Genomic DNA, 55396 nt, shown 5'->3' with positions numbered 1-55396 from the left:
CAGCCCGAACTCCGGCCAGTACTCCGGCCAGGGGCCCGGCTACCCGCCGCAGGGCGGCTACGGCCAGCAGCCGCCGCCGGGCCAGTACGGCGGGCCCGGCCAGTACGGCGGGCCGCCGGGCTACGGCCCGCCCGGCTATCCGCAGCCGTATCCGCCCGAGCCGCCGCGGCCCAACCGCCGCAAGCAGGTCTTCAGTTGGCTGGCCGTGCTCGCGGGGGGCACGGCGGCGACGGTGATCGCGGCACTGCTGATCAACGGCACGGACGGCAAGAAGAACGAAGCGGTCAAGCTGCCCCCCACGGAGAGCGTGCGCAAGCTGGAGAGCTTCGACCCGAACGCGGTCGGCGCCACCCCGACCGAGGCGGCCTCGAAGGCCGCCTCGCGTCCCGAGGCGCCGCCCGCGCCCAAGAGCGGCGGCAGGTTCGCGCCGGTGGCGAGCGACATGTCCACCTGGCCGGACGTATGCGATCTGATCCGGCCGGAGGAGATCGCCAAGGTCATCCCCGAGGTGATCACCCAGGAGGAACAGGGCACCGCCAACGCGGTCGGCTCCTACAAGTCCCGGGGCCCGGCGCTGCGCAGCACGACCTGCCTGTACACGATGACCTCCAAGCGCGGCTTCGGCTACAGCAACGTGATCAAGGTGAACATCCAGTTCGACAACATCGACGCTCCCAAGGAGCTCGACTACTCCTGGAACCTCGGCAAGAACAGCGCGCAGCGGGTCGCGTCCGACTTCAAGGCGATCGGTACGGCGGGGGGCGCCGACGACGCCTACTACTCGAGCAACACCCTGCGGCTGCGCAAGGGGCAGTACGTCCTCCAGATCGGCGGTACGGGCAGCCTCACCAAGGAGGGCACCGACTCGCCCTGGTCCGGCTGGCAGGGCGAACTGCTGCCGAAGTTCATCTCGACCATCACCGCCAAGATCTGAGCCCGTCGCACCGGGCGCCCGGCGGGGCGGCGACCGCCACCCGCCGGGCCACAGGTCTACTCGTCGCGGTGCACCGTGTTCGGCGCGAAGCCCGGGAGGCAGACGGCGATGTAGTCGGCGCCCTCGGTCGTCCTGGTGCTGTAGCGCACCCACTCGCCGGCGGCGGTGTGGATGCCCTGGCCGGCGGCGACCTCCTGGCTGCCGCCCTCGAACTCGACGGTCAGCACGCCGCGCAGGACGACCGTGTACTCGTCGAACTCGGGGCGCTGGCCCGGCTCCTCCCAGCCGCCCGGGCTGGTCATGTGCGCGATGCTGAGCGCCTCGTCGCCGGTGTTGACCCGGCCGACGAACTCGCGAATGGTCTTGGGGATGTTGCCCGCCGCCTCGACGACCGTGGGCTTTTCGATGAAGTTCGGCATGGGCCCATCCTGTCCCAGAGCGCCGATAAATCGTTGGCGGCCCCGCCCGGCCGCTTGGGACCGTGTCGACGGCGCGGATTCACCGCCAGGCGAGCGCAGGGAAGGGGCGGGGCATGTCCACACTCAGGGTCACGGTCGAGCGGTTGGTCGTGCACGCACACCCGAACGCCGACGCGCTGGAGCTGGCCCAGGTCGGGCTGTACCGCGCCGTGGTCGCCAAGGGCGCCTATGTCACCGGTGACGTGGCGCTGTACATCCCGGAGCAGGCGGTGCTGCCGGACCCGCTGATCGAGGAGCTCGGGCTCACCGGGCGGCTCGCCGGGTCGGCGAAGAACCGGGTCCGGGCGATCCGGCTGCGCGGCGAGCTGTCCCAGGGCATCGTGTGCCGGCCGGCCGCGTTGGCGGGCCTGGACCGGGCCGCCGCGCTCGCCGACGACGAGGACTTCGCCGAGCTGCTGGGCATCGTCAAGTGGGTGCCGCCGATCCCCGTGCACATGAGCGGCGACATCGTGTCCGCGGCCGAGTTGCTGCCGTGGGTCGACATCGAGAACGTACGGCGCTACCCGGCGCTGTTCACCGCCGGCGAGCCGGTGGTGGCGACCGAGAAGATCCACGGGACCGCGTGCCTGTACACCTATGTGGCCGACACCGGCGAGAGCTTCGTCTCCTCGAAGGGCTTCGGCGCGCGGTCGCAGGCGTTGGTCCGGGACGAGTCCAACCTCTACTGGCGCAGCGTGCTCGCGCACCGGCTGCCCGAGGTCGCCGCGGCGTTGGCCGCGCGCTTCGGCGCGGCCCGGGTGGGCGTGTTCGGCGAGGTGTTCGGGCAGGGTGTGCAGGACCTGGCGTACGGCGCGCAGGGTCGATCGGAGCTGCCGGGCTACGCGGTCTTCGATGTCGCGTTCGCGGACGCCGCCGGTGTGGTGCGCCGGGTGGACGCCGAGCAACTCGCGGACCTGCTCGCCGGCTTGCCGGTCGCGCCGCCGGTGGTGCCGACGTTGTACACCGGGCCCTACGACGAGGCCGCGCTGTTGGCCCTGGCCGAGGGCCGGGAGACGGTCTCGGGCACGGGTGCGCACCTGCGGGAGGGGCTCGTGGTGCGCCCCGCCCGGGAGCGGTACAGCGACGTGGTCGGCGGGCGGGCGATCGGCAAGATCGTCTCCGCGGCCTACCTCACCCGCAAGGGCGGCACCGAGTACGAATAGGGGCTCGGGCGTGGCCCACCGCCCTGGGCCGAATGAGAGAGGATGGCGTGCATACGTCTGGAGAGGATCCTTCATGAGCATCGACCCGTCCTCGCTTCCGAGGTCGACCTTCGTTCCGGCCGCACCGGTCGTCAAGCCGTCGGCGGATCTGATCAATCAGGTCCTCGACGAGCTTCAGGTGAACCATTTCACCGACGAGGAAGGTGACATCTGCGCGCCGTGGGACGGCTTCCGCGTCTACTTCATGCTGCGCGGTGACAAGCACGAGATCTTCACGGTCCGGATGTTCCTCGATCGTGCGTTCGACCCGGCCGAGCGGCCGCGGATGCTGGAGCTGCTCGACGAGTGGCACCGCCAGTTCTTCTGGCCCAAGGTCTACACGCACGAGCACGAGGACAAGCTGCGGCTGATCGGCGAGGCCCAGCTCGACTGCGAGCCCGGCATCAACCGCGAGCTGTTCGTGTTCACCACGCGTGCGTGGATCAGCACGTGTATCTCGTTCGGGAACTGGATCAACGAGCAGTACGGCCCCGAGGACGAGCCGGCCGCCGACGACCAGGCGTAACCGCCGCGCCCGTGTGTGGGGGCACCCACCCCCACTCACGGGCGCCGGTTTCCGCTCGGCCGGGCCCGCTCAGCCGGTCGCCGCGAGCCGCTTGGCCGCCTCCTCCAACACCTCGACCCGCTTGCAGAAGGCGAACCGCACCAGCGGCCGGCCGACCTCGACGTCGTCGAAGAAGACCACCTCGGGGATCGCGACCACACCGCGCAGCTCGGGCAGCCGACGGCAGAAGTCCAGGCCGTCCGTGTAGCCGAGTGCGGTGATGTCGGTGGTGGTGAAGTACGTGCCCTGCGGTTCGTACACGGTCAGCCCGGCCGCGCGCAGGCCGCCGCCGAGCAGGTCGCGCTTGTGTCGCAGATCCTCGCGCAGGCCGCCGAAGTAGTCGTCCGGCAGCCGCAGCGCGTGCGCGATGGCGGGTTGGAACGGCGCGCCGGACGTGTAGGTCAGGAACTGCTTGGTCGTGCGTACCGCCGCGATCAGTTCCCGGGGCGCGCACACCCAGCCGACCTTCCAGCCGGTGAACGAGAAGGTCTTGCCCGCCGAGGAGATGGTCACGGTGCGCTCGCGCATGCCCGGCAGGGTGGAGATCGGGATGTGCTCGCCGGTGTAGACCAGGTGTTCGTACACCTCGTCGGTGACCACGATCAGGTCGTGTTCGATCGCGATCTCGGCGATCGTCTCCAGCTCGGCCCGGGTGAGCACGGTGCCGGTCGGGTTGTGCGGGCTGTTGAGCATGATCACCCGGGTGCGCTCGGTGATCGCCGCGCGCAGCTCGGCCGGGTCCGGTCGGAAGTGCGGGGGGCGCAGGGTGACGCCGACCCGGCGTGCGCCGGCCATCGCGATGCAGGCCGCGTACGAGTCGTAGAAGGGTTCGAGCGCGACCACCTCGTCGCCCGGTTCTAGCAGTGCGAGCAGGGCCGCGGCGATCGCCTCGGTCGCGCCGGTGGTGATCAGCACCTCGGAGTCGGGGTCGAAGGTCTGCCCGTAGAAGCGCTGCCGGTGCTCGGCGACGGCCAGGCGCAGGTCGGGGATGCCGTCGCCCGGTGGGTATTGATTCGCGCCGTCGCGCATGGCGGCGACGGCGACCTCGATCACCTCCGCCGGGCCGTCGGTGTCGGGGAAGCCCTGGCCCAGGTTGATCGCGCCGGTGCTGCGGGCGAGGGCGGACATCTCGGCGAAGATCGTGGTGCCCAGGCCGTCCAGGTGTCGGGCCAACAGCGGTCGGTTCATCCGTACGGCTCCTTCGCGGGGTTCGGTCTACCCGCCCATCCTCGCGTGCGGGTCGGGGCCGCTCACAGGGTGTCCTTCACCCATTCGTGTCGGTGCCTTTCACCTTCACGGGTGACGACGTTGCGCCTTTGGGCGCCTACCGTGAGTCATGTCCCCTGGTTTGCAGCCGATTGTCGCCCCCGGGAGCCTCCCGTGGGGTCTTCCCCGTTGCCCGGACAGATGAGCGCGAGAATGCACGCCACACTCACCACCACGTACACCGACACCCGTGCGGACGCCCTCGGCTGGTGCCTGGGCCTGCCGCCGCTGCCCGCGCTGGCCGAGCGCACCGTCGAACTCGGAGGGCTGACGCTGGAGCTGCGGCTGCTGGGCGCGTCGCACCAGATGTTGATCAGTCCCGTCCGGGGGGAGGACGCGCCGGTGTCGGAGACCGTCGCGTGCGTGCCGGGCGCGGCCGGCCCGCTGCCCGCCCGGGCGGCCACTCGGCTCGGCCGCTGGGAGTACGAGTTCACCGCGCTGACCCAGGGTTTCGAGGATGCCGCGTTCGTCGCCCGGGTGCGCGAGATCGTCACCCTGGCCGGCGGGCACCGGTACGGCCTGATCGGCCAATATCCGGGGCTGCCGTACGCGGTCACCGCGATGGTGGTCGAGGGGTGCGGGGCCGGCGCGGTCTGGTCCACCTGGCACACCTATCCGCAGGAATGCCGGATCGTGAACACTCGGAGCCGCGCGATGTGACGATCGCACGAAGGGATCCGACACAATGACGCCCCATCAGGTGATCGGACGACGATGGGGGACGGCGGCATGTTCAGGGACCTTGCCGAAGGGGTCGGCTACGCGTTCGCGTTCGGGGGAGTGGGCATCGTGCTCATGGTCCTCGGCTTCGTCCTCGTGGACGTGTTGACGCCCGGCAACCTCGGCCGACAGATCTGGATCGAACGCAATCGCAACGCGGCCCTGGTGCTCTCCTCGGCGCTGCTGGGCGTGGGCATGATCGTCACCACGTCGATCGCGACCACCTACGACGAGTTCGGCAAGGGCCTCGCCTCCACGGCGATGTTCGGCGTCTCCGGATTGATCCTGATGGCCATCGCCTTCCTGGCGATCGACCTGGTCACCCCGGGCCGACTGGGCGCCACCGTGGTCGAGCGGGAACCGCACCCGTGCGTGTGGGTCACCGCGTCCTCGCAGATCTCGATCGCCGCGATCGTGTCGGCGTGCATCGCCTGACCCGGGGTCGACCCGGCCGCGCGCCGGGTCGGTGAGCCGCGCTCCTTCCCCTGCCTCCCGAACTAGCCGGTTCGGGTGAACCGTCGGCGCGTTCGACGCCATCCGCTTCCTTCGGCCCTACCGTGCTCGGGGTGAACTCCCCCGTGCCGGGCGCGCCGACCATCGCGCGCGTGTCCGCGGTCCGCCCGCGCCCGGCCGCGATCGCGCCCGGGCCGGCGCGGTTCGTGGTCCTGCTCGCGGTGCTGGTCTGCGCGGCGTGCGGGTTGATCTACGAGCTCGCGCTGGCCGCGCTCGGCGGCACGCTGGGCGGCGACCCGGTGGTGGAGACCTCGATCGTGCTGTCGGTGATGGTCTTCGCGATGGGCGTCGGGGCGCTGGCCGCCAAGCCGTTCGCGCGCCGGGCCGCGGCGGCGTTCGTCGCCGTCGAGATCCTGCTCGCGGTGTGCGGCGGGATGTGCGCGACCGCGCTGTACGCCGCGTTCGCCTGGTACGACGTCTACCGCTGGCCGATGATCGCCGTCTCGGCCGTGCTCGGGCTGTTGATCGGGGCCGAGATCCCGCTGCTGATGACGCTGGTGCAGCGCATTCGCCCCCAGGAGGCGGGCAGCGCGGTGGCCGACCTGTTCGCGGCCGACTATGTGGGCGCGCTGATCGGCGGCCTGCTCTTCCCGTTCCTGCTGCTGCCGCACCTGGGTCAACTGCGCACCGTGTTGCTCGCCGGCGTGGTCAACGCGATCGCGGGCGCGCTCGTGGTGTTGTGGCTCTTCCGCGTCGACCTGCGGCTTCGGCTGCGGGTGGGGATGTACGCGGCGGTGGGCGCGGTGCTCGCGCTGCTGGCCGGCACCTGGCTGGCCACGCCGGCCTTCGAACGGGCCGCGCGCGACGCGCTCTACGACGGGGACGTGGTGTCCGCCCGGGAGGACGTGGTGCTCACCCACACCGGGGCCGGACCCGAGTTGTACGTGGACGGCGAGCGTCGGGTGGCCGCCCCGGGGGCGAGCGAGGCCGCCCAGGCGCTGGTGCACCCCGCGATGGCGGGCCGGCACGAGCGGGTGCTCGTGCTCGGCGGCGGCGACGGGCTGGCGCTGCGCGAGGTGCTGCGCTACCCGGCCGTGCGCGAGGTGGTGCTGGTGGTCGCGCGGGTGGCCGAGACCGCGCCCGCGCGCACCGATCCGGCGCTGCGCGCGTTGGCCGGTGACGCGTTCGCCGATCCGCGCGTGCGGGTCGTCGGCGCCGACGCCTTCGCGTGGGTGCGGGCCGCCCCGGCGCGCTTCGACGTGGTCGTGGCCGACCTGCCCGGGCCGACCACGGGCGCCGCCGCGCGGCTGTACACGCAGGAGTTCTACGGCCTGACCCGGACCGTGTTGCGCCCGGCCGGCCGGATCGTGGTGCACGCACCCGCGCCGGACGCGCACCCGCGCGCCTACTGGTGCGCGGAGGCCGGGCTGCGCGCCGCCGGACTGCGCACGGTGCCGTATCGGGTCACCGTGCCGGGCCCGGCCGACCGGGGCTTCGTGCTCGCCGCGGTCGCGCCCGGCACCGGGCTGCGGGCCGCCGACGACGCGCCGGACGCGGCCGCGGTGCCGTTCCTGGCGGCCGAACGGCTGGCCCGGGCCGACTGGTTCCCGCCGCACGAGGCGCGGGTGGACGTGCCGCCGTCCACCCTGAACCACCCGCGCATCGCCGACTACGTGCGCGGGTGAGCAGCCCCCGCCCGTCTCTGGGCGACCTCGTCCCGGCGCTCAGCGGATCGACATGTACGCCCGAAACGCCTTGTGCAGCGTCGGTACCACCGGGTACTCCCACTCGCCCAGGTTCTCCACGACCCGGCCGTTGGTACCCAACTTCCAGCGCAGCACGCCGAACAGCCGGTCGTCCGGGTCGATCACCGCGCTGACCCCGCGCATGTCGTAGACCGGCACGCCACGTTCGTACACGTCCTGGATCATCCGCCACTGGAGCGCGTGGCTGGGGCGCACGCCGCGCCCGTGGTCGGTGGACGCGCCGGTCTGGTACCAGACCCGCGAGCCCGCGCTGATCAGCGTGTGCGCGGCCAGCAGCCGGTCCTCGAAGCGGGCCAGGTAGAGCTTCATCCGGCCTGCCGACTCGGTGTTAAGGGCTCGGAACTGTCTTTCGTAGTAGGGCAGTTCGCGGCCAAGTCGGAAACCGTTGCGGCGCTCGGTGACCTGGAGCAACTCGAAGAACGCGGGCAGGTCCTCGTAGCCGCCCACGGTGATGTCCACGCCCGACTTGCCCGCCTTGGCGATCGCCCGCTTCCACTCCTGGTTGAAGCCCGCCTTGACCTGGTCCAGCGACCGGTCCTCGAAGGGCAACTCGAAGGTGTACCGGGGCTGCGCGTCCGCGCCGTCGCCGGACGCCCGCCAACCCAGGTCGCCCAGTCGCAGTGCGACGGTGGCGCCGAGCGGGTCGATCTCGTCGGGGGTGACCCGGTCCAGGTGCTTGAGGCCGTGCTTGACCGCGTCCTTGACGGTCTGCGCCTGCCACCGCCGGTGGGCCAGCGGCGGACCCATCCGCACGGTGAACACGTTCCGCTTGCGCATGTGTTCGATCAGCGGGTCCAGCCAGCGTTGTGGATTGGGATCGACCCAGTCGATCACCGGACCCTCGGGGAGGTAGGCGAACCAGTACGGCACCTTGGGCATCTTGCGGTACAGCACCAGGGCCGACCCGACCACCGCTCCGTTCGCGTCGTACCAGCCGATCCCCTCGCTGCGCCAACCCTCCTTGACCACGGCCCAGGACGGGTATTGCAGGAAGCCCGCGTCGCCGCGTCCGTCCAGATGGGCCAGGTGCGCGTCGGAGGTCAGCGTGGCGACCCGCAGCCTCGAACCGCCGGGCGCGGCGGATGCGGGGGTGCCGGCGGCGGGTGCGGTGGGCGCCGCGGCGGGAACGTTCGAGCGCGCGGGCGGCGCCGGGAGCAGCGTGACCACGGGACGTCTCCTCGGGGACGGAGGGATGCGGGGGAGCCCCGCATTTCTTTAAGAGCCCGTGGCAGCGGGTTTCGTCACCAAGAAATTCGAATGCAACGGAAGTGGTCTCCCGAGGACTCAGACAACGGGGGAGCATGTCGCAAACCCCGATCGAGGCCGAATTGGAGTCGTTTGTGAGCCATGTCGTCTCGGCGCCGCCCGGGGGCAGGCACGCTCGCGATGAGAACCGCGACGCCGCGTCCGGGACACCCGCCGCCTCGTCGACGCGGGTGCCCGTGCCGGTTCGCGCTCGGGCCGCGGGGGGCGCCGACACCGCTCGCGGCCGGTCGGTGCTGCGCGGTGGCGCGAGCCTGGCTCTGGGCTCCGCGGTGTCCCGGCTGACCGGCTTCGTGCGCAGCGCGACGGTGGTCGCGGCGCTGGGCACCGGCTTGTTCGCCGACGGCTACAACGTCGCGAACACGGTGCCCAACATCCTCTACATCCTGCTCATCGGCGGCGCGCTCAACTCGGTCCTGGTGCCGCAACTGGTGCGCGCCGCCCGGCGGGACGCGGACGGCGGAGCCGGCTACACCGACCGGCTGCTGACCGCGGTCGGCTGCGTGTTGCTGGTGCTGACCGTCGTGGGCGTGCTCGCCGCGCCCGCGATCGTGTCGGCCTACGCGGACTACGACGGCGCGCAGCGCGATCTGACCATCGCGCTGGCCCGGATGTGCCTGCCGCAGATCCTCTTCTACGGTGTGTTCGCCCTGGTCGGCGAAGTGCTCAACGCACGGGGGCGGTTCGGGCCGATGGCCTGGACGCCGATCCTGAACAACATCGTGGTGATCGCGGTCTTCGGGTCCTTCCTGTTGGTCGCGCACGACGTGCGGGACGCGGCGGGCATCACCCCCGCGCAGGCCCGCCTGCTCGGCCTGGGCACCACGCTGGGGATCGTGGTGCAGGCGGCGGCGCTGCTGCCGTACCTGCGTGCCGCCGGGGTGCGTTGGCGACCGCGGTTCGACTGGCGCGGGCACGGCCTGGGCACGCCGCTGCGGATGGCCGGCTGGGCGGTCGCCATGGTCGGTGTCTCCCAGTTGGGCTACTGGCTGGTCACCCGGCTCGCGGTCGAGGTCTCCGACAAGGCGGTCGAGTCCGGGCTCGGCCACGGTGTGGGCTACACCGCGTACGCCAACGCGCAGTTGTTGTGGATCGTCCCGCACGGCGTGGTCACCGTGTCGATCGTGACCATGCTGATGCCCCGGATCAGCCGGGCCGCGGCGGACGGACACCCGGCTCTGGTCCGCGAGTCGATCTCCCGGGGCCTGCGGCTGAACGCGCTGGTGATCGTGCCGGTGTCGTTCCTGTTCCTGGCGCTGGGCCCGCAGGTGACCGCGGTGGTCTTCCAGCACGGTGTCACCACCGAGGCGGACACCCGCGCGATGGGGCTGATGCTGACCGCGTTCGCGCCCGGGCTGATCGCGTACTCGGCGCAATACCTGATCCAGCGCGGGCTGTACGCGATCCAGGACGCCCGCACGCCGTTCTGGGCCAATGCCGCGATGACCGCGGCCGGGGCGTTGTTCTCGCTGCTGGCCTACTGGACACTGCCCGCCGAGTGGGCGGTCACCGGGATGGCCGCCGGGTACAGCGTGGCGCAGCTCATCGGGCTGGTCTGGCTGGCCCTGGTGCTGCGCCGGCGGCTGCGCGGCCTGGACACGATCCGGGTCGCCCGCACCCACCTGGGCCTGGCGATCGTCTCGGCCGGCGCGGCGGGCGGGTCGTGGTTGTTCGCCCGCTGGTGTGCGCACGCGTTCGGCGCCGGGCCGGTGGGCGCGGCGGTCGCGTTGGCGGGCGCCGCGGTGTTGTTCGCGGGACTGGTCGTACCGGTCGCCTATCCGCGGGTGCGCCGGTTGTGGTTGCCCGCCGAGCCGGCGGTCCCGGACCCCGATCCGGTCGAGACGCCGCGGGTGATCGACCCCGACGCGCCGACCGGGCGACACCGCCGGGTGTGATGGGGTGGGTGGTAGCCGCCGACCGTCCGGGTCGGTCCACGGGCGCGCCGGTCGAGCACCGTGCGCCGCCATGAACGGGGAGAACGGATGCAGTACGAAGTCGTCGTGCCGATCCCGGTGCGATCGGTCTGGGACACCTTCCACGACGCCGAACGCCTGGCCCAGTGCGTGCCCGGCCTGCTGTTGGACGCGCCGGCCCGGACGGGGGCCGAGGGGATCGAGCTGACCGGCCGGTGGCAGGTGCGGGTCGGCGCCGACACGGTCACCTATCGCGGCAGGCTGCGGCTCGCGGACGCGGTCGAGCCGCTGGCGCTGGTCGCGAGTGTGGCGGGCACCGAGGGCGCGGGCGACGACGGCGCGGGTTCCTTCGACGCCGAGTTCACCGTGCGGCTGGACGACCTGGCGGCGGACGAGGAGGACGAGCCGAGCGAGACCCGGATCGTGTTCGCCGACACGGCGAAGCCGACCGATACGGGTGACCCGGACGCGGACGGCGATGCGGGGGCGCGGGCCGCCGCGTTCGTCCGGGCCGCCGACCTGTTCGCCGCGGCGCTGGCCGACGAACTGGCCCCGGAGCCGGCGGCGGACACCCCGTTCGAGCCGGTCGAGCCGATCGTGGATCCCTTCGCGACGCCGCGGACCCGGTCCCGGCAGCCGCAGCCGACGCCGCGACCGGCCGTGCTCGATGGGGAGCCGGATCTGTGGTCCGAGGCCGGCCACGGCACCGGTCGGGCCGCGCGGCGCGCGCTCCGGGCCTTGGTGCCCGCCCTCGGCGCGCTGCTCGTCTGGCGTCTGGTGCACGTCCGTCGCCGCCGCGCCGGTTAGGCTCCGGTGCCATGAATGCCGACCGCGATGCACTCCTCGACCAGATCAAGACCAAGGCCGTCGTGCACGGCAAGGTCGTCCTCTCCTCCGGCCGGGAGGCGGACTACTACGTCGACCTGCGCCGGATCACCCTGGACGGCGAGGCGGCCCCGCTGGTCGGCCGGGTCATGCTGGAGCTGACGTCGGACCTGGAGTTCGACGCGGTGGGCGGGCTGACCCTGGGCGCCGACCCGGTCGCCGTCGCGATGTTGCACGCCGCCGCCGCGCAGGGGCGCAAGCTGGACGCGTTCGTGGTGCGCAAGGCCGGCAAGGCGCACGGTCTCCAGCGCCGCATCGAGGGTCCGGACGTGAAGGGCCGCCGGGTGCTGGCCGTCGAGGACACCTCCACCACCGGCGGCTCGGTGCTGACCGCGGTGGAGGCGCTGCGCGAGGCCGGCGCCGAGGTCGTCGCGGTCGCGGTGATCGTCGAGCGCGGTGCCGCGCCGACGGTGGAAAAGGCCGGCCTGGAGTATCGGGTCGCCTACCATCTGCAAGATCTCGAACTCGATTAGTACCGGGCGAGTACCGGGCGCGTACATTCCGTCGACGGCCGCACCGTGTGATGCCTTGCGCATTCACCGGGCGGCCGTTGCTTTTTTCGTGGATTTGGATATTGTCGAAGCAGTTCCGACGTCGGCGCATCCGCCGACCGGACTTCCCGGGGGGGAAGTATGAATTCGTCGTGTATGTCGTCCTGCGCGCACTCGCCGCGATCTCGCGGCTGAGTCGATTCGCGCCGAACAGGACGTGAACACCTCTGCCCTTTCCCCTCGGGCCGCCGGGTCGGTTCCCCGTCCGACCCGGCGGCCACCTTCGCCGACGGCACCGCGCCCGGCGTGTGTGCCGGTCTCCCCGGTGCCTCCCGGCGCCGCGGGAACCGTGGTGCTCCACCGGACGGTGGACACCGCACCGAAAGCCGCCCTGCCTCCGGTCCCCGTCCGGGGGCAGGGTGTTTTCGTCTCCCCGTAATAGTCGCGGACCGACCCGACGCACGGCGACGGAAAAAGGTTGTACGCCTGGGCATTTCAATATGGGTGATCTCGACGCCGGCCCGGACAACGAAAAGCGGCGGGGTGCCAATGGCACCCCGCCGCTTCGCAGCGTATGTGTTCAGTTACCCGACGACGAGGACGTCGCTTCGCGCTTCGCCTCCCGCTTGCTGCGAATGACCTCGATGATGATCGGGAGCAACGAGATCAGCACGATGACGAACACCCCCGGCAGCAGGTATTTGTCGATACTGCTGCCGATCGAGTCGCCGAGCTTGTAGCCGAGCAGGATGATTCCGTCGGTCCACACCAGGCCGCCGATGACGTTCCACACGAAGAACGTCCGCGCGGGCATCTCCAGGACGCCGGCGACGGGGTTCAGGAAGGTGCGGACGATCGGGATGAACCGGGCGAGCAGCACGGCCTTGGCCGGGCCGAACTTCTCGAAGTACTGCTCGGCCTTGGTCACGTACTCGGCCTTGAACAGCTTGGAGTCCGGTTTGCTGAACATCTTCGTGCCGTACCGGGCACCGAGGAAGTGGCCGAGTTGGGCGCCGGCGATCGCGCACAGCGGTGCGCCCAGGAGCAACCAGGGCAGCGAGATGGACGTGCCGACGATCTCTTCGGCCGACGAGGACGCGGCGACGCCGGCCAGGAACAGCATCGAGTCGCCGGGGAAGAAGAACCCGACCAGCAGACCCGTCTCCGCGAAGATGATCGCGAGGATGCCGATGAGTCCGAACGTCGAGATGAGGGACGTCGCGTCGAGGACGTTGACAGCTTGGAATTCCACCTCTGGAGGGTAGTCCGCGCGACGCGCGCCTTGTCACCCGTCCCCGCCTGGAACCCCGCATCATTACCAGGTCGGGACCTTGTCGGCGGGGATCGTGCGCTCGGCGAGGGTGCCCGGGTACACGCGGACACACGTCCGCACACACGGTCAGGGGTAGCACGTGGGCATCGAACGGCTGGTGGTGATCGGTGGCGACGCCACCGGAATGAGCGCGGCGTCCCAGGCCCGACGGCGGCGTGGCGAGGACGACCTGGAGATCGTCGTGCTCGAACGCGGCCGGTTCTCCTCGTACTCCGCGTGCGGCATCCCCTATCTGGTGTCCGGCGAGGTGGACGGCCCGGACGCGCTGATCGCGCGCACGCCGCAGGAGCACCGCAAACGGGGGATAGACCTGCGCCTGGGGGTCGAGGCGGAGGAATTGGACCTGGATCGGCGTCAGGTGGCGGTCCGCGACCTGGGTACCGGGCGGGCCGACCGGATCGGCTTCGACCAACTCGTGCTCGCCACCGGCGCGGTGCCGATCCGTCCGCCGCTGCCGGGCATCCAGGCGCCCGGCGTGTACGGGGTGCAGACCCTGGACGACGCGCGCGAGCTGATCGAGTGGCTGGCTCCCGAGCACCGTACGGCGGTGGTGATCGGCGGCGGCTACATCGGCATCGAGATGGCCGAGGCGCTGGTGAACAAGGGTCTGCGGGTCACCGTCGTGGACCGCTCCGCGCACCCGATGTCCACCCTCGACCCGGACATGGGCGCGCTGGTGCACGAGGCGATGGAGGGTCTGGGCATCGAGGTGGTGACCGAGACCGAGGCCCGGGAGATCGAGCTGGTGGACGGTCGCGCGAGCGCCGTGCTGACCGACGACGGCCGCTTCCCCGCGGACATCGTGGTGCTCGGCCTGGGCGTGCGTCCCGCCACCGAGCTGGCCCGCGCGGCGGGCCTGCCGCTGGGCGCGAGCGGTGGTCTGCAGACCGACCTGCGGATGCGGGTCACCCCGGACGGCATCTGGGCGGGCGGGGACTGCGTCGAGGTGCTCAACCTGGTCTCCGGCCGGCGGCAGCACATCGCGCTCGGCACCCACGCGAACAAACACGGCCGGGTGATCGGCACCAACATCGGCGGCGACTACGCGACCTTCCCCGGCGTCGTGGGCACCGCCGTGAGCAAGGTCTGCGACCTGGAGATCGGCCGGACCGGGCTGCGCGAGAAGGACGCCGCCGCCGCGGGCTACGAGTTCGTCACCGCGACCATCGAGTCCACCGGCCGGGCCGGCTACTACCCGGGTGCGCGCTCGATGACGGTCAAGATGATCGCGGAGCGGATCACCGGCCGGCTCCTGGGTGTGCAGATCGTCGGCCGGGACGGCGCCGCGAAGCGGATCGACACCGCGGCGGTGGCGCTCACCCACCGGATGACGGTCGAGGAGATGACCGCGCTGGACCTCGGTTACGCGCCGCCGTTCTCGCCGGTGTGGGACCCGATCCTGGTGGCGGCGCGCAAGGCGGCACAGAAGGTGGCCGAGCAGCGCTGACCCGCCGCCGACCCGCTCGGCGGCGCCGTCGACACGGCGCCGCCGAGGACGGGGTTCAGCCTCCCGCGGGGGCCTTGAAGCCGGAGAGGTCCAGGGACGCGACGATGCGATCGGCGATGTCGTCACCGGCCGGCAGCCCGGTCGTGTGCACGTACACCCCCTGTTCGACCAGCCACCACAGCCGGACCTGGTAGGACCCGATGCCGGCGCAGGTGACGGTCCAGGAGCGGTACTTCGCGGGATATCCCGCGACGGTGACCGTGGACTTGGTGTCCAGCACCGAGACGGCTCCGGTCGGCGGCGGCGTGACCACCATGCCGTCGCGCAGGCACAGCGGCTGGGTCAACGCGCCGGCATCGGTGTCCACGAACGGGTCGGACGGCCACAGGCCGGACGGGTCCGGCACCGGCTGGACGTTGATCCAGGCGCCGTGGCCCAGGCAGTCCCCGGCATACTTCGCGTTCGCGAGCACGCACTGGTGTGCGGCGTCCTCGCGCACCACCGTCCAGGACGGCTGCCTGGCGAACTTGATCGCCGAGACGTCGGGGGACCTGGGCCTGGTCAGGAAACCGGGCGGCTCGCTCGTCGGGGGCGTCGACGGCGGTCGGCTCGAAGCCCGGGTATGCGTTGCCCGGCCGGTCTCGGGGGTGTCCGATTCCGGTGCCTCGGGCGACTGCGCGCCCGGTGCGGTGGTGGTCCGCTCCGGCGTCGCGACGGTCGTGGTGGGGGTCGGCCGCACACTCTGGGTGGGCAGCGGCGAGGGCACCCGGGACTGCATCGGCGCGCTGGTCTTCGTGTCCGGCGCGCCGACCAGTGACACCCCGCCGAAGGCCGCGGCCACGATGGCCAGGATGGCGAGCGGGATGCCGATCGTGTGGCGCCGGCTGCGGTGCTCGCGCACCGACCCGGGCGGTCCCGGCGGGCGCAGTGAGCCGAGCGTGACGGAGTCCGCGCGCGAGGCCAGGGCCGCGCGCAGCAGATCCTCCATCGATTCGTCGCGCGCATCGCGTTCGGTCACGACTGTTCGTCCTTCATGAGTTTTTCCAGGGCGTCGATGGCACGGCTTGCCGTGGACTTCACCGCTCCACGGGAAAGCCCGAGGGTCTCGGCTATCCGGGCCTCCGTCATATCGGACCAATAGCGCAGCACCAGCACTTCGCGCTGTCGCGGGGCCAGGCGTTGCACCGCGCCGAGCACCCGTAGATGCTCCTCGGACAGGACCACCGCGTCCTCGGGCGAGGAGGCGTCGGGTTCGTGTGGCGGCACGTAGGCGCGGGCGGTACGCCGACGGCGCAGCACGGAACGGGAGAGGTTGACCACCGAGGTGCGCAGGTACGCCAGCGCGTTGTCGACATCCTCCAACTCCTCGCCGAAGCGTCGGTACAGCGCGGTGAAGGCGTCCTGGACGACGTCCTCGGCGGTGCCGAGGTCGTCGACCAGCAGGATGGACAGCCGGACCATGCCGAGCCGTTGGGCGTGATACAGCTCGGTCAACGTCGGGCGGGCCGGCGGTTCCTCGCTGCCACCCTTGAGGATCCGAAATCGCGACCGACGCGGTATCTCGGGCGACGTCGTTTCCTCCGATGGGGAGCCGGACGACTGCTGGTCGCCCCCGAATGCCGGCATGCTCAGCAGCGCCACAGCTCCGCCGCCCCCTTCGCTGTCATGAAACCGCCCCCACCCTCCGCGCACAGCCTGTGTCCTGGTGACGCCCCGCCCCCCGAAGGGTTGCGTGGGCGCCCGAAGTTCTTTTCCCCACGGCTCAGTTCGCCGCCACGCCGGTTCAGTTCCGAACGCGACGACGCCGTGTCACGGCGAGTCCGACACCTCCGACGAGGACCAGCACGGCTCCGGCGGAGGCCGGCGGGGCGACCATGGAGCCGCCGGTCTTCGCGAGCTCGGCCCGGTCGGCGGCTTGCGCCCCGGAGGTGGTGGCCGCCGCACCCGTCGCTTCGACGGAAGTCTTCGTCGAGGGCGTGGCGGTGGGCTCCGGCTCGGTCGACGGCTTCGTGGAGGGCTTGGTCGACGGCTTGGTGGTGGGCTTCGTCGAGGCCGTGGTCGACGGGCTCGCGTTGTTGAGCACGTCGAAGTACGCGGACTCGCTGCGTGGCTGCCGGCCGGAGACGTCGATCGAGGCCGAGAGGTGGCTGTCCACGGCGTTGGCGGGCAGCGAGGACTTGATCGTGAACGCCAGGTCGATCGTGGTGCGGGTACCCGGCGCGCCGCGTCCGCTCAGGGCGAATCGGCCCGCCAGTACGCCCTGGCACTCGCGGCGCAGCGAGAGCTTGCTCGTGACGCCCGCGTACGAGTAGCTCACCGCGACGTCGGCCGGCTTGGCCGCGTACTTTTCGGTGCTGCCCTTGGGCGGGTTCGGGTCCAGGCTCGACTTCCCGTCCACGGAGAAGTACACGGCCACCGGGATCCGGCCCGTCTGCGTGCCCGAGCCGTTGACCACGGTGATCCGGGCGTGCACCAACCGCTCGCGGGTCACCCGGGTCGGCACCCCGCTCAGTTGGATGCCCACCTTCGACCAGTCCGTCGTCACGGTGGTCGAAGCGGCGCGCGCCGGTGCGCCGGCGGCGGAACCCCCTTTGTCGGAGCCGCTCTTCGCGGCGGCGTCGGTGGCCTGCTTCGGGTTGTCGGGCGTCTTGGCCCCGGCGTCGGCGCCCGCGCAGGCGTATGCCGTGCCCGCCATCCCGGGCACCAGCGGCAGGCCGACGCCCAGCAGCAGGGCGGTGGAGACGACTGCGGCCGCCTTCTTGCCAAAAGTGTTCATAACGGTCACGCGCATGACAGGGGCGTCCCTTGGGGAAGGTTGTGGGAAAAGAAACGAGGATGAACCGGGGCTCGGGCGTCACGAAGGCCGGTGCCGCTCGGCCCCGCATGTCGTTCCCGCCGCGTCCCTGCTTGCTCTCAACGCCTAAGACGCGCTTCCAATGGGATGGTTGCGTTCGATGGGAAATTTCGTGCGGAGGTTTCCCGAGAGCCCGGTGCCACCCGCATGCCGAACTGACGCTCCGTCAGATATTGCATCCGGTCCCCCGAACGGGGAGGGCGGGATGCGGTGTCGTCCGGGGTGGTCTGCCAGGATGGGCGGCAAGCGGGGATACGGCCATCCGTGTCCGAAACCCTCATATCACCGCTTGGCCGAGCAACGAGGAGCAGACGCATGCCCATCGCAACTCCCGAGGTCTACGCCGAGATGCTCGACCGGGCGAAGGCCGGTCGATTCGCCTACCCGGCGATCAACGTGACCTCGTCCCAGACCCTGAACGCCGCGCTGCGTGGCTTCGCCGAGGCGGAGAGCGACGGCATCGTCCAGGTGTCCACGGGCGGCGCGGAGTTCCTGTCCGGCACCACCGTCAAGGACATGGTCGTGGGCTCGGTCGCGTTCGCCGAGTACGCGAAGGTGGTCGCGGAGAAGTACTCGGTGAACATCGCCCTGCACACCGACCACTGCCCCAAGGACAAGCTCGACGGGTTCATGCGCCCGCTGATCGACATCTCGGCGCAGCGGGTGGCCAAGGGCCAGGACCCGCTGTTCCAGTCGCACATGTGGGACGGCTCGGCCGTACCGCTCGACGAGAACCTCGAGATCGCCCGCGAGCTGATCGCCAAGTGCGCCGACGCGCGGATCATCATGGAGCTGGAGATCGGCGTCGTCGGCGGCGAGGAGGACGGCGTCGACAACGAGATCAACGACAAGCTCTACACGACCCCGGCCGACGCGCTGGCGACGGTCGAGGCGATCGGCCTGGGCGAGAAGGGCCGGTACATGCTGGCCGCGACGTTCGGCAACGTGCACGGCGTGTACAAGCCGGGCAACGTGAAGCTGCGCCCGAGCATCCTCAAGGACATCCAGGACGCGGTCGCCGCCAAGCACGGCCGGGAGAAGCCCTTCGACCTGGTCTTCCACGGCGGCTCGGGCTCGCTCCTGGAGGAGATCCGCGAGGCGCTCGACTACGGCGTGGTCAAGATGAACGTCGACACCGACACCCAGTACGCCTTCACCCGCCCGGTCGTGGACCACATGCTGCGCAACTACGACGGCGTGCTCAAGGTCGACGGCGAGGTCGGCAACAAGAAGCTGTACGACCCGCGTTCGTACGGCAAGGCGGCCGAGACCGGGATGGCCGACCGGGTCGTCGTGGCCTGCCGGGACCTGCGCTCCGCGGGCACCCGGCTGAAGTAGCCGCCCCGCTTGCCGCACCCGCACCGCCGAAGCCCGCGACCACGAGGTCGCGGGCTTCGCGTCGTGCCGGGCAATCGGTCCCGATGGGCAATCATGGGGACCATGACCATCGATCAGAACCTTTTCGGCGGACCCGACCCCACCTACCTGCCCGAGGAAGCCGAGCCGCTGGCGTTGCTCGTGGACGGGGTGCCGCCGGCCGAGGTGGCCGCGAAGTTCCCGACCTTCTCGCTCGCGTGGGCCGACCTGGCCGACGACGCGTTCGCCAAGGGCAACGTGATCGAGTCCTACGCCTACGCCCGGGTCGGCTACCACCGCGGCCTGGACGCCCTGCGGCGCTCCGGCTGGCGCGGCCACGGCCCGGTGCCGTGGGAGCACGAGCCCAACCGCGGCTTCCTGCGCTCGCTGCACGCGCTGGCGCGGGCGGCGGGGGCCATCGGCGAGGAAGAGGAGTACTCGCGCTGCACGATCTTCCTGCGGGACAGCAGCCCGGCGGGTGCGGACGCGCTCGAAGGCTGAGACCCGACCCTCGGTCGGGATGCCTCGAACGCCGGCCGGACCGGATGCTCCCGGTCCGGCCGGCGTTCGGCCGCCCCTGCGGGGCTACGCCGGGACGAACAGCCGCCAGCCCGTCGGCCGCACCGTCCACGTGCGCAGCCGTACCGGTCCGGTCGCCATGCCGTCCGCCGCGTAGGTGAAGTCGCGACCGCACACGGTGATCTCGTGGGCCCGCAACTGCACGAGCGCGTCGCGGGCCTGGGCCGCGCCGAACCGGACCGCCCCCGGATGCCCGGTGATCATCACGCTCGCCAGCCCGGCACCGCGAACGCCGTCCGTGCGATGTGCGCTCTTCGTACCATTCGACCCGTTCGTGCCGCTCGATCCGTCGCCCCCGCCGGGTCCGTTCGACGTGACTTCCGTCATCTTCGCCCCGGGGGTCGCCGCGCCGTCGCATCCCAGATGCACCGAGAACACCGGCCGATCCATGTCGGCCACGACACACCCGTCCGCCTCGATCCGCAGCCGGTGACCCGAGGGCCCCACGGCCGCGCCGACGGTGCTCGACACGCTCCGCACGGCCTGGTCGACCAACCCGCGCCAGCCGCGCCCGATGGCCGGCCGTACCGGCGCCGGACGGGTCGCACGCACCCCGTGACCGATCCGCACCGAGCGCAGCGCGAGCCCGCCCAGGTCGTCCGACATCAGGTCGAAGGAACGTTCGTTCTCGCCCACCGCCACCCGTGCCGCCTTGGCGGGCTCGGTCGGCAGGCCCAACGCCTCGGCCAGTCCGTGGCCGCTCCCGGTGTCCACCGGGACGATGCCCAGGGGTGTGTCGCCGAGCTCGCCCGCACGATCGAGCAGCCGGGCCACGGCGTGCACTCCGGCCTCTCCGCCGATCACCACGACACGCCGACGACCGCGCCGCGCGAGGGCGCGTTGCAGGTCGGCGGTGTCCGTGGGAATGACGATCTTGCTGGGGGCGCAGGCCCGCAGAACATCGAGCGCGACCCGGACGGATTCGCCGTCCGCCGAGCGAGCCGCAGGGTCCGTGATCACGAGCAGCGAGCGCTCGGCCGACACCGGTCGTCCTTCCTCAGGTAACCTCTCCCCGCAAGAGCCCCTTGCCGCGCACCGCGTCAAGGGGCTTGGACCGTCCGGGGCTCCCGTTGTCAAACATGCCCCGCCTGGAAGGGGTGTACGCCTCATGCCCGCACTCGTACTCGTCGGCGCCCAATGGGGAGACGAGGGCAAGGGGAAGGCTACCGACCTGCTCGGCGGATCCGTCGACTACGTGGTCCGGTACCAGGGCGGCAACAATGCCGGCCATACCGTTGTCATCGGCGATCAGAAGTACGCCCTCCACCTGCTGCCCTCCGGCATCCTCACGCCCGAGTGCACGCCCGTCATCGGCAACGGTGTCGTGGTCGACCCGGGGGTGCTGCTGCACGAGATCAGCACCCTGGTCGAACGCGGCATCGACACCTCCAAGTTGATCATCTCGGGCAACGCGCACCTGATCACGCCGTACCACCGCACCCTCGACAAGGTGACGGAACGGTTCCTCGGCAAGCGCAGGATCGGCACCACCGGGCGCGGCATCGGCCCGGCCTACGCCGACAAGATCAACCGGGTCGGGATCCGCGTCCAGGACCTGTTCGACGTCGGCATCCTGACCCAGAAGGTCGAGAGCGCGCTGTCGGACAAGAACCAGATGCTGGTCAAGATGTACAACCGCCGCGAGCTGCGGGTCGAGGAGGTGGTCGAGGAATACCTCGGCTACGCCGAGCAGCTCAAGCCGTACGTCGCCGACACCACGCTGGTCCTGAACCAGGCCCTGGACCAGGGCAAGGTCGTCCTGCTCGAAGGTGGCCAGGGCACGCTGCTGGACGTGGACCACGGCACGTATCCGTTCGTCACGTCCTCCAACCCGACCGCGGGCGGCGCGTGCGCCGGATCCGGCATCGGCCCGACCAAGATCACCGGCGTGATCGGCATCCTCAAGGCGTACACCACGCGCGTGGGGGCCGGCCCGTTCCCGACCGAGCTCTTCGACGAGGACGGCGAGGCGCTGCGCCGGATCGGCCACGAGCGCGGGGTGACCACCGGTCGCGACCGGCGCTGCGGCTGGTTCGACGCGGTCATCGCGCGCTACGCGACCCGGGTCAACGGGCTGACCGACTTCTTCCTGACCAAGCTGGACGTGCTGACCGGCTGGGAGGAGATCCCGGTCTGCGTCGCGTACGACATCGACGGCGTACGGCACGACGAACTGCCGATGTCGCAGACCGACTTCCACCACGCGAAGCCGATCTACGAGAAGCTCCCCGGCTGGACCGAGGACATCACCGGCGCGCAGACGTTCGACGATCTGCCGAAGAACGCGCAGGCGTACGTCCGGGCCCTGGAGGACATGTCCGGCGCCCCGATCTCGGCGATCGGCGTCGGCCCCGGCCGCACGCAGACCATCGAGATCAACAGCCTGCTCCGCGGCAAGTAGCGGGCGGGCGGAGACGGCGAAACGCCCCCGGGCCCCGGCCGACACACTGTCGGCCGGGGCCCGTGATCGTTGACAACCTGACGCTTCGAGCGGCGTTTGTCCGGCCGTAGGGTGACCGCATGAGCACTCTGGACCCGGCGGCCGGGCAGGCCGTCTACGACGCCGACCGCGCCCATGTCTTCCACTCCTGGTCCGCACAGGGGCTCATCAGCCCGCTGGCGGTCGCGGGCGCCGAAGGTTCCTACTTCTGGGACTACGACGGCAACCGATACCTGGACTTCGCGTCCCAACTGGTCAACACCAACATCGGTCACCAGCACCCCAAGGTCGTCGCCGCGATCAAGGCGCAGGCCGACAAGCTGTGCATGATCCAGCCGGCCTTCGCCAACGACGCCCGCAGCGAGGCCGCCCGGCTGATCACCGAGCTGGCCCCCGGCGACCTCAACCGGGTCTTCTTCACCAACGGCGGCGCCGAGGCGAACGAGAACGCGATCCGGATGGCGCGCCTGCACACCGGTCGGCACAAGGTGCTCTCCACCTACCGCTCGTACCACGGCGCCACCGCCAACGCGATCGCGCTGACCGGCGACCCGCGTCGCTGGCCGAACGAGACCGGCGTGTCCGGCATCGTGCACTTCTGGGGCCCGTACGCCTACCGCTCCGCGTTCCACGCGGACGGCGAGGCGCAGGAGTGCGAGCGCGCGCTGGCGCACCTGGAGAACACCATCGTCTTCGAGGGCGCCCAGACCATCGCCGCGATCGTGCTGGAGACCGTGGTCGGCACCGCCGGCATCCTGGTGCCGCCGGCCGGCTACCTCGCCGGGGTCCGGGCGCTGTGCGACAAGTACGGGATCATCTTCATCGCCGACGAGGTGATGGCCGGCTTCGGCCGCACCGGCGCGTGGTTCGCGGTGGACAACTGGGGCGTCACGCCGGACCTGATCACCTTCGCCAAGGGCGTCAACTCCGGATACGTCCCGCTCGGCGGCGTGATCATCTCGGACCGCATCTTCGAGACCTTCCGCGAGCGCCCCTTCCCCGGCGGCCTGACCTACTCCGGTCACCCGCTCGCGTGCGCCGCCGCCGTCGCGACGATCACCGCGATGCGCGAGGAGAAGATCGTCGAGAACGCCAAGTGGCTCGGCGAGAGCGTGATCGGCCCCGAACTGCGCGCGATGGCCCAACGGCACGCGAGCATCGGCGAGGTCCGCGGTCTCGGTGTGTTCTGGGCGATCGAGCTGGTCAAGAACAAGGAGACCCGCGAGCCGCTGGTCGCCTACAACGCCGCCGGCCCGGCCGCGCAGCCGATGAACGAGTTCACCGCGGCCTGCAAGGCGCGCGGCCTGTGGCCGTTCGTCAACATGAACCGCACCCACGTGGTGCCGCCGTGCACGAGCACCGAGGCCGAGGTCAAGGAGGGCCTGGCCATCCTGGACGAGGCACTGACCGTCGCGGACGCGTTCTGCGAGTAGGCACCCGCCGACCGCCTGCGCGAACGAGCCGTACCCGCACCCCGACCGGTGCGGGTACGGCTCTTTTCGGCATGCGGGGCCCGCTGTTACATGATCCTTACGTGCAACTCCCGACGTTGCGGGCGAAATCGGATGGGCACGTTGCTCCCCAAATCGGATATCCGTTCATATGATCGACGCGATCGACTTGATCGCACGGATGCCCGTCGGCGCGACGGCGTCGACGGCCGGCGGGAAGAGACCGCGTGCAGTCGGCACAGGGCAGTGTTTTAGACGGCGGCCTGCTTCTCGGCGCCGATCCGATCGGCGCGAGCGCCCCGTTGCGGCGGATCAGCCTGCGCCAGGAGATCGCCGAGGTGCTCAGCGACGACCTGGTGACCGGGCGGCTTCCGGCCGGTACCTCGCTCACCGTCAACGAGACCGCACAACGCTTCGGCGTCTCGGCAACCCCCGTACGGGAATCGCTGATCCAACTGGCCGCGCAGGGGCTGCTGCTCGGCGGCCACCACCGAGGCTTCCAGGTGTGCACCTTCACCTGGACCGACTTCGCCGAGATCGTCGAGTCGCGTCGACTGCTCGGCGTGCCGCTGATCGGCCGGGTCGCGCGCACCGCGCCGGAGGAGGCGATGCCCACGCTGCGCGCGCTCGGCGATCGACTCGACGCCGCGCGCTGGAACGGCGACGTGTCCGAGGTGGCCCTGCTCGATCGCCGTTTCTTCGGCGAACTCGGGCGCTGGAGCGGCAATCGCCGACTCGCGGACGTGCTCGCCGTGCTGCGGGTCCAAGCCTGGATGTACATCGTTCCCTACCTGCGCGACGCACCGCCGACCGCGTCCGGCTGGGGCCGCTACCGCGAACTCGCCGACCGGGTCGCGCGGCGCGACGCGGAGGCGGCGATGGCGCTGATGCGCGACTACACCTCGGTCGGTCGCCGGCTCGCCCGCGAACTGGCGGACGCGCGCTGACGATCGCCCTGCCCCAGGACGGTACGGTGGCGCCCTGACCCGCCACCCGCACCGACAAGACCGGGAGCTGCACCGTGGATTGCGACGTCTGGCTCGTTCCGTTGGTGGACGCGCTGTGTCACAACCCGGAGAATCCGTTCCGCGACGAACTGGCCGCCTACGACGCCGCGCTCGTCGGCAACGGCCTGCCGGCGGTGCCGGTGCGCACGTGGCAGCCGGGCACCGCCGAGGTGCGGTTGGCGGGCGCGTTCGACCACGAATCGCTGCACTACCTGCGGCGCGCCTACCTGCTGCACCGCACGGGGTTCCCGGTCACCCCGGTGGAGCAGCTCGGCGAGGACTACGACCGCCTCCTGGAGACCTTCGAGGCCGCCGCCCAGTTCTCCCACCTGGTCTGGCACTACGACCACGCGGGCGCCTACCTGCCGGTCGACTTCCCGCAGCCGCTGATGGACGATCCGCTGCCCGAGGACGGCGGCCCGTTGGGCTCCAGCCTGGGCATGCTGCGCGAGCTGGAGGACCTGGCCCCCTACATCGGCGTGGACCTGCTCGACCCGCCCCGCCCCACGCCCACCTACGACGGCGCGCCGTTCGCCCGCGAGCGCTTCGTGTGGGCGACTTTGTACGCCGCCGCGCAGGAGAGCGTGACGCTGGGCGCGATGGTGGTCTTCGCCTGAGTTCGGTGCTCGTGGCGCACCCCACTAGGCTGCCGGTGTGAAGGTCCTCGTGATTGGCAGCGGTGCCCGTGAGCACGCGCTGTGCCGCTCGCTCTCCCTCGACTCCGCGGTCTCCGCCGTCTACTGCGCGCCCGGCAACGCCGGCATCGCCCAGGTGGCCGAGCTGCGCCAGGTCGACGCCCTCAACGCCGGGGACGTGGCCGACCTCGCGCAGCGGCTCGGCGTCGACCTCGTCGTCGTCGGCCCCGAGGCGCCGCTGGTCGCCGGGGTCGCGGACGCCGTGCGTGCCCGCGGCATCGACTGCTTCGGCCCGTCCGGCACGGCCGCCCGGCTGGAAGGCTCCAAGGCGTTCGCCAAGGAGGTGATGGCCGCGGCCGGCGTGCCCACCGCGCGCAGCTACGTGTGCACCACCCCCGAGGAGGCCGAGCACGCGCTGGACGCGTTCGGGCCGCCGTACGTGGTCAAGGACGACGGCCTCGCCGCCGGCAAGGGCGTCGTGGTCACCGACGACCTCGACGTCGCCCGCGCGCACGCCGCGTCCTGCGACCGGGTGGTGATCGAGGAGTTCCTGGACGGCCCCGAGGTCTCGCTGTTCGTGCTGTGCGACGGCAACGACGTGGTGGCCCTGCAGCCCGCCCAGGACTTCAAGCGGGTCGGCAACGACGACGCCGGTCCCAACACCGGCGGCATGGGCGCCTACACCCCGCTCCCGTGGGCCCCCGAGGGCCTGACCGAGGACCTGGTGCGCACCGTCGCCCAGCCCACCGTGGACGAGATGCGCCGCCGGGGCACCCCGTTCTCGGGCGTGCTGTTCATCGGCCTGGCGCTGACCTCGCGCGGCCCGCGCGTGATCGAGTACAACTGCCGCTTCGGCGACCCGGAGACCCAGGTCGTGCTGGCGAGCCTGGCCACCCCGCTGGCCGGCGTGCTGCACGCGTCCGCCACCGGCCGCCTGGGCGAGCTGGAGCCGCTGCGCTGGCACGAGGGCGCCGCGGTGACCGTCGTGGTGGCCGCGGAGAACTACCCGGCCACCCCGCGTACCGGCGACCCGATCAAGGGCCTGGCCGAGGTGGCCAAGCTCGCGCACACCTACGTCCTGCACGGCGGCACCCGCCGCGGCGAGGGCGACGAGGTGTTGTCCTCCGGCGGCCGGGTGCTCTCGGTGACCGGGACCGGTGCGACCCTGGAACAGGCCCGCGAACGCGCCTACGAGGGTGTCGCGCTGATCGGCCTGCCCGGCTCGCACCATCGCACCGACATCGCCGCCAAGGCGATCCGCGGCGAGATCAGCGTCGCCGGCGGGGTCGCGAACGGCTGAATTCGGCCGTTCGCAGTCCTCACCGGTCGGCTCGAACACACGCAGCCGTCCGGCCCCGGATCTCACTCGCAGGGATGGTGTTCGGCCCGAAGGGGCTGAACACCGGAACTCGTCGCATTATCGTGCGAGCACCGCGGGTCGTGACCGACGACCCGGACGAGTGATCCCCGGATCCAGGATCGGATGGGGGCGATGCGTGTGGGCGAGTCGGCCGAACCACTGGCGCTGGCCGAGGCGCGCGCACGGGCGCGCGCCGTGCTGTGGGTGCGCAACGGCGCCGTTCTGGCCGCGCTCACGGCCGCCGGCCTGCTGCTGTACGGCGCTTCGCGCAGCTACGGCGCAAGCGCCCCGGGAACGCTGCTCGCCGTCTCGGCGGTGGCCCTGGTGACCGTGCTCGCCTGGGTCGCGCTCGACCTCGCGCTGGTGCGCAGGACCGGTGTCCCGGCGATCACGCTGGACCCCGGGGACGCCCCCGAACTGCACACGATGGTGCGCGAACTGGCCGAGGAACTGCGCGTCCCGACGCCCGACGGCATCCGGTTGTGCCCGGAATGTGACAGTTGGCTGGAACCCGACCCCCGACGGGCCCGACGCACCGTGCTGGTGATCGGCGCACCGTTCCTGTGGTGGTTGCGGGTGGGCGAGCTGCGCGCCCTGCTCGCCCCGGTCGTGGCGGGCACCGAGGCATCCGCCGAACCGGCCGTCGCGGGCGCCCGGCGCTGGGTGCGCAGGCTGGACGCCGTCGCCGATGTGCGCCGTCCACCGGGCCCGCTCCCGCTGCGCCCGGCACGCCGCGTCTCCCGCGCGTTCGCCCGCCAACTGCTGGGCCTGTGCCAGGGGCACGCCGAGCTGATGGAACGCGAGATCGCGGTCGGCGCGGCGGCACTGGCCATCCCGCTGGAGCCGGAGCTGCGCGCCGCCGCGCACGAACAGGTCGGCCTGGCCTACGCGGGCTGGGACCGGCTGCTGACCCGGCTCGCGGCCCCCGCCTGGACGATCGGGCGCCGCCCGGACGCGCTGATGGCGGGCGTCGTGTCGGCGCTGACCGAGCTGTCCCGGCGGGACAAACTCGCGGACGCCTTCGGGGCGCGGTTGGCCGAGCGGCCCGCCAGCGACCTGCTCGTCGACCCGGTCGGCATGGACGGCGAGATCTCCCGCCTCGCGGCGGGCATCTTCGCGGACAACCCGACCCCGGACCCGGTCCGCTGGACGGACTACCCGCAGGCGGTCATCGAGCCGGTCTGGCGGGCCCGGGCCGAGGCGTTCGCGGCCCCGGTCGACGACGCGCTGGCGGTGCTGCGCCGGGATCCGGACGAGGGCCGCCGCAAGGCCGCCGAGCACCTGTTCGCGGTGGTCGCCTGCGCGGCCCTGGACACCGGTCGGATGCGCCCGGCGGTGGACTGGCTGGACGGCCCGGTCCTGGTCGACGGGGCGGGCCGGGCGGTCGACCTGGCGACGCTGATCACCCGCGCCGTCGACGAGGGCAACGACGCCCCGCTGCGCACCTGGCTGGCCCGCATCGGCATCCCCACCCGCGAACCGGTCCACCCGGGCGGCTCGGCCGCCTAGGCCGTGTCCGGCACGCCCCCGCCCAAGCCCGCGCATACCGGCCTCGACCGGGGCCGTGAAAGACTCGGCTCGCCTCGCCCGGGCGCAGACGCGGCGAGTCCACGACCCGAGAAAGTGCTGGTTTCAGTGAGCGGATTCGTCACCAAGCCCGAGCCGGTCGAGGTTCCCGGCCTGACCCACATCCACACCGGCAAGGTGCGTGATCTGTACACCGACGCCGAGGGCAACCTCGTGATGGTGGCGAGCAACCGGATGTCGGCCTTCGACTGGGTCCTGGACCCGGAGATCCCGGAGAAGGGCCGGATCCTCACCAGCATGTCGCTGTGGTGGTTCGAACTGCTCGCGGATCTGTATCCCAACCACGTGATCTCCACCGAGGTACCGGCCGGCGCCCCCGCCGACTGGGCCGGTCGCGCGCTGGTGTGCCGGCGCCTGGACATGGTGCCGGTCGAGTGCGTCGCGCGCGGCTACCTGGCCGGATCCGGTCTGGCGGAATACCGCGCCGAGCGCACGGTGTGCGGGATCACGCTGCCCGAGGGCCTGACCGACGGCTCCGAACTGCCCGCGCCGATCTTCACCCCGGCCACCAAGGCCGAGGTCGGCGAGCACGACGAGAACGTCTCGTACGAGTACGTCGCCGAGCACCACGGCGCCGAGCTGGCCGCCACGCTGCGCCGGGCCACGCTGGCCGTCTACGGCCGGGCCAGGGACATCGCCCGCGAGCGCGGGATCATCCTGGCCGACACCAAGTTCGAGTTCGGCTTCGACCCGCAGGGCCGCCTCGTGCTGGCCGACGAGGTGCTCACGCCCGACTCGTCGCGCTTTTGGCCGGCCGACGAATGGCAGCCCGGGCACGCCCAGCCGTCCTTCGACAAGCAGTACGTGCGCGACTGGCTGGCCTCGCCCGAGTCCGGCTGGGACCGCGCGGCGGACACCCCGCCGCCCGCCCTGCCCGAGGAGGTCGTCCGGCGTACGCACGAGAAGTACGTCGAGGCGTACGAACGGCTGACCGGCCGGCGCTGGGCCTGACCGGCATCCCCGATACCGCCGGACCCCATCGGGGTTCGGCGGCGGTATCGCGTGCCGATCCATCCGCATGTCCGCGCGAATGCCCCACGCACAGCAAAAAGGCCGGATCACCTGAGTGATCCGGCCTTCGCATGGAGCGGACGACGAGATTCGAACTCGCGACCCTCACCTTGGCAAGGTGATGCTCTACCAACTGAGCCACGTCCGCACGACTCGGGGTTTCGGCCCCGCGTTGTGTCCCAACCCTACCCGATCCGCGGAGGTGGTTGCCACCAACCTCGGGTTCGGGGGATCGAGCAGAGCAGGCGACAGGAATCGAACACTGCGTCTCCCCCTTGGAAAGGGGGCGCTCTACCACTGAGCTACGCCTGCGTGTGTTCCCCGGTTTCCCGGGTGCAAGAGAACTCTATAGGACCCTCGGAGGTGCCGAGTACGCTCCGAAGTCGGATCGTTACGGATGTCTGGCTTTGTCCGGGAAAGTTCTTTCGCAGTCCCGGCCCCCGTCCCTCCTGTGGCGCAGGACGGGGGTCGGGTGGGCCGCGTCCTCAGTTGGCCGTGTTGGCGGCCTCGAATTCCGCGTAGACGCGGGCCGGGATACGCCCGCGGGCGGGTACGTCCATGCCCCGCGCCCGGGCCCAGGCCCGTACCGCCGCGGGGTCGGAGGTGACGGTCGTCTGCCGGAACGGCTTTCCCGTGCGCGCGGTGCGCCGGGCGACCGCGAGATAAGGCGCCAACGCGCCCCGCATCTGCTGAACGTGCTCTTCCGAAAGGTCGATTTCATACGACTTGCCGTCGAGGCCGAAACGGATGGTTTCCGTGGCCTCGCTTCCGTCGATGTCGTCGTGCAGGCTGACGACTACACGCTGGGCCATGGCGGTGTCCTCTCGGGTGATAGCACCGAGGCGAAAAACAAAACTACATTGCCGAGTCTAAGCGCTAAACGCGAACCGTCGCGGTGTGGTCCGCTCTTCTTCGGTTCGGTAAGCGCTAATTTACCGGTCGGCGATTCGTTTTCACGATACGCGAGATATTCCTCTCGCCGCGCGCGGGCGGGCGTGTCCGTCGCTCGGACGACCCTGGATCCACAGCCTGTGGACAACATTCGGGCAGTCCCGCCGCCCGGGACGGCTCGACGGGGCACATTGCCCGTTTGGAGGCGATTTATTGATATCAAGGCCCGGCGAACCTGCCTGTGGACAACCCCAAAGCTGTGGATAACTTGGCGTTGGGGCGGTCCCCCGGAGGCGGCCGGTACCCTGATACCGCCGATCCATCGGGTGCCGGCGTCGACCGACCCGATCCAGCAGCAGGGTCCGAACCCCCGTATCCCGGATACGGCCCGGCCCGAACCATCACAGTGGGAGTGCCTGTGGCACGCGTCGTCGTCGACGTCATGCTCAAGCCGGAAATCCTCGATCCCCAGGGGCAGGCCGTGCAGCGCGCGCTGCCGGGGCTGGGATTCGACGGAATCACCGACGTCCGCCAAGGCAAGCGTTTCGAACTGGAGCTGGAGGGACCGGTCGACGAGGCCGCCCTCGCCCGCATCCGCGAAGCCGCCGAGTCGTTCCTCGCCAACACCGTGATCGAGGACTTCGTGGTCCGCGTCGAGGAGGAGGGGAAGTGACGGTCCGCGTCGGCGTCGTCACCTTTCCCGGCTCGCTCGACGACCGTGACGCCCTGCGTGCGGTGCGTATCGCCGGTGCCGAGCCGGTTGCGTTGTGGCACAAGGACAAGAACCTCCAGCAGGTCGACGCGGTCGTCCTGCCCGGCGGATTCTCCTACGGTGACTACCTGCGTTGCGGCGCGATCTCGCGCTTCTCGCCGGTGATGGAATCGGTGATCGAGCAGGCGCAGGCCGGCCTTCCGGTATTGGGCATCTGCAACGGTTTCCAAATTCTTTGCGAATCCCACCTGCTGCCGGGTGCGCTCACCCGCAACGATCACCTGCACTTCATCTGCCGTGATCAAAAGTTGCGCATCGAGAACGTGTCCAGCGCATGGACCTCGGACTTCGCGCAGGGGCAGGAGATCACCGTTCCGCTCAAGAACGGTGAAGGCGGTTTCGTCGCCGACGAGCGCACCCTGGACATGTTGGAGGCCGAGGGCCGCGTGATCGCGCGATACCTCGACGTCAACCCGAACGGATCGCGCCGCGACATCGCCGGGATCAGCAACGCCGCCGGGAATGTGGTCGGTTTGATGCCGCACCCCGAGCACGCGGTCGAGCCGCTGACCGGTCCCACGACCGAGGGCCTCCCGTTCTTCACCTCGATCCTGAAGCGCCTGGTGAACGCCTGATGAGCCTGGACACCGTCAAGAACGCGCTCGACCACCCCGAGGTCGAGCAGCCCTTCGCCGAACTCGGCCTCAAGCCGGACGAGTACACCCGCATCCGGGAGATCCTCGGCCGTCGGCCGACCTCGTCCGAGCTGGCGATGTACTCGGTGATGTGGTCCGAGCACTGCTCGTACAAGTCGAGCAAGGTGCACCTGCGCCAGTTCGGCGACAAGATGCCCGAGAACGACGCGATGCTCGTGGGCATCGGCGAGAACGCCGGCGTCGTCGACGTCGGCCAGGGCTACGCCGTGACCTTCAAGGTCGAGTCGCACAACCACCCCTCCTACGTGGAGCCCTACCAGGGCGCCGCGACCGGCATCGGTGGCATCGTGCGCGACATCCTGGCGATGGGTGCCCGTCCGGTCGCGGTGATGGACCCGCTGCGGTTCGGCGCGGCCGAGCACCCCGACACCCGGCGTGTGCTGCCCGGCGTGGTCGCGGGCATCGGCGGCTACGGCAACTGCCTGGGCCTGCCCAACATCGGCGGCGAGGTCGTCTTCGACCCCTGCTACCAGGGCAACCCGCTGGTCAACGCGCTGTGCGTGGGCGTGATGAAGCACGAGGACATCCACCTCGCGCAGGCGTCCGGCGCGGGCAACCTGGTGATCCTGTACGGCGCCCGCACCGGCGGCGACGGGATCGGCGGCGTCTCGGTCCTGGCCTCGGAGACCTTCGAGGCGGACGGCCCGGCCAAGCGCCCGGCGGTCCAGGTCGGCGACCCGTTCCAGGAGAAGCTGCTGATCGAGTGCACCCTGGAGCTGTTCCGCGAGCACCTGGTCGCGGGCATCCAGGACCTCGGCGGCGCGGGCCTGTCCTGCGCCACCTCCGAGCTGGCCTCGGCCGGCTCCGGCGGCATGCGGGTCGAGCTGGACACCGTCCCGCTGCGCGACCACACGCTCTCGCCCGAAGAGATCCTGATGAGCGAGTCGCAGGAGCGCATGTGCGCGGTCGTGGAGCCGGCCCACGTGGCCCGCTTCATGGAGATCTGCGACAAGTGGGACGTGATCGCCACCGTCGTCGGCGAGGTCACCGAGGGCGACCGGCTGGAGATCTACTGGCACGGCGAGCAGATCGTCGACGTGCCGCCGCGCACGGTCGCGCACGAGGGGCCCGTCTACGAGCGTCCGTACGCCCGCCCGCAGTGGCAGGACACGCTCCAGGCGGACGCCGCCGAGCGGCTGCCGCGCCCGGGCACGGCCGAGGAGCTCAAGGCCACCCTGCTGAAGGTCGTCGCGTCGCCGAACCTGGCGGACAAGTCCTGGGTCACCGCCCAGTACGACCGCTACGTGCTCGGCAACACCGTGCTGGCCCAGCCGGAGGACTCCGGCATGGTCCGGATCGACGAGGAGACCGGCCTGGGCGTGGCCCTCGCCACCGACGGCAACGGCCGCTTCTGCAAGCTCGACCCGTACATCGGCGCGCAGCTCGCGCTGGCCGAGGCGTACCGCAACGTGGCCACCACCGGCGCCAAGCCGCTGGCCGTCACCGACTGCCTGAACTTCGGCTCGCCCGAGGACCCGGCGGTGATGTGGCAGTTCGCCGAGACCACCCGCGGTCTCGCGGACGCGTGCCAGATCCTGGGCACGCCGGTGACCGGCGGCAACGTGTCCTTCTACAACCAGACCGGCGAGACGGCGATCCACCCGACACCGGTGGTCGGCGTGCTCGGGGTGATCGACGACGTCGAGCGGCGCACGCCGATCGGCTTCGCCGAGGAGGGGCAGATCATCCTGCTTCTGGGCGACACGCACGAGGAACTCTCCGGCTCGGCCTGGGCCCAGGTGGCCCACGACCACCTCGGCGGCCTGCCGCCGAAGGTCGACCTGGAGCGCGAGCGGCTGCTCGCCGAGATCCTGATCGCGGGCTCGCGGGACGGCATGATCGACGCCGCGCACGACCTCGCCGACGGCGGCCTGGCCCAGGCCCTGGTCGAGGCGTGCCTGGCCGGCGGCCACGGCGCGCGTGTGGTGCTCGCGGAGGACCTGGACCCCACCGTCGCGCTGTTCAGCGAGTCGGCGGGCCGGGCGATCGTCGCGGTGCCGCGGAGCGAGGAACTGCGCTTCGCCGACATGTGCAAGGTGCGCGGCCTGCCGTGCGCCCGGATCGGCGTGGTCGACGGTGACACGCTCGACTTCCAGGGCCACTTCACGGTGGCGCTGGATGAGGTGCGCGCCGCCCACGAGGGAACCCTGAAGAACCTGTTCGGCTGAGCCGAGCACCCCTGGGAGGCCCGTGCGACGTGCCCTACGCACACCGCACGGGCCTCCCGGGTTTCCCGAATCGGGCGCTACCGCCCCAACCGATAGGGGCGGAACGTGCCGTGCCCCGGCCAGTACGGGTAAGGGACGGTGCCGTAGTGCGCGCCCTTGGCACCGCTCTCCTCATACGCGTGGTAGGTCGTGTGCGCCGCGTCGGCCCACCCGGCGAAGATCAGCGTGTGTCCGGCCGCCCCGGGCGCGGTGTTCAGCAGGATGTCGCCCGGCTGTAGGTCGTCCCGGCCGATCGGGTGCGACACCTCCGGCAGGGTCACCGTGGTCAGTCCCGGCGGCGGCAGGCCCCAGGCCATCGAGACCAGTCCCGAGCAGTCCGTGCGGTAGCCGTCGTGCAGCCCGCTCATGCTGTAACCCAGGCGCAGGTCGGCCCATCCTTTCGCGCGGGCCACGATCGCCTCCCCACTCGACGCCGCCGCCGAGCCCGGTGTGACCGAGGCGACCGGCGCGAGCCGGGTGATCCCCGCACCGCGGCCGATCGGCCGGACCGTGACCGGCCCGTCGTAGACCTCGGGCAGCGTGAACGGCGGTTCGGCGACCCGGACCGAGGCGGCGGCCGGCGGCGGGGGAGCCGGGCCGGCCGGGACCAGGTCCAGCAACCGGGTCGCCGCGGCCGTGTCCACCTCGGTGTACGCCCGCGCGTTCTCCGCCAAGCGATCGGCCAGATCCACCCCGGTGCGTTCGGCCCGATCCAACGTCTCCACCGCCTCGCGCAGCCGGGCGCGCACCGCCTCGAAGGTCTGCGGCGCCAGCGGCCGACTCGCCGCCACGTCGACCGCCGCGACGCGCTCGCGCAGCGCCCACACCTCCCCGGAGACCGCGCGCAGCCGCCCCGCGAGCGCCACCAGCGCGCCCGGTACGGCGGCGAACCCGCCGCTCATCGCGGCGCCCATCGCTCGTCCAACCAGGCCGCGCTGCCGCCGGCCGGAAAGTGCTCGTGCGCACCCGGCCCGGCCGCCTCCCGGGCGGCCCGCTCGTTGGCCGCGATCCGAGCGAGCGCGGCCCGCATCGCCCCCGCGTGCGCCCGCAGCGCCTCGACCACCGCGAGCACGGCCGGCTCGGTCGCCGCACACTCCCGCCGCCAGCTCTGCGCGCGCACCGCGAAGGCGTCCGCCGCGCCGCCGTGCCAGTCGGCCGCGACGACCGGCCCGGGGCGCACCCGCTCGGTGGCCGTCGCCAACTCGGCCGCGATCGTGTCGACCCGGCCGGGATCCCCGTAATTGCTCATGCGCCCAGCGTCACCGATTCGGCGCCGGGTCGGGCGAGCACCCGCCGAATCTGTGCAGAAACGAATCGCCTACTCGCTCTCGGCCGCGCGCTCTAACCTGCACCCATGACCAGCCGCCCCGCCGCCCCCCGCCCCCGCAAAGTCGACCCGATCAAGGTGCGTGCCGCCCTGATCGCCCAGTGGCGGGCGATCGTGGACGTCACGGCCCGGCTGACCCCCGCCCAACTCGCCGCTCCCTCCGACCTGACCGGCTGGTCCACCGCCAACCTGGTCGGCCACCTGGCCGCGAGCATCCAGGCGGTGCCGCGCTGGCTCGCCGAGCCGGTCCCGAACGGCCCGGTGATCACCGTCGAACAGTGGGCGAACGGCACCTCCGCGTACGCCGCCGTGATCTCCTCCCTCGCCGACGAGATGGCCGAGGCCGGCCACACCCCCGCCGACTACGCGGACGCCGCGATCGCCGCCCTCGACGGCGTCCCGGACACCCGGGTCACCATCACCCGGATCGGCCCGATGCGCGTCGCCGACATGCTCGTCACCCGCCTGGTCGAGGGTGTCGTGCACGCCGACGACCTCGAACGCGCCCTCGGCGAGCCGTTCCCGCACGACCGGCACGCACTGGGCACCGTGGTCCGGGCGCTGGCCGACGCGTTGGCGACCCGGGTGCCCGGCCACTCGGTCGAGGTCCGCGTCCCGCCGTTCGCCGTAGTGCAGTGCGTCACAGGCCCCCGGCACACTCGGGGCGTTCCGCCCAACGTGGTCGAGACCGACCCAAGGACCTGGATCCGCCTCGCCACCGGCCGCCTGACCTGGGCGGACGCGATCGAGGACGGTCGGGTGCTGGCCAGTGGCGAACGCAGCGACTTGTCCGGATACCTGCCACTGATGGGGTGATCCGCGATCGATCCCGCCCTGTCGTAGACTCGATCACGTGCCACGTGGCGATGGACGACTCAACCACGATCTCTTCCCCGGCGAGAAGGGCCCGCAGGATGCCTGCGGCGTCTTCGGCGTTTGGGCCCCCGGCGAAGAGGTCGCAAAACTCACCTACTTCGGTCTCTACGCATTGCAGCACCGCGGAACGGAATCCGCCGGCATAGCTGTGAGCAACGGATCCCAGATCCTGGTCTTCAAGGACATGGGCCTGGTTTCCCAGGTCTTCGACGAAACCACCCTGGGCTCGCTCCGCGGGCACATGGCCGTCGGCCATGCCCGCTACTCGACCACCGGTTCGTCGGTCTGGGAGAACGCCCAGCCGACCTTCCGGGCAACCGCGACCGGCAGCATCGCGCTCGGCCACAACGGAAACCTCACCAACACGGGTGAGCTGTCCCGTCTGGTCGCCGAGCAGGGCCCCGATCGCGGCGAACTGAAATACCCGTACCAGGGCCGGATCGAGGCCAGCAGCGACACCGATCTGCTGACCTCGCTCCTGGCCGGCAGCCCGGACCTGTCCCTGGAACAGACCGCGATGCAGGTGTTGCCCGAGGTCAAGGGCGCCTTCTCGCTGGTCTTCATGGACGAGACCACGCTCTACGCCGCGCGCGATCCCCAGGGCATCCGGCCCCTCGTGCTCGGTCGACTCGAGCGCGGCTGGGTGGTCGCCAGCGAGACCGCGGCCCTGGACATCGTCGGAGCCTCGTTCATCCGCGAGATCGAGCCGGGCGAGCTGATCGCCGTCGACGAGCACGGCCTGCGCACCCGACGCTTCGCCGAGGCCAAGCCCAAGGGCTGCGTCTTCGAGTACGTCTACCTGGCCCGCCCGGACACCACGATCGCCGGCCGCGGCGTCTACGCGTCCCGGGTCGAGATGGGCCGCCGACTGGCCCAGGAGTACCCGGTCGACGCCGACCTGGTCATGCCGACCCCGGAATCGGGCACCCCGGCCGCGATCGGCTACGCCGAGCAGTCCGGCATCCCGTACGGAAACGGCCTGGTCAAGAACTCCTACGTGGGCCGGACCTTCATCCAGCCCAGCCAGACCATCCGGCAACTCGGCATCCGGCTCAAGCTCAACCCGCTGCGCGAGGTCATCCAGGGCAAGCGACTGGTCGTCGTCGACGACTCGATCGTGCGCGGCAACACCCAGCGTGCCCTGGTGCGGATGTTGCGCGAGGCCGGCGCGGCCGAGGTGCACGTGCGGATCTCCTCGCCGCCGGTGAAGTGGCCGTGCTTCTTCGGCATCGACTTCGCCACCCGGGCCGAGCTGATCGCCAACGGTCTCTCGGTCGACGAGATCGCCAAGTCCCTCGGGGCCGACTCGCTCGCCTACATCTCGCTCGACGCGATGGTCGAGGCCACCACCATCCCCAAGGACCGGCTGTGCCGGGCCTGCTTCGACGGCGAATACCCGATCGAACTGCCCGACCCCGAGCGGCTGGGCAAGCACCTCCTCGAAGGCATCGAGCAGACCGTCCGCACCGACGTGGACGGCGTGCAGGCCCTCCTCGGCGGCGGCGGGGCCGAGGACGCGCTCCGCCGTCCCTGATCAGCCGAGTCCCCGAGTTCTCTTCTTCGGATCGCCGCGTCGCGTTCCCCCATGCGGGGGCGCGGAGCGGTGGCCGAGGAGATCCACCGACCCGACCCGAAAGGGCCGCCGCCGTGAGCGACCAGTCCACCTCCACCCCCCACACCGCGACCTACGCCGCGGCCGGCGTCGACATCGAGGCCGGTGACCGCGCCGTGCACCTGATGAAGCAATGGGTCGGCCAGGCCACCCGGCCCGAGGTCGTCGGCGGCCTGGGCGGCTTCGCGGGCCTGTTCGACATGTCCGCGTTCAAGCGGTACGAGCGCCCCCTGCTGGCCACCGCGACCGACGGGGTGGGCACCAAGGTCGCCATCGCGCAGGCGATGGACAAGCACGACACGATCGGCCACGACCTGGTCGGCATGGTCGTCGACGACCTGGTCGTGTGCGGTGCCGAGCCGCTGTTCATGACCGACTACATCGCCACCGGCAAGGTCTTTCCCGAGCGCGTCGCGGCGATCGTCAAGGGCATTGCCGAGGGCTGCGTGCTGGCCGGCTGCGCGCTGATCGGCGGCGAGACGGCCGAGCACCCCGGCCTGCTCGACCCGAACGAGTACGACGTGGCGGGCGCCGGCACCGGGGTCGTGGAGGCCGACGGGCTGCTCGGCGCGGAGCGGGTGCGCGAGGGCGACGTGGTGATCGCGATGGCCGCCTCCGGCCTGCACTCGAACGGCTACTCGCTGACCCGGCACGTGTTCTTCACGCTCGCCGGCTGGAGCCTGGACCGGGACGTCCCGGAGCTGGGCCGCACGCTCGGCGAGGAACTGCTCGAACCGACCCGGATCTACTCGCTGGACTGCCTCGACCTGGCCCGGCGCACCGACGTGCACGCCTACTCGCACGTCACCGGCGGCGGCCTGGAGGCCAACCTCGCGCGGGTGCTCCCGGCCCACCTGGACGCCCGCCTGGACCGCTCGACCTGGACGCCCGCCCCGATCTTCGGCCTGGTCGGCGCGCTCGGCGACGTGGCCCGCGCCGAGTTGGAGAAGACGCTGAACATGGGCGTGGGCATGGTCGCGGTGGTCGCCGCGGACGCGGCCGACGCGGCCCTCGCGGTGCTCGCCGAGCGCGGGGTGCCGGCCTGGATCCTCGGCGACATCGTCACCGGCTCCGGCCGGGCCGTACTGACCGGCGATCACCGGGCATGACGAAAGCACCCGCGGCGGTGGCCGTCGTCCCGGATCGGGACGGCGGTGCCACTGCGGGCGCGTTCGCGAACACGCCAAACGGCCCGGGGTCGAGTAGTCCTGCTACTCGGTCCCGGACCGGGCGGTGTCACCGTGCACGGGCGCCCCGGCTGAAGAGGGCGTTACGTCCCGTGCCCGACGACGAAGATCGCGGGGTCAACGATGGCGCGATCGGCCGTCGTCTTCCTCGTCTTCGTCATCGTTGTAACGAGCCGAGTACCCCGCGTAGGGGTCGTCGAACTCGTCTTCACTCGTGTCGTCGTCAACCTCAGGCTTGCCGATCGGCAAGTCGGTTGGCGACGACGCGCCCAGCTCTTCAGCCAGACGGCTCAGATCCGTACCGCCGCTGTTGTACTTCAGCTGGCGGGCGACCTTTGTCTGCTTGGCCTTGGCCCGGCCGCGCCCCATGGCTCGACCCCCTCAACGACGGGGCTCACGGCCCCGGGTCTTGACACGCGTTCATAGTCAGGGACGGTTCGATGGCACTTGAGAACCGGCCCGTAGGGGATTAACGGTACCTGCTTCCGCTGCCGGACGGTACGTCGCATGGGTGACAGCGGGGCTCGGACCCCGACCGGGCTGTACCGTTCCGGCTGGTCAGGGGCCTGGTCTGGGGTCCTTTGCCGAGTCTGACGATACCGTGTCGGTCAGCTTTGGAGGTAGATGTCACGCAGGCGGCCCACATCCGCCATGCGTCGCTCGGCCAATCGGTCCGCCGCGAGGGCCGGTGGCACCCCCTCCTCGTCGGCCAGGGCGAAGATCTTCGCGGTCGTCGCGCGGATGCCCGTGGCCTTGCGCTTGGCCCGCTCGAAGTCGAATCCGTGCCGCTCGTCGGCGACCTGGACCACCCCGCCGGAGTTCACCAGGTAGTCCGGCGCGTAGAGCACGCCGCGCTCCGCGAGCGCCTTCTCGATGCCGGGATGGGCGAGCTGGTTGTTGGCCGCGCCGCACACCACCGAGGCGGTGAGCACCGGGACCGTGTCGTCGTTGAGCGCACCACCGAGCGCGCACGGCGCGTACACGTCCAGGTCCGAGAGTCGGATCAGGGTGTCCGTGTCGGCCGCGAAGTCCACCTCCGGGTGTTGGTGGCGTACGTGCGCCACCGCACGCTCGTCCACGTCGGTGATCACCACCGAGGCGCCGTCCGCGACCAGGTGTCCCACCAGGTGCCGGCCGACCTTGCCGACGCCCGCAACGCCCACCCGCCGCCCGCGCAGCGTGGGGGTGCCCCACCGGTGCTCGGCGGAGGCCAGCATGCCCTGGAAGACCCCGTAGGCGGTCAGCACGGACGAGTCGCCGGCACCGCCGTTCTCCGGGGAGCGGCCGGTGACGTAGGCGCACTCCTTGGCGACCACGTCCATGTCGTCGACGTAGGTGCCCACGTCGCAGGCGGTGATGTAGCGACCGCCCAGCGACTGCACGAACCGCCCGTAGGCGCGCAGCAGCACCTCGGTCTTGTCCCGGGTCGGGTCGCCGATGATCACCGCCTTGCCGCCGCCGTGGTCGAGGCCGGCGAGGGCGTTCTTGTAGGCCATGCCGCGGGAGAGGTTGAGGACGTCCGCGACGGCCTCCTCCTCGGTCTCGTAGGGGTGGAACCTGGTGCCGCCGAGGGCGGGTCCCAGGACACTGGAGTAGATCGCGATGATCGCGCGCAGTCCGCTTGCGCGGTCCTGGCAGAAGACGACCTGTTCGTGGCCGGTCGACCTGCCGAACACCAGGCCCGACGTCGTGCCGTCCGAGCCATCCATCCTGTCGGTCACTGTGGTGACTCCATGGGATCGTGGTGAGCTTTCCGCCGCGCGGGTGCGCGCGGCGATTCAAGCCTAGAACCCGTCCGGATCACCGGGTTGGACCTTCTTCACCTCGGGGCCCATCCGACGTGCCAAGATGCGTTCGTGCGGACTTCGGTGGTTGCCCCCTACGCGGCGTACCTGCGGGTGTACGAGCCGCTTGCCGCGTTTCCCGAGCCGGAACGCGGGCGGTGGGCGGCCTACGCCGCCACACGGCCGGCAGGCCCCTCCGCGTCGCCCGAGGCGTCCTCGCCCGCCGGGCTGACCGCGCAGGAGCACCGGAGCGGCCTGGAGAACCTCCTGGCCACCCCTCCGGTGATCGCGCCGCCGCACGAGAGCGAGGACGCCTACGTACACGTCCTGGACGGCGTCACGGTGATCTGCCCGCGGCAGACCCGGCTGCGCTGCTGGACCGCGCTGGCCGAACTGCGTCGGGAGTATCCGGCGACGGTGCTGGACGTGTTCTGGCCGCGAATGGTGCTCGACCAGGCGCACGTGGAGCACGAGCGGTGGAAGTCCGCGCACCCCGACGTGCATCCGCACATCCACAGCAGCACGTGGCACGTGCCGGTGCGCTGGTTCGTGTTGTTCGCGCCCGACGAGCGGGTGCTGGTGCCCGCGGCCGGGAACGCCTCGGCGGGGCCCGGCGAGCTCTACTACCGCACGCCGATGGTGCAGGCCCGGCGTCGGGTCGCCAGGGCGCTCAAGGTGCTCCGCGAGACGGTCGAGGACGGGGCGCTGATCACCGGCCTGGAGAGCGTGGGCCGCTGGCTGGAGGAGTTCCATCCACGCGCGCTGGTCGAGTTGGACTACGGCGGTCTGGTGCGACTGCTCGGATCGGGTGATCCGGCGGCCGAGAACTCGGTCGCGGACGTCGCCGAGGGCATCGCCGCGCTGGGTTCCGGTGACGGAGCGCGAGCATCGGCGGCCTACCGAAGGATTACGGAGCGTTGGCAATCGGTACGTGCCCTGGAGCACGCGAGCTGAGCAAGCGTCCGCATTTCATGAAGTTTCGGCGTGACCGTCGTCACTCTTTCGTGTTCAGTCGCCCTGCGATCTGAAAGCCTCTCAACCTGCTGGTTCGAGTTGTGGGACTCCCAGCCCTCCAGGTTGTTGGAGATCGACTCACAACAAGGTGCATACGCCAGCGAATGGTTCGTATATGATGAAAAGGACAAACCAGATGTAGTCGGTCTGGCCGGGTCGGGTCATCGGGGATACTTCGTTGCTGGTGGGACGGGGTGGACACGAGGGGTCGATCGGGCCCGAGTGACTCATCGTCACGGTCGGGTGACTGTCCGCTATGCCTGGTCCTTCGGGATCGCGTGGCTTGAACCCTGGGATGCCAATTCCGGCGGTTTGACCAACCGGGTGCGGCGGATGGTGTACTTGTACTGTGAAGGACAAGCCGTTCGTCCTATAACCGACTTGGCCCTCATGAACTATTTAGGACATCGTGGGTCAAGGTGCAGAATTTGAAGAAAGAACCGTGTTGGTTCGGTTCTCCCGAGGAGGCCGCTCATGACCGCTCGTACGCCTGATGCCGAGCCGCTGCTGACGCCGGCCGAGGTTGCCAGCATGTTCCGCGTCGACCCCAAGACGGTGACGCGCTGGGCCAAGGCCGGCAAGCTCACGTCGATCCGCACGCTCGGCGGACACCGTCGCTACCGCGAGGTGGAGGTCCGCGCCCTGCTCGCGGGCATTCCGCAGCAGCGCAGCGAAGCCTGAGGGCTGCGTCGAAAGCTTTTCCCCTGAGTGCTGCACCGGATCCCGCCGGGTCCGGTGCAGCACTCTTTTGTGTGCCCGGAGGGTGTCGATCCGCGGGCCGCTCGGCCCGGCGTCGCGTCGGTGTCGCGCTGCGGTCGGCCCGGGGTTCGGGCGGCGCTTCCGGCGACGGTGGGGCGGCGTGCGACGCGGTGGGCCGGGGGTGCCGATGGGGCCCGATCGGCCGCTTTCGCGGCGGATCCATGACGACGTCCAGTAAAATATCACATAGAATGCACAGTCGATTTCCGGCCGCCGACGAAAACCTTCTCCGGTCAAAACAGTGACCTTGGTCACACTGGTGTTCGCGGCCCGTCCGCGTGATCGCTCGCGGCAGTGGTTCGGACCTTTCCCCGGTCCGGCCGATCCGTGAGGTCGCCGGCGGCCGGCGGCGACCAGGGGAGGACTCCGATCGATTCCCGGGTACCGAGGGCATCGCAGGGCCCGTGTGGGGCCGTCGGGGCCGCTGTCGGGGCAGAGTCGGCCAAGGGGTGTCGACGCGGTGGGCTCGGCGGGTCGGGGGCCGACCCGGTCCGCGTCGAGCGGGCGCGGCGGTCGGGCATCGGGGTGGATTCGACGGGCCCGGCCCGAAATCGCCGATCGAACACGCTGAGTGATGATCGGACGATTCGCGGCGCGATTTCGATCTCGCCGATTCGCCGGCGTTCGTCACTGTGTGCAAGCACGGTGACCGTGCGCGCGGTGCCGTGCCCGGTCAGTCCTCGTCGAGCCAGGCGAGCCGGGTGTCCTCGTCCGGGGCCGGGCCGTCGATCAGGTGCGGCAGGAAGCGGGCGTACCCGTCGGTGACCGGGCCGCTGGACTCGCGGATGCCGACGCCCGCGGACTTCCCGTCCACCACCCACGCGCCGAGTACGGGCTTGTTGCCGTCGAAGTCGGGGAGCGGCACGTACTCCTGGAAGCACCAGCCCTCGTCGCCGTACGCCTCGGCGGGCTGGATGTGCTCGCCGGCGGGCGTGACGATGCGGATCGCGTCGCCCTCGCGCCCGTGCAGCGGCTTGGCCACATACGACTCCATGCCGCGCGGCGAGTCCAGGAAGGCGGGCAGCAGGTTCGGGTGGCCGGGATACAGCTCCCACAGCACCGCGAGCAGCGCCTTGTTGGACAGGATCGCCTTCCAGGCCGGTTCGACGAACAGGCACGAGCGGGGATGGCTCATCAGGTGCTTCCCGAACGGCTCGGCGAGCATGTCCTCCCACGGGTAGAGCATGAACATCGTGTCGATGCCCCGCTCTTCCAGGTCGACGAAGCGCAGCCGCTCGCTGTCCCAGCCGATCTCGGCGACCTCCAGGCCGATGGTGGTCAGCCCGGCCTCGGTCGCGGTGTCGCGGAGGTAGGCGGTGTGCAGCCACTCCTCCTCGTCCTCGGTGCCCTCCACGTGCGCGAAGTGCATGGTCTCCGAGCGCAGATAGGGCTTGATCCGGCGCCAGGTGCGGACCAGCCGCTCGTGCAGGCTGTTCCACTGGTCGCGCTCCGGGAAGCAGTCGCGCAACCAGTACCACTGGACCAGGGATGCCTCGATCAGCGCGGTGGGGGTGTCCGCGTTGTATTCGAGCAGCTTGGCCGCGCGGCCGTCGCCGCCCCAGGCGAGGTCGAACCGCCCGTAGACGCTCGGGTGTTCCTCCTCGAGCGTGATCCGCAGATAACCGCGGGCCTCGTCGGGCAGGCCGAACGCGGTCAGGTCGCCGTGCTCGATCACGTGCCGGGCGGCGGCGAGCGACATCTCGTGCAGTTCCTCGGTGACGTCCTCGAGCCGGTCCACCTCGTCGAGGGTCAGCTCGTAGTACGCCTCTTCGTGCCAGTACGGCACCTCGGTGCCGTCGTCCTCTTCCCAGGTCGCATAGAGCAGCCCCTGCGACTCGACGAGCGGTTTCCAGCCCGGTCGAGGCGTGCTGGGTATACGGCGCATGGCTCAAGCCCTCCCCGGATGTGACACCGCGTCAGCTTGAACTCTTCGACGGGCACGAGCCGAAGCCGCCGCGTTCCACTTTGCCCTTGCGCGGGCGATCGAAGGATCCCTGCCCGGCGAGGAGAGTCGTACCCCTGGCCGGGGTGAGGGTCTGTCCGCACGAATGCGGGACGTAGTACCAGGACAGGGTCGGGTCGGTGCGGCCCAGGCAGCGGAAGTCGTCGACGCGCACGTTGTGCGTGCGATCCGCGCAGACCTCGGCGTAACCGCTGCGGGCCGAGTTCTTGCCGCCGCCGCTCCCGCACGCGGTGAGCGCGCCGGCGAGGGTCAGGGTCAGGGTCGCCGCGACCGCGGTCGACTTCATGCCGCCCTTGCGCTGCGGGCGCGAACCCGACGACACGAGCCTGACGATACGAGTGGGGCCGGCCACGAGTCCTCCGTCCGGGGGATGTCGACGACGGTCCGATGCGAACCGACTCCGAGGACGGTATCGAGACCTGCGGGCCCGCGGTGGCCCGGTGAGTGGGAAAACACGGAACTCGCGACGAGGCCGGGTCGATTTGTTCGACGGTGGCGGGGATGCCCGATCCCGGTCGCCCGGCCGGGGCCGACCCGGCCATCACCGTGGCGCAGGAGGGCGGTGCTCCACGTGCGGGCGGGAATACGCGGCGTTACCACTGGAAGGAAAGCGCGTGATCACATTGATTCGCGATGAATCGGGCGACCTGTTCCGGGCGGCGCCGCGGCTCAGACCCCGCTCGCGTCGAGCAGGCTGCCCACTCCGTAGGTGACCGCCATCGCCAGGGCCCCGCCCGCGGTGGTGCGCACGATCGCGCGGGCCGGCGACGCACCACCCAATCGGGCCCCGCTCCAGCCGCACAACACCAGGGCGACCAGCACGGCGGCGACCGTGATCGGCAGCCGGGTCGAGGCGGCCGGCAACACCATCGCGAGCAGCGGCAACAACGCGCCGACGGTGAAGGCCAGGAAGCTGGCGCCGGCCGCGTGCCACGGGTTGGTCAGTTCGTTCGGGTCGATCTTGAGCTCGACCCGGGCGTGTGCGGCGAGCGCGTCGTGGGCGGTGAGTTGCTCTGCCACCTCGCGGGCGACCGGCCCGGTGATCCCCTGCTTCTCCAACAGACCGGTCAACTCGTCGAGTTCGGCCTCCGGTTCGTCGGTCAACTCGCGCCGCTCCTGGATCAGCGCGGCCTTCTCCGCGTCGCGCTGGGTGCTTACCGAGACGTACTCGCCCGCGGCCATCGACAACGATCCGGCGAGCAGCCCGGCCAGCCCGGCGGTGAGCAACTGGGCGCGCTCGTCGGTGGCTCCGGCGACACCGACCACGAGACCCGCGGTGGAGACGATGCCGTCGTTGGCGCCCAGCACGGCCGCCCGGAGCCAGTTCAGCCGGGTCCCCATCGCCTCGTCGTGCGCGGGATGGGTGGGCATCCGGTCGGGGGTGTCCGCGGCGCTCATGACCGAAGTATCACGACGAAGTCCGGTTCGGGCGGCGCGGACACGAGCACGGGCCCGAGCCGAACCCGACCGGGTGAGTCGCTGCACCGCGTCGCCGGTCCGACCACGCAAGAACGCCCCGGACGATGAATCGTCTGGGGCGTCGGGTTCTCCGGCTGCGGTGGCCAGGGGCGGGGTCGAACCGCCGACCTTCCGATTTTCAGTCGGACGCTCGTACCAACTGAGCTACCTGGCCTCGATGGATCAGGGCGCCTTTCGGCGCCCCGATCTTTACCATCTTGCGGTCCTGACGGGATTTGAACCCGCGGCCTTCACCTTGACAGGGTGACGAGCACTCCAAACTGCTCCACAGGACCTCTACCCGCGTTTCCTTGGGCTTCCTTCGTGTTGAACCCTACCGTACTGGCTGTCCGGCTTGTTGCGGCCCCCGGAGGGGGTTTGTTGCGTGCCCCCAACGGGATTCGAACCCGTGCTACCGCCTTGAAAGGGCGACGTCCTAGGCCACTAGACGATGGGGGCTTGTTGGCCGTGTCCGGCGTCTTGTTGCCGTCGGGGACGTCCCGAACTATACGGGGTTTCCGGCGGCGCTTGCAAAGCGGATAACCGGGGGCCGTCACGGGCCTGCGGCAGACCCCGCGAACCGGGGTGCGAAGCCGCAGAATGGGTGGGTGTTGGAGATGTCGCGCGAAGAGTTCGAGGAACTGGTGGCCGAGGCCCTGGACCGGATCCCGCCCGAGCTGACCGGGATCATGAACAACGTGGCGATCTTCGTCGAGGACGAACCCGCCCCCGACGGCGAACACGGGACCAACCTGCTCGGCCTGTACGAAGGCATCCCGCTCACCGAACGCGGGGACTGGTACGCGGGCGTCCTGCCGGACCGGATCACCATCTACCGCAACCCCATCCTGCGGATCTGCGAGACGTACGAACACGTCGTCGAGGAGGTCGAGGTGACCGTCGTGCACGAGGTGGCGCATCACTTCGGGATCGGGGACGAGTGGTTGCACGAGCACGGGTACGGCTGATCGGTCAGTGGGCCGCGGCGTATCCGAGCGCGGCCGCGGCCAGGCCCAGGACGGCGCTGAGCAGGACGTAGCCGACGGCGACGGGGCGGCGGTCGTGCATGTACATCTCCACGGTCGCGTAGCCGAAGGTGCTGAAGGTGGTCAGGGTCCCGCAGAAGCCGGTGCCGATCAGCGCGGCGATCCGCTCGTCGGGGGCCAGGCCGGTGAGCACGCCCAGGATCAGCGAACCGGCCACGTTGACGGTGAGCACACCCCAGGGGAAGGCCGATTGGATCCGCGCGGACACGTGCAGGTCGGTCAGGTAGCGCAGCGGGGCGCCGATCAGCGCGCCCAGGATCACCATCAGCGGGATCATCCGGCGGCTCCGCGCGGCCGGTGGGCCAGGACGAGGCCGAGCCGCACGGCCGCCAGTCCCAGGGCGACGCTGCCCACGACGTAGAGGCAGGCCGAGGCCCACGCGTGGCCGGCCGCCAGGGTGCGGGTCTCGACGGCGAACGTGGAGAACGTGGTGAAGCCGCCGAGCACGCCGGTGCCCAGGAAGGGGCGGGTCAGCACGCCGGGCAGGGGCAGGCCCATCAGGATCCCCATCAGCAGACAACCCGTGACGTTGGTGAGCAGGGTCGCCCACGGGAAGGCCGTGCCGCTGTGCGGGAGCGCCTCCGCGAGCCCCCAGCGGCCCAGTGCTCCGATGGCGCCGCCGATCGAGACGGCGGTGAGTACTCCGGTCTGTGACACCCGAACACGCTAGTGCCGGGGTCGGGTTCGAAAATCGCGCGCGCTCCCGTCGCGCCTTCACGCGCTGCGGCCGAACGGGTGACGTGCGGAGGTGCGAAATTGGAGCCGGTGTTCGCCCGTGCCCATGCTGAGGCGGTGACCACGCAGGGGGACATCGGGCCGATGCCGGACTTCGCCGACGACGAGCCCGAGTTTCCCGGGACCGGATCGACCACCCGGCTGGGCGAACCCGCGTCGGCCGAGTCGGCCGTGCCGCGTGCTCGCAGCGGGTGGCGGCGTTCGCCGGCACCGCAGGCGTACGAACCGGTTCCCGGTCAGGCGTGGGGGGATCCGCCGGCGCGGACCCGGGAGACCGATCGGGTGTCGGCGCCGCCGGACGGTCCCGGCGGCGAGTCGGATCGGTTCGCCGAGCCCGACACAGTCGCCGAGTCCGACCTGTTCGCCGAACTCGACGTGTTCGCCGAGTCCGCCGAGCGGCACGGGCAAGTCGTCGGGTCGCCGGCCGAGTTCACGCCGTTCCGGGCGACCGGCAACCTCGCGCCGGAGCTTGCCGAGGTGTCCTGCGGCGCGCCGGTCTCGATGCTCACCCGGTGGTTCGGCGAACCGGCCGGCACCGGGCCCGCGCCCGTGGTGGAGCACGGATCCCCGCTGCCGGATCGACGGGCGACCAGGCGGCGCAAGTCCGCGCATCGGGCCCATCGGGCCCATCGGGTTGTCGAGACGGTCCGCACCGAGGTTGTCGAGGGCGGCGCCGCGGAACGGCGATCGGCAAGCCTCGGCGGCGAGTTCGCGATCGTCTTCGTGGTGATCGCGCTCGTGGTGGCGGGGTTGCTCTGCCACTTCGGCTGGGCCCGTGCCTCGGCTCGGGCGAACTACCTCGGGTTCGACGAGAGCGTGCTGGACACGTCGCCGGCGGAGTATGTGGCGGACGGCCTGCGTGCGCTGTACCGGCCGCTGCTGGTGCTCGTCGCCGGGCTGCTCGCGGTCCGGGTGGTGCACTCTCGGCTGCCGGCGTGGCTGCGCAGGCACCGCCGGATCGGCGCGTGGTGCGCGTGGTCGCTGCGTTGCGCGTGGTTCGTGCTGCCGGGCGCGATCTGGAGCGCGGTGTACCGGTGGCCTGCCCGGGGCGCCCAGTGGTGGCCGCTGCTGTTGCCGTGCGCGCTCGCGGCGGGGCTGTTGCTCAGTGCCTACGGAGTGTTGCTCTCGCGTCGGATCGGGTCGCGTCGGCGCGGTTCGGCGAGCGGTTCGCGGCCGTGGTCGCCGTCGGTGTTGCTGACCGGCGCGGCCGTGGTGCTGTGTCTGTTCTGGGCGTCGGGGGCGTACGCGAAGGTGTCCGGGCGGGACGCGGGCAAGGCCGTCGCGCGGCAACTGCCCGGGCGGACCGGTGTCGTTCTGTACTCGGTGCAGGATCTGCGGATGCGCTCGGGGGACGGGATCGCGGTCGAGGAAGAAATCGGGGCCTCCTACCGTTACCGGTACACCGGACTGCGCCTGTTGCGGCATGCCCCGGGGACGCTGTTCCTGCTCCCCGAGCACTGGTCGTGGCAGCGTCCGAGGCTGCTCGTCGTACACGAGGACGCACGCCTGAGGGTGGAGTACGAACGCACCCGATAGGCGTAAACGAGTAGTGATCGGGTACGCTGGTGAATCGCTTTGCCCATATCCAGGCGCCGCCATGAGTCGCGGCGCCTCGTAGGCTCGTTCTGGTGCTCCGCAGAAGTGTCGCTTTCTCGTGCGACCACATTTCGGCTGCGGACCTTCGAGACGGGCCGCATCCGGAAGGTTTTGCATGCCCCCCTATGCCAATGACACTGCTACGCCCATGCCCGGTACCGAAGGTGCCGAGGTGCAGGAGGGTGTGGCGGGTGCGCAGGCAGCCGAGGTGACCGAGGTCGCCGCGGAGATTACCGAGATCGCTCCCGAGGTCGTCGAGAACGACGACACCAATGACGGCGACACCGAGCTCGCGGCGCAGGACGAGGCCGCGGCGGACGCCGATGTGGACACCGACACCGACTCCGACACGGATGTCGACGCGAGTGTCGAGGACGACGCAGCCGACGAGGCCGGGCTCGACGAGGCGGACGAGGCCTCGGACGAGGTCGAGGCCGAATCCGCTCCCGAACCGACCGGCCCCAGCTTCGCCGAGTTCGGTCTGCACAAGGACGTCGTGGACGCGCTCGCGCGCCGCGGCGTGACCCACCCGTTCCCGATCCAGGCGGCGACGCTGCCGGACGCGATGGCCGGCAAGGACATCCTGGGCCGCGGTCGTACCGGTTCCGGCAAGACGCTGGGCTTCGGGCTGCCGATGTTGACCCGGCTGTCGGGTCGCAAGGCGCGCGCCCGTCGTCCGCTCGCGCTGATCCTCACGCCGACGCGTGAACTCGCGATGCAGGTGCACGACGCGCTGGAGCCCTACGGTCGCATTCTCGACCTGCGGATGAAGACGGTCACCGGCGGCATGTCGATGCCGAAGCAGATCTTCGCGCTGGAGCGCGGCGTGGAGATCCTGGTCGCCACCCCCGGTCGGCTCCAGGACCTGGTGGACCGCGGTTCGGCCGTGCTGGACAACGTCGAGATCACCATCCTCGACGAGGCCGACCAGATGGCGGACATGGGCTTCCTGCCCGAGGTCACCGCGCTGCTCGACCTGATCCCGGCCGGCGGTCAGCGGATGTTGTTCTCCGCGACGCTGGACAAGGGTGTGGACGCGATCGTCCGCAAGTACCTGGACAACCCGGTCACCCACTCGGTGGACCCGCACGCGTCGTCGGTCACGACCATGTCGCACCACGTGCTGGTCGTGCAGCCCAAGGACAAGACGTACGTCACGGCGGCCATCGCGGCCCGTCGCGGGCGCACGATGATCTTCGTGCGGACCAAGTTCGGCGCCGACCGCGTCGCGCAGCAACTGCGTGAGGCCGGTGTCCGCGCCGAGGCGCTGCACGGCGGGATGACCCAGGGCGCGCGTACCCGCACCCTGGCCGAGTACAAGGAGGGCCGCACGCCGGTCCTGGTCGCCACCGACGTCGCCGCCCGCGGCATCCACGTCGACGGCATCGACCTGGTCCTGCACGTGGACCCGGCGGCGGACTCGAAGGACTACCTGCACCGCGCGGGTCGTACCGCGCGGGCCGGCGAGGCCGGTGCGGTGGTCACCCTCGCGCTGCCGCACCAGCGCCGCACGGTGGACCGCCTGATGGAGGACGCCGGCGTCGAGCCGACCCGTCTTCGGGTGCAGGGCTCCAACGACCCGGAGATGCGCAAGCTGACCGGCGCGCGCACGCTGTCCGAGGTCAAGGCGCAGTCCGTGGCGGACGCCGCGGTCGAGGCCGAGGCCGAGGCCGAGCGGCTCGCCGGTCGGATCATCGAGCTCAAGGCCGAGGCGGCCGAACTGCGCCGCAAGGCGGCCGAGTTGGCCGAGGCGGCGAAGAACGGCGACGTGCCGGTGCGGACCGAGCGCTACGAGCGTTCGGACCGCGGCGACCGCGGCGGCGACCGTCGTGAGGGCGGCTACCGGGGCGACCGGGACCGCGGCAGCGACCGTCCGCCGTACGGCGGCGACCGCGGCGGCGACCGTCGTGGTGGTGCGCCGCGTGGCGACCGTCCGTCCTACGGCGACCGGGACCGGGCGCCGCGTTCGGGCGACCGTCCGTCCTACGGCGGCGGCGACCGTCGTGAGGGTGGCTACCGCGGCGACCGTCCGTCGGGCGACCGCGGCCCGCGTGCCGAGCGTCCCGCGTACAACGACCGTCCGGCGTACAACAGCGGCGACCGCGCTCCGCGCACGGGTGACCGGCCGGCCTATGGCGACCGGGCGCCGCGCACCGGCGACCGTCCCGCGTACGGGGACCGGGCGCCGCGTTCGGGCGACCGTCCGTCCTACGGCGGCGGCGACCGGCGCGAGGGTGGCTACCGGGGCGACCGTCCGTCGTACGGGGACCGCGCGCCGCGTACCGGCGACCGTCCCGGCTACGGCAGCGACCGCGCTCCGCGTGGTGACCGTCCGACGTACAACAACGACCGTCCGTCCTACGGCGACCGCGACCGTTCGCACGACCGCGCCCCGCGTCGGGAGGGTCACTACGACCGTCCGGCCGGTGGCCCGGCGGGCGACCGCAAGCCGCGGTGGAAGCGCGACGCGTGAGCGTCGGGTGACCGGGCTATAACTGACGTGTAGTCAAAAACATTGGGCGGGGCGGGATCGATCGCGTATCGATCCCGCCCCGCTCAGTAATGTGGCGACATGAAGCGGACCTCGTTCGGAACCTGGCCGTGTTCCATCGCGCGTGTCCTCGAGTTGTTCGGCGACGGCTGGACGCCGCTCGTGCTGCGGGAGGCGTCCTACGGCGTCCGGCGGTTCGAGGACCTTCAGGAGAACCTGGGCATCGGTCGCAACGTGCTGGCGCAGCGCCTGAATCGGCTGGTCGAGGAGGGTCTGCTCGATCGGGTCCCGTACGAGGAGCGGCGCCCCCGGCACGAGTACGTGCTGACCGCGAAGGGCCGCGACTTCTTTCCGGTGCTCGTCGCGATCGGGCAGTGGGGGGACACCTGGCTCGCGGACGAGACCGGACCGCCGGTGGTCTACCGGCACGGCGGGTCCGAGGGGCACGAGGCGGAACCGGCCGTGGTCTGTTCGGTGTGCGGCGATCCGCTTCACCTGGAGGACGTCGAGCCGTTGGCGGGACCGGGTATGACGCCGCGTCAGGCGCATCGGGCGGTTGCCGAGGGGCGCTGTGGATCGCGTGCCTCGGCGGTGCCGGCGCAGCGTGGGAACTGGTTGCCGCGGATCTGAGGCCCTTGCGGGAGGGGAGGCGCGGCCTACGGGCGGGCCGGCTCGCCGCGGTTCAGCTTGTCCCGCAGGCCCAGTTCGGCCCGGTCGGCGGCGGCCTGGCCGTGTCGCCAACCGTCCGCGTCCCGGCCGCGCAGGCGGTGGGTGGTCTTGGTCGGGAACATCCGCTCGGTGGTCTCGCGAACGGCGACGTCGCGTGCGGCCAGGACCGGCAGCAGGCGGTTCTCGGCGGCCTCGTTCGCGCTCGCCTCGGCTTCCTCCCTGGCGGCGGTGAGCCGCTCGCGGATCCGGTCGGCGTAGGCGATCAGGAACGACTGGCGGAAGGTCTTGGTCCGGCGCGAGCGGCCGGACTCGTGGTAGCGCGAGCCGGCCCGGTTCATCGCGGCGGTGGCCTGCACCAGGAGCGAGGTGTAGAGCAACTCGACCGCGTCCAGCTCGGAGTCGAAGCCGACCACGGTGGAAAAGCCCAGTTCGCTCGACCAGATCGCCTGGCAGCCGTTGGCGTCGGCGACCGCGTCCAACAGCAGTGCCTTCGCGCCCTCGTACGGGTTGTCCACGCCGATTCGGCAGGCGGCGGGCGCGTGTCGCGAGCCCTCCTGCGCGCCCAGCAGCGCCTCGTCGATCCGGTGCCGGGTCATCAGCTCCTGCGCCTTGGCGGTGAACGCCTCGGCCTCCTCCGGGAACTCGCTCGACTCGGCCTTGGCGAGCAGGGCACGCACCCGGCCGAGTTGGCGGGGTTCGCCGGTCGCGGGTCGGCTGTGGACCGGCTCCTGGAAGGAGGCGGCGGTGAGCGGCTCGATCGAGGGCAGCCGGGCGATCGAGCGGAGCAGTTCGAGCACGCGCGCGGCGGTGCCGAAGCGGTCCAGGTTGTCCCGGGCGCCCAGCTCGGTCAGGTAGGCGTCGTCCGAACTCCACCACGGGGTGCTCGCGTCCAGGTCGCGCAGTTGCGCGGTCCACCGGCGGCCGGTGCCCGGGTGGCTGCGGGCCTGTGCGGCGACCAGGTCGGCGGCGATCGGGGCGTGCCGTTCGCCCAGCTCGCGGGTGACCGCGCGGACCACGTCGGCGGGTTGCCAGCCGCGCCGCCAGCAGCCGTCCGCGGTGCGCTCGTACAGCGCGAGCACCGCACGCGAGATCTGCGGCCAGTCGCGGGCGGAGGCCGCGAGCAGGGACGCGCCGAGGTCGATCGTGTCCTCCAGGGCGTCGTCGGACGCGCTCAGGACGGCATGGAATTGGGTTTCGACGAGCGTGGTGGGCACCCGTCAAGGATTGCATTTTCGGCGCGCGGACGATTCGGGCCTGCGCGGGGTGGGATGGCGAGCGCTCAGATCCTGGCGTAGCGGCCCGGTGCGGTGCCCACCGCGGCGGTGAAATCGCGGGTCAGGTGGGCCTGGTCGGCGTAGCCCAGGTCGGCGGCCAGCGCCGCCCAGTCGATGCCGGCGCCGTGCTCGGCCCGCTCGGCGACCTCCTGGAGGCGGGCCCGGCGAAGCACCCACTTGGGGCCGACGCCCACGTATTCGGCGAACAACCGCTGGAGTCGGCGGACCGGGACGCCGACCTCGTCGGCCAGGTCGTCGACGCGGAACAGGTTCGGGTTCGTGGTGATGCGCTCGACGATCGTGGCGACCTCGGCGATCGTCGGGTCGACGTCGGTCGGGCCGGCGGCGGGTGCGGGCAGCACGCCGCGCAGCCAGGACTCCACGATGGTGACCCGATCGCACTCCTCGACGGTGCCGAGCACCCGGTCGCACACGGCCGACACGTCCGGGCCGAACAGGTCGGCCGCGGGCGGCACCCGATCGGTCAGCTCGGCTACCGGACCGGTCAGGAACGGCCGGAAGCCGCCCGCGCGGAACCGGACCCCGAACACGTGGCCCGCGCCGCTCAGCTCGCGCTCGAACACGTGCCGCACCACGCCGTAGACCGCCGGGCGCGGGTGTTCGAAGACCACGTGCACGTTGGGGTGGGAGAGCACCTTCTGCCGGTGGGGCGCCCGCTCGCGCAGGTCCCAGCGCACGATCCAGTGGTATTCGACGAAGGGCGCCAGGTCGGCGGCCGGCTCGTACAGGCTCAGGTCCCAGGCGCCGGGTGCGACGCCCGCGCGCAACACTCCGCGAGGGCGGTAGGGAAGCCTCATCCCGCCACGGTAGGGGGTGGGTGTGACAGGGGCCCGGTGTGGCCGCGGGGCGGCGGGCGGGGGTGTCGCGTTTGTTCAAGACCGGCTTCCGGGGGGCGGCATAGCGTGCGGTCCATGAACATTCACCACCTTTTCGTCGAAGCCTCCGCCGAAGCCGATCGACTGGCCCACGGCGTCGCTCCCGAGCGCATCGCCGGGCCGACGCCGTGCCCCGAATTCGACACCCGGGCGCTGCTCAACCACTGGATCGTCTACACCTCGCACGGCATGGAGCACCGGGCCCTGCGGACGACGCTGCCCGAGGAGACGACCGCGCGCGACTTCGTCGCCGAGCCGGACTGGGCCGACGCGTACGGCGCACAACTGCGCCGCGCGGTGGCGGCGTGGGCGGAGCCGGCCGTGTGGGAGGGCGAGATCGACTTCGGGGGCGGCCAGACGATGCCCGCGACGGAGATCGCCGCGATGTTGCTCCTGGAGCTGGTGCTGCACGGGTGGGACGTGGCGCGGGCGACCGGGCAGGACTACCGGGCGTCGGCGGAGCTGGGCGAGGCGGTCGAGGGCATCGTGGCGAGGTACGCGGAGATGTACCGCGAGTACGCCGGCTTCGCCGTGCCGGTGGCCGTGCCCGAGGACGCGAGCGCGTTCGAGCGGGCGCTCGGCGCGTCCGGCCGGGACGCGCTCTGGAAGCCCTGAACCGGATCGGGCGCCCCATGGCGTGTCTTCGATCCTCCGTCCACGACGCCCGGCACCGCACCTCGCCGCCCGGAGAAACACCCGAATGGAATCACTATGCGAGTGCTTCTCCGGCACGCCGATGCACGTCACCGGACGCCGCGGAGCCCGACGGGGGATTGAAGACACGATCTAGGGTGGCGGCCGAGCCCATTCGGAGGTAGGCGTGACGGCGTTGGCGACACTCGACGGTTTCGGTTGTACGGTCCGGTACAGCCCGGGCGCGCGGGAGCGGGCCGTGGTCGTCGCGGAGCGGGTGGATCGTGCCGCCGGCTGGCTGACCGAACGGCTGGGCTTCGCGCCGCGCATCCGGTTGTCCGTGGCGGATGCCGCGGACTGGGACGCGGTGGCGACGGTGCCGCTGTACGGCACGCCGCAGGGCGCGGAGGACCACCTGCGGGTGGCCGCCGACGACGGTTGGTTCGGCGCCGAGCTGTTCGCGGCGATCCGGCCGCACCTGGGGGCGGGCAGTATCGCGGCGCTGCGTGCCGAGTACGGGGAACCGCCGGCGTTGCGCCCGTACTTCGACCTGGTGGCCGTGCACGAACTCACC

At 71.2% G+C, this 55396-nt stretch carries 53 protein-coding genes and 5 tRNA genes (2 of these 58 running past the window's edge); 33 read left to right on the top strand and 25 right to left on the bottom strand.

What is annotated here, in order from left to right; translation table 11 throughout:
- Nucleotides 1–934 carry the 3' portion of a hypothetical protein gene (locus ACH4U8_RS36520; protein ID WP_360312183.1) on the top strand. It extends 17 nt beyond the left edge of the window, so only the last 934 of its 951 coding nucleotides appear in the window; its start codon lies beyond the left edge, outside the window; the stop codon is at nt 932–934.
- A gap of 56 nt (nt 935–990) precedes the next feature.
- Here the strand turns inward: ACH4U8_RS36520 and ACH4U8_RS36515 are convergent, their stop codons facing one another.
- Entirely contained in the window at nt 991–1353 is a 363-nt protein-coding gene (locus tag ACH4U8_RS36515) for a cupin (RefSeq protein WP_360312181.1), read from the bottom strand.
- 113 nt (nt 1354–1466) lie between these two features.
- On the opposite strand from ACH4U8_RS36515, the gene ACH4U8_RS36510 reads away from it, so the two are divergent.
- Both ACH4U8_RS36510 and ACH4U8_RS36505 read left to right on the top strand, forming a co-directional pair.
- Nucleotides 1467–2555, top strand: coding sequence for an RNA ligase (ATP) (locus ACH4U8_RS36510; protein ID WP_395782575.1), 1089 nt, complete (start codon nt 1467–1469; stop codon nt 2553–2555).
- 73 nt (nt 2556–2628) lie between these two features.
- Nucleotides 2629–3120 (top strand): YbjN domain-containing protein, encoded by a 492-nt coding sequence (locus ACH4U8_RS36505; RefSeq protein ID WP_360312177.1) that lies wholly within the window; start codon nt 2629–2631, stop codon nt 3118–3120.
- A 69-nt stretch (nt 3121–3189) separates the two neighbouring features.
- On the opposite strand, the gene ACH4U8_RS36500 is transcribed toward ACH4U8_RS36505, so the two are convergent.
- Nucleotides 3190–4347, bottom strand: coding sequence for a pyridoxal phosphate-dependent aminotransferase (locus ACH4U8_RS36500; RefSeq protein ID WP_360312175.1), 1158 nt, complete (start codon nt 4345–4347; stop codon nt 3190–3192).
- A gap of 231 nt (nt 4348–4578) precedes the next feature.
- Here ACH4U8_RS36500 and ACH4U8_RS36495 point away from each other — a divergent pair, with 231 nt between their 5' ends.
- The 3 genes from ACH4U8_RS36495 to ACH4U8_RS36485 all read left to right on the top strand — a co-directional run bounded on the left by ACH4U8_RS36495 (nt 4579) and on the right by ACH4U8_RS36485 (nt 7283).
- A complete protein-coding gene (locus ACH4U8_RS36495) occupies nt 4579–5085 on the top strand; it encodes a DUF2617 family protein (RefSeq protein WP_395782574.1) in 507 nt (168 codons plus the stop codon).
- Nucleotides 5086–5154: 69 nt separating this feature from the next.
- Complete coding sequence (locus ACH4U8_RS36490) at nt 5155–5580, top strand: DUF350 domain-containing protein (protein WP_360312171.1); 426 nt, start codon at nt 5155–5157, stop codon at nt 5578–5580.
- A 131-nt stretch (nt 5581–5711) separates the two neighbouring features.
- Nucleotides 5712–7283: a polyamine aminopropyltransferase gene (locus tag ACH4U8_RS36485; RefSeq protein ID WP_395782573.1), complete on the top strand. Its 1572-nt coding sequence runs from the start codon at nt 5712–5714 to the stop codon at nt 7281–7283.
- A gap of 39 nt (nt 7284–7322) precedes the next feature.
- Here ACH4U8_RS36485 and ACH4U8_RS36480 read toward each other — a convergent pair whose 3' ends face one another.
- Entirely contained in the window at nt 7323–8531 is a 1209-nt protein-coding gene (locus tag ACH4U8_RS36480) for a peptidoglycan bridge formation glycyltransferase FemA/FemB family protein (protein ID WP_360312167.1), read from the bottom strand.
- Nucleotides 8532–8806: 275 nt separating this feature from the next.
- Here ACH4U8_RS36480 and murJ point away from each other — a divergent pair, with 275 nt between their 5' ends.
- The 3 genes from murJ to pyrE all read left to right on the top strand — a co-directional run bounded on the left by murJ (nt 8807) and on the right by pyrE (nt 11898).
- Nucleotides 8807–10522 carry a murein biosynthesis integral membrane protein MurJ gene (murJ, locus tag ACH4U8_RS36475; protein ID WP_395782572.1) on the top strand — a complete coding sequence of 572 codons (1716 nt, stop codon included), beginning with the start codon at nt 8807–8809 and terminating at the stop codon, nt 10520–10522.
- Between the two features lie 87 nt (nt 10523–10609).
- Nucleotides 10610–11347, top strand: a complete 738-nt coding sequence (locus ACH4U8_RS36470) for a CoxG family protein (protein WP_395782571.1) — start codon at nt 10610–10612, stop codon at nt 11345–11347.
- Between the two features lie 11 nt (nt 11348–11358).
- Nucleotides 11359–11898, top strand: a complete 540-nt coding sequence (gene pyrE, locus ACH4U8_RS36465) for an orotate phosphoribosyltransferase (protein ID WP_395782570.1) — start codon at nt 11359–11361, stop codon at nt 11896–11898.
- A gap of 598 nt (nt 11899–12496) precedes the next feature.
- On the opposite strand, the gene ACH4U8_RS36460 is transcribed toward pyrE, so the two are convergent.
- Nucleotides 12497–13168, bottom strand: a complete 672-nt coding sequence (locus ACH4U8_RS36460) for a DedA family protein (RefSeq protein WP_395782569.1) — start codon at nt 13166–13168, stop codon at nt 12497–12499.
- Between the two features lie 160 nt (nt 13169–13328).
- Here ACH4U8_RS36460 and ACH4U8_RS36455 point away from each other — a divergent pair, with 160 nt between their 5' ends.
- Nucleotides 13329–14696 carry an FAD-dependent oxidoreductase gene (locus tag ACH4U8_RS36455; protein ID WP_379992046.1) on the top strand — a complete coding sequence of 456 codons (1368 nt, stop codon included), beginning with the start codon at nt 13329–13331 and terminating at the stop codon, nt 14694–14696.
- A gap of 55 nt (nt 14697–14751) precedes the next feature.
- On the opposite strand, the gene ACH4U8_RS36450 is transcribed toward ACH4U8_RS36455, so the two are convergent.
- From ACH4U8_RS36450 to ACH4U8_RS36440, 3 genes are all read right to left on the bottom strand, one after another.
- Entirely contained in the window at nt 14752–15714 is a 963-nt protein-coding gene (locus ACH4U8_RS36450) for a hypothetical protein (RefSeq protein ID WP_395782568.1), read from the bottom strand.
- The gene (locus ACH4U8_RS36445; protein WP_395782567.1) at nt 15711–16322 is read right to left on the bottom strand and encodes a SigE family RNA polymerase sigma factor; all 612 of its coding nucleotides are present in this window, start codon (nt 16320–16322) and stop codon (nt 15711–15713) included. The genes ACH4U8_RS36450 and ACH4U8_RS36445 overlap by 4 nt, the downstream gene beginning before the upstream one ends.
- A 157-nt stretch (nt 16323–16479) precedes the next feature.
- Nucleotides 16480–17487, bottom strand: coding sequence for an LPXTG cell wall anchor domain-containing protein (locus ACH4U8_RS36440; RefSeq protein ID WP_395782566.1), 1008 nt, complete (start codon nt 17485–17487; stop codon nt 16480–16482).
- A gap of 378 nt (nt 17488–17865) precedes the next feature.
- On the opposite strand from ACH4U8_RS36440, the gene fbaA reads away from it, so the two are divergent.
- Nucleotides 17866–18888 carry a class II fructose-bisphosphate aldolase gene (gene fbaA / locus ACH4U8_RS36435; RefSeq protein ID WP_360312149.1) on the top strand — a complete coding sequence of 341 codons (1023 nt, stop codon included), beginning with the start codon at nt 17866–17868 and terminating at the stop codon, nt 18886–18888.
- A 102-nt stretch (nt 18889–18990) separates the two neighbouring features.
- Nucleotides 18991–19407: a DUF3151 domain-containing protein gene (locus tag ACH4U8_RS36430; protein ID WP_026219278.1), complete on the top strand. Its 417-nt coding sequence runs from the start codon at nt 18991–18993 to the stop codon at nt 19405–19407.
- Between the two features lie 84 nt (nt 19408–19491).
- On the opposite strand, the gene ACH4U8_RS36425 is transcribed toward ACH4U8_RS36430, so the two are convergent.
- The gene (locus ACH4U8_RS36425; protein ID WP_395782565.1) at nt 19492–20469 is read right to left on the bottom strand and encodes a diacylglycerol kinase family protein; all 978 of its coding nucleotides are present in this window, start codon (nt 20467–20469) and stop codon (nt 19492–19494) included.
- Between the two features lie 124 nt (nt 20470–20593).
- Between ACH4U8_RS36425 and ACH4U8_RS36420 the strand changes: the two genes are divergently transcribed.
- From ACH4U8_RS36420 to ACH4U8_RS36390, 7 genes are all read left to right on the top strand, one after another.
- Complete coding sequence (locus tag ACH4U8_RS36420) at nt 20594–21886, top strand: adenylosuccinate synthase (protein WP_360312144.1); 1293 nt, start codon at nt 20594–20596, stop codon at nt 21884–21886.
- 119 nt (nt 21887–22005) lie between these two features.
- Nucleotides 22006–23358, top strand: coding sequence for an aspartate aminotransferase family protein (locus tag ACH4U8_RS36415; RefSeq protein WP_395782564.1), 1353 nt, complete (start codon nt 22006–22008; stop codon nt 23356–23358).
- Nucleotides 23359–23603: 245 nt separating this feature from the next.
- Entirely contained in the window at nt 23604–24323 is a 720-nt protein-coding gene (locus tag ACH4U8_RS36410; protein ID WP_360312140.1) for a GntR family transcriptional regulator, read from the top strand.
- Between the two features lie 74 nt (nt 24324–24397).
- Entirely contained in the window at nt 24398–25000 is a 603-nt protein-coding gene (locus ACH4U8_RS36405; RefSeq protein WP_355545100.1) for a hypothetical protein, read from the top strand.
- Between the two features lie 37 nt (nt 25001–25037).
- Nucleotides 25038–26318, top strand: a complete 1281-nt coding sequence (gene purD, locus ACH4U8_RS36400) for a phosphoribosylamine--glycine ligase (RefSeq protein ID WP_360312137.1) — start codon at nt 25038–25040, stop codon at nt 26316–26318.
- A gap of 192 nt (nt 26319–26510) precedes the next feature.
- Complete coding sequence (locus ACH4U8_RS36395; RefSeq protein WP_360312135.1) at nt 26511–27887, top strand: hypothetical protein; 1377 nt, start codon at nt 26511–26513, stop codon at nt 27885–27887.
- Between the two features lie 126 nt (nt 27888–28013).
- The gene (locus tag ACH4U8_RS36390; RefSeq protein ID WP_379990526.1) at nt 28014–28916 is read left to right on the top strand and encodes a phosphoribosylaminoimidazolesuccinocarboxamide synthase; all 903 of its coding nucleotides are present in this window, start codon (nt 28014–28016) and stop codon (nt 28914–28916) included.
- 132 nt (nt 28917–29048) lie between these two features.
- Here ACH4U8_RS36390 and ACH4U8_RS36385 read toward each other — a convergent pair.
- The 3 genes from ACH4U8_RS36385 to ACH4U8_RS36375 all read right to left on the bottom strand — a co-directional run bounded on the left by ACH4U8_RS36385 (nt 29049) and on the right by ACH4U8_RS36375 (nt 29788).
- Nucleotides 29049–29124, bottom strand: a tRNA-Gly gene (locus tag ACH4U8_RS36385).
- Between the two features lie 92 nt (nt 29125–29216).
- Nucleotides 29217–29288: transfer RNA gene (locus ACH4U8_RS36380), tRNA-Gly, on the bottom strand.
- 173 nt (nt 29289–29461) lie between these two features.
- Nucleotides 29462–29788 carry an Lsr2 family protein gene (locus tag ACH4U8_RS36375; protein ID WP_360312131.1) on the bottom strand — a complete coding sequence of 109 codons (327 nt, stop codon included), beginning with the start codon at nt 29786–29788 and terminating at the stop codon, nt 29462–29464.
- 497 nt (nt 29789–30285) lie between these two features.
- Here ACH4U8_RS36375 and purS point away from each other — a divergent pair, with 497 nt between their 5' ends.
- The 3 genes from purS to purL are packed head-to-tail and all read left to right on the top strand — an operon-like array spanning nt 30286 to nt 33463.
- Nucleotides 30286–30540, top strand: a complete 255-nt coding sequence (gene purS / locus ACH4U8_RS36370; RefSeq protein WP_360312129.1) for a phosphoribosylformylglycinamidine synthase subunit PurS — start codon at nt 30286–30288, stop codon at nt 30538–30540.
- Complete coding sequence (gene purQ, locus ACH4U8_RS36365; RefSeq protein WP_360312127.1) at nt 30537–31214, top strand: phosphoribosylformylglycinamidine synthase subunit PurQ; 678 nt, start codon at nt 30537–30539, stop codon at nt 31212–31214. The genes purS and purQ overlap by 4 nt, the downstream gene beginning before the upstream one ends.
- Nucleotides 31214–33463, top strand: coding sequence for a phosphoribosylformylglycinamidine synthase subunit PurL (gene purL / locus ACH4U8_RS36360; RefSeq protein ID WP_360312125.1), 2250 nt, complete (start codon nt 31214–31216; stop codon nt 33461–33463). Before purQ ends, purL begins: the two co-directional genes overlap by 1 nt.
- Before the next feature lie 77 nt (nt 33464–33540).
- Here purL and ACH4U8_RS36355 read toward each other — a convergent pair whose 3' ends face one another.
- Both ACH4U8_RS36355 and ACH4U8_RS36350 read right to left on the bottom strand, forming a co-directional pair.
- The gene (locus ACH4U8_RS36355) at nt 33541–34416 is read right to left on the bottom strand and encodes a hypothetical protein (protein ID WP_360312123.1); all 876 of its coding nucleotides are present in this window, start codon (nt 34414–34416) and stop codon (nt 33541–33543) included.
- The gene (locus ACH4U8_RS36350; RefSeq protein WP_379990525.1) at nt 34401–34751 is read right to left on the bottom strand and encodes a hypothetical protein; all 351 of its coding nucleotides are present in this window, start codon (nt 34749–34751) and stop codon (nt 34401–34403) included. The genes ACH4U8_RS36355 and ACH4U8_RS36350 overlap by 16 nt, the downstream gene beginning before the upstream one ends.
- A 105-nt stretch (nt 34752–34856) precedes the next feature.
- On the opposite strand from ACH4U8_RS36350, the gene ACH4U8_RS36345 reads away from it, so the two are divergent.
- From ACH4U8_RS36345 to purM, 3 genes are all read left to right on the top strand, one after another.
- On the top strand, nt 34857–35645 hold the full coding sequence (locus ACH4U8_RS36345; protein ID WP_360312119.1) for a sterol carrier family protein: 789 nt from the start codon (nt 34857–34859) through the stop codon (nt 35643–35645).
- A 37-nt stretch (nt 35646–35682) separates the two neighbouring features.
- On the top strand, nt 35683–37239 hold the full coding sequence (gene purF, locus ACH4U8_RS36340; RefSeq protein WP_360312117.1) for an amidophosphoribosyltransferase: 1557 nt from the start codon (nt 35683–35685) through the stop codon (nt 37237–37239).
- 113 nt (nt 37240–37352) lie between these two features.
- A complete protein-coding gene (purM, locus tag ACH4U8_RS36335; RefSeq protein ID WP_360312115.1) occupies nt 37353–38426 on the top strand; it encodes a phosphoribosylformylglycinamidine cyclo-ligase in 1074 nt (357 codons plus the stop codon).
- Between the two features lie 195 nt (nt 38427–38621).
- Here the strand turns inward: purM and ACH4U8_RS36330 are convergent, their stop codons facing one another.
- On the bottom strand, nt 38622–38873 hold the full coding sequence (locus ACH4U8_RS36330; RefSeq protein WP_020555620.1) for a DUF3073 domain-containing protein: 252 nt from the start codon (nt 38871–38873) through the stop codon (nt 38622–38624).
- Nucleotides 38874–39112: 239 nt separating this feature from the next.
- Nucleotides 39113–40213 carry a Leu/Phe/Val dehydrogenase gene (locus ACH4U8_RS36325; RefSeq protein ID WP_395782582.1) on the bottom strand — a complete coding sequence of 367 codons (1101 nt, stop codon included), beginning with the start codon at nt 40211–40213 and terminating at the stop codon, nt 39113–39115.
- Nucleotides 40214–40360: 147 nt separating this feature from the next.
- Between ACH4U8_RS36325 and ACH4U8_RS36320 the strand changes: the two genes are divergently transcribed.
- Nucleotides 40361–41242, top strand: coding sequence for a hypothetical protein (locus ACH4U8_RS36320; RefSeq protein WP_360312113.1), 882 nt, complete (start codon nt 40361–40363; stop codon nt 41240–41242).
- 534 nt (nt 41243–41776) lie between these two features.
- The gene (bldC, locus tag ACH4U8_RS36315; protein ID WP_020555617.1) at nt 41777–41983 is read left to right on the top strand and encodes a developmental transcriptional regulator BldC; all 207 of its coding nucleotides are present in this window, start codon (nt 41777–41779) and stop codon (nt 41981–41983) included.
- A gap of 751 nt (nt 41984–42734) precedes the next feature.
- On the opposite strand, the gene ACH4U8_RS36310 is transcribed toward bldC, so the two are convergent.
- From ACH4U8_RS36310 to ACH4U8_RS36285, 6 genes are all read right to left on the bottom strand, one after another.
- A complete protein-coding gene (locus ACH4U8_RS36310) occupies nt 42735–43946 on the bottom strand; it encodes a glutathionylspermidine synthase family protein (RefSeq protein ID WP_395782563.1) in 1212 nt (403 codons plus the stop codon).
- 31 nt (nt 43947–43977) lie between these two features.
- A complete protein-coding gene (locus ACH4U8_RS36305; protein WP_360312108.1) occupies nt 43978–44346 on the bottom strand; it encodes a hypothetical protein in 369 nt (122 codons plus the stop codon).
- A 347-nt stretch (nt 44347–44693) separates the two neighbouring features.
- Nucleotides 44694–45422, bottom strand: a complete 729-nt coding sequence (locus ACH4U8_RS36300; protein WP_395782562.1) for a VIT family protein — start codon at nt 45420–45422, stop codon at nt 44694–44696.
- Between the two features lie 161 nt (nt 45423–45583).
- Nucleotides 45584–45657 (bottom strand) — tRNA-Phe (locus tag ACH4U8_RS36295).
- Nucleotides 45658–45703: 46 nt separating this feature from the next.
- Nucleotides 45704–45778: transfer RNA gene (locus tag ACH4U8_RS36290), tRNA-Asp, on the bottom strand.
- Nucleotides 45779–45868: 90 nt separating this feature from the next.
- Nucleotides 45869–45941, bottom strand: a tRNA-Glu gene (locus ACH4U8_RS36285).
- 149 nt (nt 45942–46090) lie between these two features.
- Between ACH4U8_RS36285 and ACH4U8_RS36280 the strand changes: the two genes are divergently transcribed.
- Entirely contained in the window at nt 46091–46450 is a 360-nt protein-coding gene (locus tag ACH4U8_RS36280; protein WP_360312104.1) for a metallopeptidase family protein, read from the top strand.
- Nucleotides 46451–46454: 4 nt separating this feature from the next.
- On the opposite strand, the gene crcB is transcribed toward ACH4U8_RS36280, so the two are convergent.
- Both crcB and ACH4U8_RS36270 read right to left on the bottom strand, forming a co-directional pair.
- The gene (gene crcB, locus ACH4U8_RS36275; RefSeq protein WP_379988748.1) at nt 46455–46805 is read right to left on the bottom strand and encodes a fluoride efflux transporter CrcB; all 351 of its coding nucleotides are present in this window, start codon (nt 46803–46805) and stop codon (nt 46455–46457) included.
- Nucleotides 46802–47185, bottom strand: a complete 384-nt coding sequence (locus tag ACH4U8_RS36270; protein WP_360312100.1) for a CrcB family protein — start codon at nt 47183–47185, stop codon at nt 46802–46804. Before ACH4U8_RS36270 ends, crcB begins: the two co-directional genes overlap by 4 nt.
- 135 nt (nt 47186–47320) lie before the next feature.
- On the opposite strand from ACH4U8_RS36270, the gene ACH4U8_RS36265 reads away from it, so the two are divergent.
- The 3 genes from ACH4U8_RS36265 to ACH4U8_RS36255 all read left to right on the top strand — a co-directional run bounded on the left by ACH4U8_RS36265 (nt 47321) and on the right by ACH4U8_RS36255 (nt 51980).
- Complete coding sequence (locus ACH4U8_RS36265; protein ID WP_395782561.1) at nt 47321–48799, top strand: hypothetical protein; 1479 nt, start codon at nt 47321–47323, stop codon at nt 48797–48799.
- Between the two features lie 208 nt (nt 48800–49007).
- A complete protein-coding gene (locus tag ACH4U8_RS36260) occupies nt 49008–51332 on the top strand; it encodes a DEAD/DEAH box helicase (protein WP_395782560.1) in 2325 nt (774 codons plus the stop codon).
- A 99-nt stretch (nt 51333–51431) separates the two neighbouring features.
- Nucleotides 51432–51980: a winged helix-turn-helix transcriptional regulator gene (locus ACH4U8_RS36255; protein WP_395782559.1), complete on the top strand. Its 549-nt coding sequence runs from the start codon at nt 51432–51434 to the stop codon at nt 51978–51980.
- 26 nt (nt 51981–52006) lie between these two features.
- Here ACH4U8_RS36255 and ACH4U8_RS36250 read toward each other — a convergent pair whose 3' ends face one another.
- Together ACH4U8_RS36250 and ACH4U8_RS36245 are read right to left on the bottom strand one after the other, a co-directional pair.
- Entirely contained in the window at nt 52007–53233 is a 1227-nt protein-coding gene (locus tag ACH4U8_RS36250) for a DUF2786 domain-containing protein (RefSeq protein ID WP_360312092.1), read from the bottom strand.
- A gap of 65 nt (nt 53234–53298) precedes the next feature.
- A complete protein-coding gene (locus tag ACH4U8_RS36245) occupies nt 53299–54111 on the bottom strand; it encodes a DUF6597 domain-containing transcriptional factor (protein ID WP_395782558.1) in 813 nt (270 codons plus the stop codon).
- A 114-nt stretch (nt 54112–54225) separates the two neighbouring features.
- Between ACH4U8_RS36245 and ACH4U8_RS36240 the strand changes: the two genes are divergently transcribed.
- Both ACH4U8_RS36240 and ACH4U8_RS36235 read left to right on the top strand, forming a co-directional pair.
- Nucleotides 54226–54804, top strand: coding sequence for a TIGR03086 family metal-binding protein (locus tag ACH4U8_RS36240; protein WP_395782557.1), 579 nt, complete (start codon nt 54226–54228; stop codon nt 54802–54804).
- Between the two features lie 205 nt (nt 54805–55009).
- A protein-coding gene (locus tag ACH4U8_RS36235; protein WP_395782556.1) for a hypothetical protein crosses the window boundary here: on the top strand, nt 55010–55396 show its 5' portion. The gene runs 399 nt beyond the window's last position; 387 of the gene's 786 nt are visible here — the first part of the coding sequence; the start codon lies at nt 55010–55012; the stop codon falls past the right edge of the window.

Source organism: Embleya sp. NPDC020886, from assembly GCF_044333915.1.
GTDB lineage: Bacteria > Actinomycetota > Actinomycetes > Streptomycetales > Streptomycetaceae > Embleya.
The sequence above is the reverse complement of the archived record's forward strand: the minus strand, read 5'-3'. Positions and strand labels throughout refer to the sequence as shown.

What these genes read in the sequence shown, in the direction of transcription:
- purL (WP_360312125.1), top strand. Translation starts at nt 31,214, where the DNA reads ATGAGCCTGGACACCGTCAAGAACGCGCTCGACCACCCCGAGGTCGAG.
- ACH4U8_RS36240 (WP_395782557.1), top strand. Translation starts at nt 54,226, where the DNA reads ATGAACATTCACCACCTTTTCGTCGAAGCCTCCGCCGAAGCCGATCGA.
- ACH4U8_RS36310 (WP_395782563.1), bottom strand. Translation starts at nt 43,946, where the DNA reads ATGCGCCGTATACCCAGCACGCCTCGACCGGGCTGGAAACCGCTCGTC.
- ACH4U8_RS36420 (WP_360312144.1), top strand. Translation starts at nt 20,594, where the DNA reads ATGCCCGCACTCGTACTCGTCGGCGCCCAATGGGGAGACGAGGGCAAG.
- ACH4U8_RS36470 (WP_395782571.1), top strand. Translation starts at nt 10,610, where the DNA reads ATGCAGTACGAAGTCGTCGTGCCGATCCCGGTGCGATCGGTCTGGGAC.
- ACH4U8_RS36325 (WP_395782582.1), bottom strand. Translation starts at nt 40,213, where the DNA reads ATGGATGGCTCGGACGGCACGACGTCGGGCCTGGTGTTCGGCAGGTCG.
- ACH4U8_RS36350 (WP_379990525.1), bottom strand. Translation starts at nt 34,751, where the DNA reads ATGAGCAATTACGGGGATCCCGGCCGGGTCGACACGATCGCGGCCGAG.
- bldC (WP_020555617.1), top strand. Translation starts at nt 41,777, where the DNA reads ATGACCGCTCGTACGCCTGATGCCGAGCCGCTGCTGACGCCGGCCGAG.
- ACH4U8_RS36490 (WP_360312171.1), top strand. Translation starts at nt 5,155, where the DNA reads ATGTTCAGGGACCTTGCCGAAGGGGTCGGCTACGCGTTCGCGTTCGGG.
- ACH4U8_RS36440 (WP_395782566.1), bottom strand. Translation starts at nt 17,487, where the DNA reads ATGCGCGTGACCGTTATGAACACTTTTGGCAAGAAGGCGGCCGCAGTC.
- ACH4U8_RS36505 (WP_360312177.1), top strand. Translation starts at nt 2,629, where the DNA reads ATGAGCATCGACCCGTCCTCGCTTCCGAGGTCGACCTTCGTTCCGGCC.
- ACH4U8_RS36355 (WP_360312123.1), bottom strand. Translation starts at nt 34,416, where the DNA reads ATGGGCGCCGCGATGAGCGGCGGGTTCGCCGCCGTACCGGGCGCGCTG.
- ACH4U8_RS36515 (WP_360312181.1), bottom strand. Translation starts at nt 1,353, where the DNA reads ATGCCGAACTTCATCGAAAAGCCCACGGTCGTCGAGGCGGCGGGCAAC.
- ACH4U8_RS36245 (WP_395782558.1), bottom strand. Translation starts at nt 54,111, where the DNA reads ATGAGGCTTCCCTACCGCCCTCGCGGAGTGTTGCGCGCGGGCGTCGCA.
- ACH4U8_RS36510 (WP_395782575.1), top strand. Translation starts at nt 1,467, where the DNA reads ATGTCCACACTCAGGGTCACGGTCGAGCGGTTGGTCGTGCACGCACAC.
- ACH4U8_RS36415 (WP_395782564.1), top strand. Translation starts at nt 22,006, where the DNA reads ATGAGCACTCTGGACCCGGCGGCCGGGCAGGCCGTCTACGACGCCGAC.
- ACH4U8_RS36395 (WP_360312135.1), top strand. Translation starts at nt 26,511, where the DNA reads ATGCGTGTGGGCGAGTCGGCCGAACCACTGGCGCTGGCCGAGGCGCGC.
- ACH4U8_RS36445 (WP_395782567.1), bottom strand. Translation starts at nt 16,322, where the DNA reads ATGCCGGCATTCGGGGGCGACCAGCAGTCGTCCGGCTCCCCATCGGAG.
- ACH4U8_RS36430 (WP_026219278.1), top strand. Translation starts at nt 18,991, where the DNA reads ATGACCATCGATCAGAACCTTTTCGGCGGACCCGACCCCACCTACCTG.
- pyrE (WP_395782570.1), top strand. Translation starts at nt 11,359, where the DNA reads ATGAATGCCGACCGCGATGCACTCCTCGACCAGATCAAGACCAAGGCC.
- ACH4U8_RS36495 (WP_395782574.1), top strand. Translation starts at nt 4,579, where the DNA reads ATGCACGCCACACTCACCACCACGTACACCGACACCCGTGCGGACGCC.
- ACH4U8_RS36500 (WP_360312175.1), bottom strand. Translation starts at nt 4,347, where the DNA reads ATGAACCGACCGCTGTTGGCCCGACACCTGGACGGCCTGGGCACCACG.
- crcB (WP_379988748.1), bottom strand. Translation starts at nt 46,805, where the DNA reads ATGATCCCGCTGATGGTGATCCTGGGCGCGCTGATCGGCGCCCCGCTG.
- ACH4U8_RS36255 (WP_395782559.1), top strand. Translation starts at nt 51,432, where the DNA reads ATGAAGCGGACCTCGTTCGGAACCTGGCCGTGTTCCATCGCGCGTGTC.
- fbaA (WP_360312149.1), top strand. Translation starts at nt 17,866, where the DNA reads ATGCCCATCGCAACTCCCGAGGTCTACGCCGAGATGCTCGACCGGGCG.
- ACH4U8_RS36300 (WP_395782562.1), bottom strand. Translation starts at nt 45,422, where the DNA reads ATGAGCGCCGCGGACACCCCCGACCGGATGCCCACCCATCCCGCGCAC.
- ACH4U8_RS36375 (WP_360312131.1), bottom strand. Translation starts at nt 29,788, where the DNA reads ATGGCCCAGCGTGTAGTCGTCAGCCTGCACGACGACATCGACGGAAGC.
- ACH4U8_RS36345 (WP_360312119.1), top strand. Translation starts at nt 34,857, where the DNA reads ATGACCAGCCGCCCCGCCGCCCCCCGCCCCCGCAAAGTCGACCCGATC.
- ACH4U8_RS36260 (WP_395782560.1), top strand. Translation starts at nt 49,008, where the DNA reads ATGCCCGGTACCGAAGGTGCCGAGGTGCAGGAGGGTGTGGCGGGTGCG.
- ACH4U8_RS36330 (WP_020555620.1), bottom strand. Translation starts at nt 38,873, where the DNA reads ATGGGGCGCGGCCGGGCCAAGGCCAAGCAGACAAAGGTCGCCCGCCAG.